General features: G+C 71.0%; 49 protein-coding genes (1 of these 49 only partly in view). 13 read left to right on the top strand and 36 right to left on the bottom strand.

What is annotated here, in order from left to right; translation table 11 throughout:
- Positions 1–150: 150 nt before the first annotated feature.
- The gene (locus ACIQAC_RS20750; RefSeq protein WP_402193111.1) at positions 151–1,086 is read right to left on the bottom strand and encodes a LysR family transcriptional regulator; all 936 of its coding nucleotides are present in this window, start codon (positions 1,084–1,086) and stop codon (positions 151–153) included.
- Positions 1,087–1,156: 70 nt separating this feature from the next.
- Between ACIQAC_RS20750 and ACIQAC_RS20755 the strand changes: the two genes are divergently transcribed.
- On the top strand, positions 1,157–2,296 hold the full coding sequence (locus tag ACIQAC_RS20755) for a TDT family transporter (protein ID WP_402193112.1): 1,140 nt from the start codon (positions 1,157–1,159) through the stop codon (positions 2,294–2,296).
- Here the strand turns inward: ACIQAC_RS20755 and ACIQAC_RS20760 are convergent.
- The 4 genes from ACIQAC_RS20760 to ACIQAC_RS20775 form a co-directional block, all read right to left on the bottom strand.
- The gene (locus ACIQAC_RS20760; protein WP_402193113.1) at positions 2,244–2,963 is read right to left on the bottom strand and encodes a helical backbone metal receptor; all 720 of its coding nucleotides are present in this window, start codon (positions 2,961–2,963) and stop codon (positions 2,244–2,246) included. The genes ACIQAC_RS20755 and ACIQAC_RS20760 overlap by 53 nt on opposite strands.
- Position 2,964: 1 nt before the next feature.
- Complete coding sequence (locus tag ACIQAC_RS20765) at positions 2,965–3,531, bottom strand: helix-turn-helix domain-containing protein (RefSeq protein ID WP_402193115.1); 567 nt, start codon at positions 3,529–3,531, stop codon at positions 2,965–2,967.
- Positions 3,532–3,997: 466 nt separating this feature from the next.
- Positions 3,998–6,604, bottom strand: coding sequence for an ABC transporter permease/substrate binding protein (locus ACIQAC_RS20770; protein ID WP_402193116.1), 2,607 nt, complete (start codon positions 6,602–6,604; stop codon positions 3,998–4,000).
- On the bottom strand, positions 6,597–7,688 hold the full coding sequence (locus tag ACIQAC_RS20775) for a glycine betaine/L-proline ABC transporter ATP-binding protein (RefSeq protein ID WP_402193118.1): 1,092 nt from the start codon (positions 7,686–7,688) through the stop codon (positions 6,597–6,599). The genes ACIQAC_RS20770 and ACIQAC_RS20775 overlap by 8 nt, the downstream gene beginning before the upstream one ends.
- Before the next feature lie 262 nt (positions 7,689–7,950).
- On the opposite strand from ACIQAC_RS20775, the gene ACIQAC_RS20780 reads away from it, so the two are divergent.
- The 3 genes from ACIQAC_RS20780 to ACIQAC_RS20790 all read left to right on the top strand — a co-directional run bounded on the left by ACIQAC_RS20780 (position 7,951) and on the right by ACIQAC_RS20790 (position 11,609).
- On the top strand, positions 7,951–8,877 hold the full coding sequence (locus ACIQAC_RS20780) for a 5'-3' exonuclease H3TH domain-containing protein (protein ID WP_402193120.1): 927 nt from the start codon (positions 7,951–7,953) through the stop codon (positions 8,875–8,877).
- A gap of 142 nt (positions 8,878–9,019) precedes the next feature.
- Positions 9,020–9,871, top strand: a complete 852-nt coding sequence (locus ACIQAC_RS20785) for a siderophore-interacting protein (RefSeq protein WP_402193122.1) — start codon at positions 9,020–9,022, stop codon at positions 9,869–9,871.
- Positions 9,872–10,082: 211 nt separating this feature from the next.
- The gene (locus ACIQAC_RS20790) at positions 10,083–11,609 is read left to right on the top strand and encodes an amino acid permease (RefSeq protein ID WP_402193123.1); all 1,527 of its coding nucleotides are present in this window, start codon (positions 10,083–10,085) and stop codon (positions 11,607–11,609) included.
- A gap of 7 nt (positions 11,610–11,616) precedes the next feature.
- Here ACIQAC_RS20790 and ACIQAC_RS20795 read toward each other — a convergent pair whose 3' ends face one another.
- Positions 11,617–12,198, bottom strand: coding sequence for a GNAT family N-acetyltransferase (locus ACIQAC_RS20795; protein WP_402193125.1), 582 nt, complete (start codon positions 12,196–12,198; stop codon positions 11,617–11,619).
- A gap of 76 nt (positions 12,199–12,274) precedes the next feature.
- Between ACIQAC_RS20795 and ACIQAC_RS20800 the strand changes: the two genes are divergently transcribed.
- A complete protein-coding gene (locus ACIQAC_RS20800) occupies positions 12,275–13,228 on the top strand; it encodes an RluA family pseudouridine synthase (RefSeq protein WP_402193127.1) in 954 nt (317 codons plus the stop codon).
- A gap of 71 nt (positions 13,229–13,299) precedes the next feature.
- On the opposite strand, the gene ACIQAC_RS20805 is transcribed toward ACIQAC_RS20800, so the two are convergent.
- The 6 genes from ACIQAC_RS20805 to ACIQAC_RS20830 all read right to left on the bottom strand — a co-directional run bounded on the left by ACIQAC_RS20805 (position 13,300) and on the right by ACIQAC_RS20830 (position 19,004).
- Positions 13,300–14,862: a cytochrome P450 gene (locus ACIQAC_RS20805; protein ID WP_402193128.1), complete on the bottom strand. Its 1,563-nt coding sequence runs from the start codon at positions 14,860–14,862 to the stop codon at positions 13,300–13,302.
- 67 nt (positions 14,863–14,929) lie between these two features.
- Positions 14,930–15,547, bottom strand: a complete 618-nt coding sequence (locus tag ACIQAC_RS20810; protein ID WP_402193129.1) for a GTP-binding protein — start codon at positions 15,545–15,547, stop codon at positions 14,930–14,932.
- On the bottom strand, positions 15,528–15,962 hold the full coding sequence (locus ACIQAC_RS20815; protein ID WP_402193130.1) for a DUF742 domain-containing protein: 435 nt from the start codon (positions 15,960–15,962) through the stop codon (positions 15,528–15,530). Before ACIQAC_RS20815 ends, ACIQAC_RS20810 begins: the two co-directional genes overlap by 20 nt.
- Positions 15,959–16,363, bottom strand: coding sequence for a roadblock/LC7 domain-containing protein (locus tag ACIQAC_RS20820; protein WP_402193131.1), 405 nt, complete (start codon positions 16,361–16,363; stop codon positions 15,959–15,961). Before ACIQAC_RS20820 ends, ACIQAC_RS20815 begins: the two co-directional genes overlap by 4 nt.
- On the bottom strand, positions 16,360–18,009 hold the full coding sequence (locus ACIQAC_RS20825; RefSeq protein WP_402193132.1) for an ATP-binding protein: 1,650 nt from the start codon (positions 18,007–18,009) through the stop codon (positions 16,360–16,362). The genes ACIQAC_RS20820 and ACIQAC_RS20825 overlap by 4 nt, the downstream gene beginning before the upstream one ends.
- A gap of 365 nt (positions 18,010–18,374) precedes the next feature.
- On the bottom strand, positions 18,375–19,004 hold the full coding sequence (locus ACIQAC_RS20830; RefSeq protein ID WP_402193133.1) for a TetR/AcrR family transcriptional regulator: 630 nt from the start codon (positions 19,002–19,004) through the stop codon (positions 18,375–18,377).
- Positions 19,005–19,264: 260 nt separating this feature from the next.
- Here ACIQAC_RS20830 and ACIQAC_RS20835 point away from each other — a divergent pair, with 260 nt between their 5' ends.
- Genes ACIQAC_RS20835 through atzF form a run of 4 tightly spaced genes read left to right on the top strand, consistent with a single transcriptional unit; the run spans position 19,265 to position 25,995 of the window.
- Positions 19,265–20,089 carry an urea amidolyase associated protein UAAP1 gene (locus tag ACIQAC_RS20835; protein WP_402193134.1) on the top strand — a complete coding sequence of 275 codons (825 nt, stop codon included), beginning with the start codon at positions 19,265–19,267 and terminating at the stop codon, positions 20,087–20,089.
- On the top strand, positions 20,086–20,820 hold the full coding sequence (locus ACIQAC_RS20840; protein ID WP_402193135.1) for an urea amidolyase associated protein UAAP2: 735 nt from the start codon (positions 20,086–20,088) through the stop codon (positions 20,818–20,820). The genes ACIQAC_RS20835 and ACIQAC_RS20840 overlap by 4 nt, the downstream gene beginning before the upstream one ends.
- Positions 20,817–24,323 carry a 5-oxoprolinase/urea amidolyase family protein gene (locus ACIQAC_RS20845; RefSeq protein WP_402193136.1) on the top strand — a complete coding sequence of 1,169 codons (3,507 nt, stop codon included), beginning with the start codon at positions 20,817–20,819 and terminating at the stop codon, positions 24,321–24,323. The genes ACIQAC_RS20840 and ACIQAC_RS20845 overlap by 4 nt, the downstream gene beginning before the upstream one ends.
- Before the next feature lie 16 nt (positions 24,324–24,339).
- Entirely contained in the window at positions 24,340–25,995 is a 1,656-nt protein-coding gene (gene atzF / locus ACIQAC_RS20850; protein WP_402193137.1) for an allophanate hydrolase, read from the top strand.
- Positions 25,996–26,104: 109 nt separating this feature from the next.
- On the opposite strand, the gene ACIQAC_RS20855 is transcribed toward atzF, so the two are convergent.
- The 12 genes from ACIQAC_RS20855 to ACIQAC_RS20910 all read right to left on the bottom strand — a co-directional run bounded on the left by ACIQAC_RS20855 (position 26,105) and on the right by ACIQAC_RS20910 (position 38,558).
- On the bottom strand, positions 26,105–28,954 hold the full coding sequence (locus ACIQAC_RS20855) for a DEAD/DEAH box helicase (RefSeq protein WP_402193138.1): 2,850 nt from the start codon (positions 28,952–28,954) through the stop codon (positions 26,105–26,107).
- A 39-nt stretch (positions 28,955–28,993) separates the two neighbouring features.
- Positions 28,994–29,884 carry a diacylglycerol kinase gene (locus tag ACIQAC_RS20860; protein ID WP_402193139.1) on the bottom strand — a complete coding sequence of 297 codons (891 nt, stop codon included), beginning with the start codon at positions 29,882–29,884 and terminating at the stop codon, positions 28,994–28,996.
- Positions 29,885–29,915: 31 nt separating this feature from the next.
- Complete coding sequence (tatC, locus tag ACIQAC_RS20865) at positions 29,916–30,863, bottom strand: twin-arginine translocase subunit TatC (protein ID WP_402193140.1); 948 nt, start codon at positions 30,861–30,863, stop codon at positions 29,916–29,918.
- Positions 30,864–30,910: 47 nt separating this feature from the next.
- Entirely contained in the window at positions 30,911–31,201 is a 291-nt protein-coding gene (gene tatA, locus ACIQAC_RS20870; RefSeq protein WP_402193141.1) for a Sec-independent protein translocase subunit TatA, read from the bottom strand.
- A gap of 247 nt (positions 31,202–31,448) precedes the next feature.
- Positions 31,449–31,643, bottom strand: coding sequence for a hypothetical protein (locus tag ACIQAC_RS20875; protein ID WP_402193142.1), 195 nt, complete (start codon positions 31,641–31,643; stop codon positions 31,449–31,451).
- Positions 31,644–31,709: 66 nt separating this feature from the next.
- On the bottom strand, positions 31,710–31,991 hold the full coding sequence (locus tag ACIQAC_RS20880) for a hypothetical protein (RefSeq protein ID WP_402193411.1): 282 nt from the start codon (positions 31,989–31,991) through the stop codon (positions 31,710–31,712).
- 143 nt (positions 31,992–32,134) lie between these two features.
- On the bottom strand, positions 32,135–33,160 hold the full coding sequence (locus ACIQAC_RS20885; RefSeq protein WP_402193143.1) for a helix-turn-helix transcriptional regulator: 1,026 nt from the start codon (positions 33,158–33,160) through the stop codon (positions 32,135–32,137).
- Positions 33,161–33,179: 19 nt separating this feature from the next.
- Positions 33,180–34,133 carry a helix-turn-helix transcriptional regulator gene (locus ACIQAC_RS20890; protein WP_402193144.1) on the bottom strand — a complete coding sequence of 318 codons (954 nt, stop codon included), beginning with the start codon at positions 34,131–34,133 and terminating at the stop codon, positions 33,180–33,182.
- Between the two features lie 189 nt (positions 34,134–34,322).
- Positions 34,323–34,694 carry an FKBP-type peptidyl-prolyl cis-trans isomerase gene (locus tag ACIQAC_RS20895; protein WP_402193145.1) on the bottom strand — a complete coding sequence of 124 codons (372 nt, stop codon included), beginning with the start codon at positions 34,692–34,694 and terminating at the stop codon, positions 34,323–34,325.
- Positions 34,695–34,796: 102 nt separating this feature from the next.
- Positions 34,797–35,798: an FKBP-type peptidyl-prolyl cis-trans isomerase gene (locus ACIQAC_RS20900; protein WP_402193146.1), complete on the bottom strand. Its 1,002-nt coding sequence runs from the start codon at positions 35,796–35,798 to the stop codon at positions 34,797–34,799.
- A 129-nt stretch (positions 35,799–35,927) separates the two neighbouring features.
- Positions 35,928–37,289, bottom strand: a complete 1,362-nt coding sequence (pafA, locus tag ACIQAC_RS20905) for a Pup--protein ligase (protein WP_402193147.1) — start codon at positions 37,287–37,289, stop codon at positions 35,928–35,930.
- Positions 37,290–37,298: 9 nt separating this feature from the next.
- The gene (locus ACIQAC_RS20910) at positions 37,299–38,558 is read right to left on the bottom strand and encodes an MFS transporter (RefSeq protein ID WP_402193148.1); all 1,260 of its coding nucleotides are present in this window, start codon (positions 38,556–38,558) and stop codon (positions 37,299–37,301) included.
- 95 nt (positions 38,559–38,653) lie between these two features.
- Here ACIQAC_RS20910 and ACIQAC_RS20915 point away from each other — a divergent pair, with 95 nt between their 5' ends.
- Entirely contained in the window at positions 38,654–39,670 is a 1,017-nt protein-coding gene (locus tag ACIQAC_RS20915; RefSeq protein WP_402193149.1) for a LacI family DNA-binding transcriptional regulator, read from the top strand.
- A gap of 85 nt (positions 39,671–39,755) precedes the next feature.
- Here ACIQAC_RS20915 and prcA read toward each other — a convergent pair whose 3' ends face one another.
- The 5 genes from prcA to arc all read right to left on the bottom strand — a co-directional run bounded on the left by prcA (position 39,756) and on the right by arc (position 45,642).
- Entirely contained in the window at positions 39,756–40,535 is a 780-nt protein-coding gene (prcA, locus tag ACIQAC_RS20920; RefSeq protein WP_402193150.1) for a proteasome subunit alpha, read from the bottom strand.
- 61 nt (positions 40,536–40,596) lie between these two features.
- Positions 40,597–41,442, bottom strand: a complete 846-nt coding sequence (gene prcB, locus ACIQAC_RS20925) for a proteasome subunit beta (protein WP_402193151.1) — start codon at positions 41,440–41,442, stop codon at positions 40,597–40,599.
- A 291-nt stretch (positions 41,443–41,733) separates the two neighbouring features.
- Positions 41,734–41,952, bottom strand: a complete 219-nt coding sequence (locus tag ACIQAC_RS20930; RefSeq protein WP_402193152.1) for a ubiquitin-like protein Pup — start codon at positions 41,950–41,952, stop codon at positions 41,734–41,736.
- A gap of 180 nt (positions 41,953–42,132) precedes the next feature.
- Complete coding sequence (gene dop, locus ACIQAC_RS20935) at positions 42,133–43,644, bottom strand: depupylase/deamidase Dop (protein ID WP_402193153.1); 1,512 nt, start codon at positions 43,642–43,644, stop codon at positions 42,133–42,135.
- Between the two features lie 231 nt (positions 43,645–43,875).
- Positions 43,876–45,642: a proteasome ATPase gene (gene arc, locus ACIQAC_RS20940; protein WP_402193154.1), complete on the bottom strand. Its 1,767-nt coding sequence runs from the start codon at positions 45,640–45,642 to the stop codon at positions 43,876–43,878.
- Positions 45,643–46,141: 499 nt separating this feature from the next.
- On the opposite strand from arc, the gene ACIQAC_RS20945 reads away from it, so the two are divergent.
- Positions 46,142–46,447, top strand: a complete 306-nt coding sequence (locus ACIQAC_RS20945) for a ferredoxin (protein WP_402193155.1) — start codon at positions 46,142–46,144, stop codon at positions 46,445–46,447.
- Positions 46,448–46,500: 53 nt separating this feature from the next.
- On the opposite strand, the gene ACIQAC_RS20950 is transcribed toward ACIQAC_RS20945, so the two are convergent.
- The 3 genes from ACIQAC_RS20950 to ACIQAC_RS20960 all read right to left on the bottom strand — a co-directional run bounded on the left by ACIQAC_RS20950 (position 46,501) and on the right by ACIQAC_RS20960 (position 49,936).
- Complete coding sequence (locus ACIQAC_RS20950; protein WP_402193156.1) at positions 46,501–47,082, bottom strand: hypothetical protein; 582 nt, start codon at positions 47,080–47,082, stop codon at positions 46,501–46,503.
- A gap of 306 nt (positions 47,083–47,388) precedes the next feature.
- Positions 47,389–48,291 carry a tRNA (adenine-N1)-methyltransferase gene (locus tag ACIQAC_RS20955; RefSeq protein ID WP_402193157.1) on the bottom strand — a complete coding sequence of 301 codons (903 nt, stop codon included), beginning with the start codon at positions 48,289–48,291 and terminating at the stop codon, positions 47,389–47,391.
- A gap of 88 nt (positions 48,292–48,379) precedes the next feature.
- Positions 48,380–49,936, bottom strand: a complete 1,557-nt coding sequence (locus tag ACIQAC_RS20960; protein WP_402193158.1) for a site-2 protease family protein — start codon at positions 49,934–49,936, stop codon at positions 48,380–48,382.
- A 228-nt stretch (positions 49,937–50,164) separates the two neighbouring features.
- Between ACIQAC_RS20960 and ACIQAC_RS20965 the strand changes: the two genes are divergently transcribed.
- Together ACIQAC_RS20965 and ACIQAC_RS20970 are read left to right on the top strand one after the other, a co-directional pair.
- Positions 50,165–51,322, top strand: a complete 1,158-nt coding sequence (locus tag ACIQAC_RS20965) for a PD-(D/E)XK nuclease family protein (RefSeq protein ID WP_402193160.1) — start codon at positions 50,165–50,167, stop codon at positions 51,320–51,322.
- Between the two features lie 524 nt (positions 51,323–51,846).
- A complete protein-coding gene (locus tag ACIQAC_RS20970) occupies positions 51,847–52,518 on the top strand; it encodes a response regulator transcription factor (RefSeq protein ID WP_030946450.1) in 672 nt (223 codons plus the stop codon).
- A gap of 219 nt (positions 52,519–52,737) precedes the next feature.
- Here the strand turns inward: ACIQAC_RS20970 and ACIQAC_RS20975 are convergent, their stop codons facing one another.
- The 4 genes from ACIQAC_RS20975 to metH form a co-directional block, all read right to left on the bottom strand.
- A complete protein-coding gene (locus ACIQAC_RS20975; RefSeq protein ID WP_402193412.1) occupies positions 52,738–54,318 on the bottom strand; it encodes an ABC transporter substrate-binding protein in 1,581 nt (526 codons plus the stop codon).
- An 86-nt stretch (positions 54,319–54,404) separates the two neighbouring features.
- Positions 54,405–56,009, bottom strand: coding sequence for an ABC transporter substrate-binding protein (locus ACIQAC_RS20980; RefSeq protein ID WP_402193162.1), 1,605 nt, complete (start codon positions 56,007–56,009; stop codon positions 54,405–54,407).
- A 447-nt stretch (positions 56,010–56,456) separates the two neighbouring features.
- Complete coding sequence (locus ACIQAC_RS20985) at positions 56,457–57,152, bottom strand: HAD family hydrolase (protein ID WP_402193163.1); 696 nt, start codon at positions 57,150–57,152, stop codon at positions 56,457–56,459.
- Between the two features lie 161 nt (positions 57,153–57,313).
- Positions 57,314–57,671, bottom strand: the end of a protein-coding gene (metH, locus tag ACIQAC_RS20990) for a methionine synthase (protein ID WP_402193165.1). The gene runs 3,158 nt beyond the window's last position; only the last 358 of its 3,516 coding nucleotides appear in the window; the start codon falls outside the window, past its right edge — the gene reads right to left on this strand; its stop codon occupies positions 57,314–57,316.

Genomic DNA, 57,671 nt, shown 5'->3' on the forward strand with positions numbered 1-57,671 from the left:
TGCACCCGAAAACCCGGTCACAGCCCCGTCCCGACCCCCGTCAACGCCGCCAAAGGGGCGCGGGGAACTGCGCGACCAGCCCCCACCGACCCGCACTCACCCCCGTACCCGCACCACCCCTTCCCCCTCCCCCCTGGCCCCCGGCCCCCGCTACCCCCGTGTCAGAGCCAACAGCTCCCGGGCCGGGCCGGCAGGGCGATGCCCCGTGCGCCACACGGCGCGCAGGTCGCGGGCCAGCGCGGCCCCCTCGACCGGCACACTCACCAACCGCCGCATAGCGAGCTCCTCCCGCACGGCAAGTTCACTCAGCACCGCGGGCCCGGCATTGCTGACGGCCGCCGCCTTCACGGCCGTGGTGGAGGAGAGCTCGATAAGAGGCCGCGCAAGCCCCCCGAGCGCGGTCTCGAGAACCTGCCGCGTACCGGACCCCTCCTCCCGCAGGATCAGCGGCGTCGCGGCAAGCTCCGCGGCCGCCAGCGGCTTCCGGCGCCGCGCCCAGGGATGGGCGGGGGCGGTGACGACGATGAGCTGGTCGTGCGCGATGACCACGGAGTCCAGTCCGGACGGCACGGTCAGCCCCTCCACAAACCCCAGGTCCGCCTCGTCGGCGAGCAGCCGCTCCGCCACCGACGTGGAGTTGCCGGCGAGAAGCGACACGGCCGTGTCGGGGCGCTCCGCACGCAGGGCCAGCAGCCAGCCCGGCAACAGGTACTCGGCGATCGTCATACTCGCCGCGACCCGCAGCCGCGAGTCCCGCCGGTCCCGCAGCGCCTGCGCCCCCGCGTCGAACGCCTCCGCCGCCTCCACGACCCGCCGCGCCCAGTCGGTGACGAGCGCGCCCGCGTCCGTGAGCCGGGAGCCGCGCGGTGAGCGGTCGACGAGCGCGACCCCCAACTGCCGTTCCATCGAGCGGATCCGGCTGCTGGCGGCGGGCTGGCTGACGCCCACCTCGCGGGCGGCCGCGCCGAGACTGCCCAGCCGGGCCACCGCGAGGAGCAGTTCCAGCGCCCCGAGATCCGGCACCCGGTGGGCCAGTGAACCCGGGGCCGGCCGATGGTCCGAGCCGTGTTCCTCCATGCTGCTCATAACCCCACCTTATGTCCCCATAGAAGGGAACTCCCTGGTGGCGGGCCCCGGGCGGCGGGACCGTACGGACATGGTCACCGCCGCCCATCCCCTGCCACTGCCCACCACCCCGGGCCGGCCGCGCACACCCTCCGTCCGTCACCTCGGGCCGAACTGGTACTCGTCCGTCATGGGCACCGCCGTCGTCGCCACCGCGGGCGCCACGCTCCCGGTGCACGTCCCGGGCCTGCGCGCCGCCTGCGCGGCCGTATGGGCCCTGTCCCTCGTGCTCCTCACCACCCTGCTCGCCGCCCGCGCCCTGCACTGGCGCCACCACCGCGACCGGGCCCGCGCGCATCTCCTCGACCCGGCCGTGGCCCCGTTCTACGGCTGTCTGGCGATGGCCCTGCTCGCGGTGGGCGGCGGTGCCGTGACCGTCGGCGCCGACTGGATCGGCACCAGGGCGGCGGTCGCGCTCGACGCCGTGCTCTTCACCGCCGGTACGGCCGTCGGGCTGGCGGCGGCGGTCGCGGTGCCGTACCTGATGGCCGTACGCCACCGGGTCGAGCCCGGTCAGGCCAGTCCGGTGTGGCTGCTGCCGGTCGTCGCGCCCATGGTGTCGGCCGCGCTGGGACCGCTGCTCGTGCCGCATCTGCCGGCCGGGCAGCCCCGGGAGACGCTGCTGCTGGCCTGTGTCGCGATGTTCGGGCTGAGCCTGTGCGCCACGATGCTGATGCTGCCGCTGGTCTTCGCCCGGCTGCTCACGGGCGGTCCGCTGCCGCTCGCGCAGGCGCCGACGCTGTTCCTGGTGCTCGGCCCGCTGGGGCAGTCGACCACGGCCACCGGGAAGTTCGCGGACGTGGCGCCGGGGGTGGTGCCGGCGCCGTACGGCGAGGGGTTCGGCGTCTTCGCGGTGCTGTACGGCGTACCGGTCATGGGATTCGCGCTGCTGTGGGCCGTGCTGGCCACCGCGTACGTGGTGCGCGCCCGGCGGGACGGCATGGGCTTCTCGATGACGTGGTGGGCGTTCACCTTCCCGGTGGGCACCTGTGTCACCGGCGCCGAGTCGCTGGCCCGGCACACCGGCCTCGCCGCCTTCGACGGCCTCGCGGTCCTGCTGTACGTCGTCCTGGTCGCGGCCTGGGTCACCGCCGCCGGGCACACCGTGCACGGGCTGGTCAGCGGGACGCTGCTCGCAGGGCCGCGCCCAGCACCCGCGGCGCCTCGGTGAGCGACGGCCCGTACCAGGTCAGGGACCGGCCGTCGACGAGGGCGCAGGGCAGTCCCGGGAAGGCCTCGGGACCGTCGTCGGCGGTGAAGCGGTACGGCTCGTCGGGCAGGACAACGAGGTCCGGCTTGGCGTCGAGGAGTTCCGGCAGCCCGATCTTCGGATAGCGCTCGTCGTGGGTCTTGTACAGGTGGTCGACACCGAGGCGGGCGAGGACGTCGCCGGCGAAGGTGTCGCGGCCCAGCACCATCCAGGGCCGCCGCCAGATCGGCACCACGGCGGTAGTACGGCCCTCTGGCGCGGGCGGCGACGACCAGGCGGCCTCGGCCTCGTCCAGCCACCTCGGGCGTGTCCGGGCGCCGCACGCGTCGAGGACCCGGGCGAGTTCCCGCAGGGCGCCCGGCACGTCCCGCACCTCGGTGACGAGCACCCCGGTCCCAGTGGCGCGCAGGGCGTCCAGGTCGGGCGCGCGGTTCTCCTCCTCGTTGGCGATCACGAGGTCGGGGCGCAGGGCGGCGATCCGCGCCACGTCCGGGTTCTTGGTCCCGCCGATCCGGGTGACGTCGAGACCGGCCGGGTGGGTGCACCAGTCGGTGGCGCCGACGAGGACGCCGGGCAGGGACTCGGCGACCGCCTCGGTGAGCGAGGGCACCAGGGAGACGACCCGCACGCTAGGGTCGCCGGTCCTGCACGGCCTCGATGTGTTCGGCGACGGCGACGACCAGGACGCGGGTCTCGGGCACGGTGGCCCGCCACCGGTGCCGCACCCCGCCGGTGAGGTACAGCGAGTCGCCGCGGCCGAGCCGGTACGCGCGGCCCTCCGCCTCGATCTCGACGGCGCCGTCGACGACGTACATCAACTGGTCGTTGCGGTGCTGGAATTCACGGCCCGCCTCGTGGTCGCCGGTGAACTCCGTGGCCTGCATCTGGTGGTGACCCCGCACCAGGGAACGCGCCTGCGGCTGCGGGGTCAGTTCGGCGGACTCCGCGCGCATCACGTCGACGCTGCACGCCGGGTCGGCCGCGGCGAGGAGTTCGACGGCGGTGGTGCGCAGCGCGTCGGCGACCTTCTCCAGGGAGCTGCGGCTCGGGCGTGCCCTGTCGTTCTCGACCTGGCTGAGGAAGGGCACCGAGAGGCCGCTGCGCTCGGCCACGACGGCGAGCGTGAGGTCCAGGGCCCGGCGGCGGCGCCGCACGGCCGCGCCCACGCGCGGTGGCTGTTCTTTGTGGTCGCCCATCGCTCCGGCTCCCTCCTTCGCTCGTCGGCCCGGGTGTTCCGATTCGCCTTCTGATGACTTCTCTGCACCCTACGCATGTTCGGCAAACCGTTTCCCGCGCCCGTCATATCGGCGACACATTGTCTGAGGTCCTACGTCACAGTTCACGCCAGTACTGACGGTCACACGAAGTGCGCGGACGCCGGTCCGGCGCCCGGGAGGGGCCCGCACGCCGGGTTCCCGGCGATTCGAGCCGTACTTGAACGGCCCTGGCCACTCTCTGTGGTTGTCCGGATTCTTGCTGTCACGCGGGGGGCACGCCGAGTGTGACGCGGGCGGCATGCCAAGTGTGCCGCGGGTGGCACGCCAAGAGGGGTGGCTCCCGCCGTCGCGTTCGCACGCGCGGCGGGAGCCACCCCTCGGGAGAGGGCTCCGGGGCCGTCAGGTCACCCGGGCCCCGTCGTGGGCCGGACCGTGGGGCCGGCGGTCACGGGGGCGTCATGCGGCCCACCATGTCCGGGTGGTCCTCCAGCCAGGCGGCGACGGCCTCCTCCTCGTGGCCCTGGCCGCGGTCCTTGATCTCCGCCTCCAGGGTGCCGAGCTCGTCCTCGCTCATCCGGAAGCTCTTGATCCACTTCGTGAGCTGCGGGTACTGCTCGGGGAACTTCTCGCTGGAGATGGTGCGGATGGTGTTGCCCTCGCCGAAGGCCTTCTGCGGGTCCTTCAGCTTGGTCAGCTCGTACTCGCTGTAGGCCCAGTGCGGCGACCACAGGGCGACGGCGACCGGCTCCTTCTTGGCGTAGGCGCGCTTGAGTTCGGCGAGCATCGCCGGGGTGGAGCCGTCGACGACCTTGTACTCCTCCAGGCCGTAGCCGGGCACGACCTTGTTCTTGAGCAGGTCCATCTCGCCGGTGCCGGGCTCGATGCCGACGATCCTGCCGTCGAACAGGTCGGACTTGCCCTTGAGGTCGGCCAGTGACTTCACGTCCTTGACGTAGGACGGCACGGCGATCTCCAGGGAGGTCGGTTCGTACCAGGTGCCCAGGTCGTTGAGTCTGTCCTTGTGCTTGTCCCAGTAGTTCTTCTGGGCGTACGGCAGCCAGGCGTCGAAGTTGAGGTCCAGGTCGCCGGCGGCGAGGCCGGTGTAGACCGGGCCGACGTCCATCTGCTTGAGGTTCAGCTTGTAGCCGCGCCGCTCCAGGACGTTCTTCCAGAGGTAGGTCACGGCGATGTCCTCGTCCCAGGGGAACCAGGCCACGTCGATGGCGCGCTTGGCCTCGGCGGGGGTGCCGCCGCCCTGCTGCACCGGCGCCCACTCGTCGACCACACCGGGGTTCTGCTTCAGCCAGGCGCGGACGGCCTCCTGCTGCTTGCCCTTGCCGGTCTTGTTGATCTCGGCTTCCAGGCTGGTGAGTTGCTTCTCCGTCATGGAGAAGTCCTTCAGCCACTGGGCGACGACGGGGTTGTCGTCGCCGAAGCCCTTGCGGGACAGGGTGTGCACACCGTCGCTCGCGCCCCAGGCGCCCTTCGGGTCCTTGAGCTTCTTCAGGTCGTAGTCGTTGTACGCCCAGTGCGGCGACCAGAGCGTGACGACGATCGGCTCCTTCTTGGCGTAGGCCCGCTTGAGCTGCGCGAGCATCGCCGGGGTGGAGCTGTCGACGACCTGGTACTCCTTGTCGAGGCCGTACTCCTTGAGGACCTTGCTCTTGAGCAGGGACATCTCGCCGGCGCTGGCCTCGATGCCGGTGATCTTCCCGCCGAACTCGCCCGCCTTGCCCTTGAGGTCCTCCATGGAGTTGATGTCCTCCATGTAGCTGGGCACCGACAGTTCCAGGGACGTCTTGTCGTACCAGGAGCCGAGGTCGTCGAGCTGCTTGCCGTACTTCTTCCAGTACTCGGCGTGGGTCGTCGGCAGCCACGAGTCGGTCTCGAAGTCGATGTCGCCGGCGGCCAGCGAGGTGTACATCGGTCCGGCGTCGAGCTGCTTGGCCTCGACCTCGAAGCCGCGCTGCTCCAGCATCTCCTTCCAGAGGAAGGTGGAGGCGACGCCCTCGTCCCAGGGGATGTAGCCGATGGTGAGCTTCTTGCCCTGGCCGACGTTGTCGCTGCCGGCGGTCTCCTCGGTGGAGCTGCCGCCGAAGATGCCGAGGCCGCCCGCCACGAGGGCGAGGACGAGGACACCGGCCATGGCGACGGCCGGACGCGGCCGGTACGACCAGACCTTCATGGCGTGTGCGGCGCGCAGCCGGGCGGCGGCGCGGCGGGCCATCGGCGACACCTGGGTGCCGAGGGCGCTCGTCATGCGGTCGAGGTAGATCGCGAGGATCACGATGGCGACGCCGGCCTCGGAGCCGAGGCCCACGTTGAGCTGGCCGAGCGCCTCGTTGACGTCGGCGCCGAGGCCGTCGGCGCCGACCATGCCGGCGATGGCCGCCATGGACAGGCCGAGCATGATGACCTGGTTGACGCCGGCCATGACGGTCGGCAGGGCGAGCGGCAGCTGGACGCGGAGCAGGATGTCGCGGCGGCTGGTGCCGAACGCCTCGGCGGCCTCGACGAGGTCCTTGTCGACCTGCCGGATGCCCAGTTCGGTCATCCGGACGCCGGGGGCCAGCGCGAAGATCAGGGTGGCGACGATGCCGGCGGGGGCGCCACTGCCGAAGAACAGGATCGCCGGGATGAGGTAGATCATCGCGGGCAGCGTCTGCATGAAGTCCAGTACGGGCCGGACCAGGCCGCTGACCCGTTCGGAGCGGGCCGCCCAGATGCCGAGCGGGACCGCGATCACCAGGGCGATGATCGTGGCGACGAGGACCAGGGAGAGGGTCATCATCGCGTTCTCCCACAGTTCCAGGGAGTCGATGAACGCGAAGCCCAGGAAGGAGAGCACTCCGGCGACCGTGCCGCGCAGCCAGAACGCGATCACCGCGAAGATGCCGGCGAGGAGCAGCGGTTCGGGCGCCTGGAGTACGGCGTCGATGCCGTCGTAGAGGCCGAGGAAGACGGTCTTGAGGAACTCGAACAGCCAGGAGACGTTGTCGAGCAGCCAGTCGACGGCGCTGTTGACCCAGTCGCCGAAGGGGATCCTAGGCACGGGCGACCACCTTGTCGCCGCCCTTGTCCCGCGGGGAGTCGCAGGCCTCGGGCGCGGTGCCCTCCTGGTCGCCCATGAAGGCGACGAGGCGCTGCCGCTGGACGACACCGACGACCTGGTGCCGCTTGTCGAGCACGGCGACGGGGTGCGTCAGCCGGGCGCTGATCGCGCACAGTTCGTTGAACGGCGTGTCGAGGGTGGCGGTCGCGCAGCCGCAGTCGGCCTCGTCGCCGTGGACGTCGGTGTCCATGACGGCGTCGGCGGTGAGCACGCGGGAGCGGTCGACGTCCTGGATGAAGGAGGCGACGTAGTCGTTGGCGGGGCGCAGCAGGATGTCCTCGGCGCTGCCGTTCTGCACGATCTCGCCGTCGCGCATGACGGCGATGCGATCGCCCAGGCGCATGGCCTCGTTGAGGTCGTGGGTGATGAAGACGATGGTCTTCTTCAGGGTCCGCTGGAGCGTCAGCAGCTGGTCCTGCATGTCACGGCGGATCAGCGGGTCGAGCGCACTGAAGGACTCGTCCATGAGCAGCAGGTCGGCGTTGGTGGCGAGCGCGCGGGCGAGGCCCACGCGCTGCTGCATGCCGCCGGAGAGCTCGTCGGGCCAGGACTTCTCCCAGCCTTCGAGGCCGGTGAGGGCGAGGGCCTCGGCGGCGCGCCGCTCCCGCTCCTTGCGGGGCACGCCCTGCACGGCGAGGCCGTAGGCGGCGTTCTCCAGCACGCTGCGGTGCGGGAAGAGCGCGAAGTGCTGGAAGACCATGCTGATCTTGTGGGCCCGGACCGCGCGCAGATCGCGGTCGCTGAGCGCGGTGAGGTCCTGGCCGTCGAAGCGGACGGTGCCCTCGGTCGGTTCCAGCAGTCCGTTGAGCATGCGCAGCAACGTGGACTTGCCGGACCCGGACAGGCCCATGACGACGAAGATCTGGCCAGGTTCCACGGTGAAGGAGGCGTCGATCACGGCGGCGGTGGTGCCGTCGGCGCGCAGCTCCTCCCGGTCAACTCCGTCGTGGAGCCTTCGGACTGCCTCGTCCGGTCGTCTGCCGAACACCTTGTACAGGTGTTCGGCCTCAAGCCTGGATGACACGCGAACCTCTTGGATAGGGGGCAGGGAACGGAGTGACGCCGGGCCGTGGAGCGGTTGAAAGTGCAACCGGCATCAGTCCGAGGCGGCGCCTGCCCCGGCGCCTCCAGGTCAAACGCATGCGTGTTCCAGTTCACATGCCATTCACTTGCGGAGTGACGGCATCCGCGACTCGCGTCGAGATGCGATGTCCGCGACCCGCCCCCTCGGAGCGCGCGGCCGGTGACTCCGGGCGGCTGTCAGTGCCGTACGGCATGATGCGAACGTGACCGGACAGCTGATGCTCCTCGACACCGCCTCGCTCTACTTCCGCGCCTACTTCGGCGTCCCGGAGTCCGTGAAAGCCGCGGACGGCACGCCGGTGAACGCCGTGCGCGGACTGCTGGAGTTCATCGAACGCCTGGTCCGGGACCACCGTCCCGGGCACCTGGTGGCATGCATGGACGCCGACTGGCGCCCGCAGTGGCGGGTCGACCTGATCCCGTCGTACAAGGCGCACCGCGTCGCCGAGGAGCGCGCCGCCGGTCCGGACGAGGAGCAGGTGCCGGACACGCTGTCGCCGCAGGTGCCGGTCATCGAGGCGGTCCTGGACGCGCTCGGCATCGCACGCGTGGGCGTCGCGGGGTACGAGGCGGACGACGTGATCGGCACGTTCACCGCGCGGGCGAGCGGCCCGGTCGACATCGTCACCGGCGACCGCGACCTCTACCAGCTGGTGGACGACGCGCGCGGGGTGCGGGTGCTGTATCCCCTCAAGGGCGTCGGCATGCTCCAGCTCACCGACGAGACGGTGCTGCGCGAGAAGTACGGCGTGGACGGCCCGGGGTACGCGGAGATGGCACTGCTGCGCGGCGACCCCAGCGACGGACTGCCGGGAGTGCCCGGCATCGGCGAGAAGACGGCGGTGAAGCTGCTCGACGAGTTCGGTGACGTGGCCGGCGTCATGGCCGCGCTCGACGACCCGAAGGCGAAGCTGACGCCGTCGCAGCGCAAGCGGCTGGCCGAGGCGCGGCCCTATGTCGAGGTCGCCCCGAAGGTGATCCGGGTCGCGGACGACGTCCCGCTGCCGTCCGTCGACACGGTGCTGCCGCGCGAGCCCCGCGACAAGGTGGCGTTGGACGAACTCGCGGCCCGGTGGAACCTCGGCGGATCCCTGAACCGCCTGCTGTTGACGCTGAACGCCGTGGCCTGAGCGCGTCCGCCCTGCTCCAAAGGTGTGGTGCGACCGCTCTCCCGGATGAGAAACGTGGTCATTCACGCCTCAACGAGAGGTGTCCACCGGAACGGAGTGCTAACTTAGGTAAACCTAAGCATGGAACAGCAGGGAGGCTGTCATGGCAGCACGTCCGGCCCGTAGGCCGCCGAAGCCGCACACCGCGCAGGTCGTTCGCACCGAGCGGCTTACTCCCCACATGCAGCGTGTGGTGCTGGGCGGCGACGGCCTCGCCGACTTCGAGGCGGGCACCTGCACCGATCACTATGTGAAGCTGCTGTTCCCCGCCGAGGGTGTCACCTATCCCGAGCCCTTCGACATCCAGCGCATCCGGGACGAGTTCCCGCGCGAGCAGTGGCCGGTGACGCGGACCTACACCGTGCGCGCCTGGGACCCCGGGCTGCGCCGGCTCACCCTTGACTTCGTGATCCACGGCGACGAGGGTCTGGCCGGCCCGTGGGCGCTGCGCGTCCAGCCCGGCGAGACCGTGCGTTTCCTCGGCCCCGGCGGCGCCTACGCGCCCGACCCCAAGGCCGACTGGCATCTGCTGGTGGGCGACGAGAGTGCGCTGCCGGCCATCGCCGCCGCCCTTGAGGCGCTGCCGGACGGTGCCGAGGTGCGGGCGCTGGTGGAGATCGCCGGTCCGGAGGAGGAGCAGAAGATCGACTCCGACGCGGAGGTCGTCTGGCTGCACCGCGGGGACCGGCCGGTCGGCCAGGCGCTGCTGGAGGCCGTACGGGAGCTGCGCTTCCCGGAGGGCCGGATGCACGCCTTTGTGCACGGCGAGGCGGCCTGGGTGAAGGAGCTTCGCCGGATGCTGCGCGTCGAGCACGAGGTGCCGCGCGAGGACCTGTCCGTCTCCGGCTACTGGCGGCTCGGCCACGACGAGGACGGCTGGCAGGCGGCGAAGCGGGACTGGAACGCCAGGATCGAGGCCGAGCAGGAGACCGGCGGGGCGCAGTCGGCGGCCTGACCCTGAGCGGCCCACGGATGTGAGGCGGCGGCACCCCGAGGGTGCCGCCGCCTCGTCGTGTCCGGGTGCGCGGGGCGGCGGTTCCGTATCTCTTCGGCGGGCGTGAGGAGTTGGGCCCGGCCCGGACACGCCGGCGTGACACCACCGAAACAGCGCGTCCCTAATTTCTGTCGCCCGACAGGAATTACTCGCGCCCGAGGCAGGTGCCACCGTGACCACCACCGCTGACTCCGACGTCCGCCCCGATCCGCCGGGCTCCCCCGGGGACGGCTCCCTCGCCGAGTTCGGCTACCGCCAGGAACTGCACCGCAGCCTGGGCCGGTACGCCTCGTTCGCGGCCGGGTTCTCCTTCATCTCCGTCCTGACGACCGTCTTCCAGTTCTTCGCCATCGGGTACTTCTTCGGCGGGCCGGTCTTCTTCTGGGCCTGGCCCGTAGTGCTCGTCGGGCAGCTGCTGGTGGCCGCGTGCTTCGCGGAGCTGGCGGCGCGCTATCCGATCTCGGGCGCGATCTACCAGTGGTCGACGCGGCTGTCGAACGCCACGTTCGGCTGGTTCGCCGGCTGGATCATGGTGATCGGGCAGATCGTGGTGGTCGCGGCGGCGGCGCTCGCGCTCCAGATGGTGCTGCCCGCGATCTGGTCGGGCTTCCAGCTGATCGGCGACGACCCGGCCCCGACCTCGCCCGACGGCGCGGCCAACGCGGCCCTCCTCGGCGTCTGCCTGCTGGCGCTCACCACACTGGTGAACGTCCTCGACAACCGCGTCCTCTCCCTCGTCAACCGCGTCGGCGTCACCGCCGAGATCATCGGCGCCGTACTGATCGTCGTCCTCCTGCTCACCCACTCCGAGCGCACCCCCGGCATCACCTTCCACACCACCGGCGCGGCGCAGTCGGGCCTGCTGGGCGCGCTGTTGGTGGGCTCGTTCACGGCGGCGTACGTGATGATCGGGTTCGACAGCGCGGGCGAGATGAGCGAGGAGACCCACCAGCCACGCCGTACGGCCCCGCGCACCATCCTCGTCGCGCTCGGCGCGGCCGGACTGCTCGGCGGGCTGATCGTGCTGGGCGGGCTGCTGGCCGCGCCGAGCCTCACCGACGGACGGCTCGCCGTCGACGGCCTGAGCTACGTCCTCACCAGCAGCCTCGGTGACGGCGTCGGGCGGCTGCTGCTGGCCGACGTGGTCGTGGCGATCGCCGTGGCCACGCTCGCGATCCAGACGTCGGCGTGCCGGATGCTGTTCTCCATGGCCCGCGACGGCCGGCTGCCCTTCTCCGGCCGGCTCGCCCGCGTCAACCCGCGCACCGGCATGCCGCACGCCCCCGCCCTGGTCGTCGGCCTCCTCGCGGCGGCCCTGCTGCTCCTCAACTTCGCCTCGCCGGAGGCGTTCCTGGCCATCGGCACCACCTGCATCGCCATGCTCTACCTGGCCTACGCCATGGTCACCGGCCCCCTCCTGCTCGCCCGCCTGCGCGGCCGCTTCGCCACCACGACCGACACCGACGAGACCGGCGCCCCCCTCTTCTCCCTCGGCCGCTGGGGCACCCCGGTCAACACCCTCGCCCTCCTCTACGGCCTCCTGATGACCATCAACCTGGCCTGGCCCCGCGCCGCGGTGTACGACCCGGCGGGCGGCCACTGGTACTTCCAGTGGTTCACCGTGCTGTTCCTGACGGCGACGGTCGCCACCGGGGCCGGGTACCGGCTGTGGAAGGGGCGGTCGGAACAGGCACTGTGACGCCGGGTCAGTCGCCGCGTACGCGGGCGTGGAGGTGCATGTCGTGCCAGCCGTCCGCGTGGAGGCCCGCGGCGCGCTTGGTGCCCTCCAGGGTGAAGCGGGTGCGGGTGGCGACGCGGCAGGACGCCTCGTTGGCGACGGAGTGGGTGAGTTCGATGCGCTGGAAGCCGATCTCGTCGAGGGCCCAGTGGGCGAGCGCGTCGGCGGCACGGGCGGCGACACCCCGGCCGCGCGCGGCGGCGACCGTCCAGTACGCGATCTCCGCCGTGCCGTCGGCCGGCACGATGTCCCGCAGCGCGACCCGCCCGAGCAGGGCGTCGGAGGCCTCGTCGACCACGGCGAACTGCGCGCCGCGCTCGGCACGCCAGTCCCGGTGCCAGTCGTCGATCCAGCCCCGGACCTCCTCCTCGGAGTCGGCGGCCCGCAGATGCCAGCGATGCATCACCGGGTCCTGGAAGGCCTGGTGCACGGCCCGCGCGTCACCGCTCCGCCAGGGGCGCAGCCGCACGCCGTCACCGGCGGGTATCTCGGGCTGGGCGGTCCGGGAGAGGTCTCCCGCGGTCAGCACGTCACGCGTCAGGAAGGGCATACACCGCATCCTGCCGGGCCGCGCGGGGATGATCACAGTGCTTTTCCGCACGCCCACCTCGTACCCTGATCCCGAGATGAGACGCCGTACCCCTCCCCCGCCCGCCCCGCTTCCGCAGCGCGACGGGATCGACCCCGTGCGGGTGCGGCTGCCCGCCGAGGGCGGCTGGACGACCGTACGGGAGCATCTGATCGAGCGGCTGTCGGGGGCCGGGGCCGGTGTTGTCGACGGGATGTTCGAGGCCGGGCTCGTCGTGGATGCCGACGGGCGGCCCGTGGCTCCGGACGCCGGATTCGTGCCGGGGATGTACGTGTGGTTCCACCGCGAGCTGCCGTACGAGGTCCCGGTGCCGTTCCCGCTGGAGATCGTGTACCGCGACGAGCACATCGTCGTCGCCGACAAACCGCACTTCCTGGCGACGACACCGCGCGGCAGCCATGTCACCCAGACAGCACTCGCCCGGCTCCGCCGCGAGCTCGGTCTGCCGACGCTGGGCGCCGCGCACCGCCTCGACCGGCTCACCGCGGGCCTGGTCCTGTTCACCGTACGGCCCGCCGAACGCGGCGCCTACCAGGGGCTGTTCCGGGAGCGCCGGATGCGCAAGGAGTACGAGGCCGTGGCCCCGTACGATCCCGGGCTCGCCCTGCCCCGCACGGTCCGCAGCCGGATCCTCAAGGAGCGCGGGGTGCTCGCCGCCCAGGAGATCGACGGCGAGCCCAACGCGGTCAGCCACATCGAACTCGTCGAGCGCCGGGCCGACGGTCTCGGCCGGTACCGGCTGGTGCCGCACACCGGCCAGACCCATCAGCTGCGGGTGCACATGAGCGCGCTGGGCGTGCCGATCCTCGGCGATCCGCTCTATCCGGCGGTGGCCGCCCCCGTACCGCCCGGCGACTTCCGTCACCCGCTCCAACTGCTCGCGCGGGGACTGGAGTTCACCGACCCGGTGACGGGGGCGGAACACCGGCTGCGCAGCACCCGGGTGCTCGGGGCGTGGGCGTGGCCGGAGGAGTGGGCGGCCGGGCGCTAGGCCGTGTCCGCGAAGTCCGCCCGCGGACAGGATCTGGCCCGCGGACACGACCTGGCCCCGGAACCCGGCGCTCAGTAGCCCCGCCACCACCGGACCAGCCGCTGCCAGGCGCCCGGCCTGCGCTCCGGCTCCGGCTCGGGCGCCGCCACCCGCGCGGGCGGCGGCGCGGGGACCGGACGGGTCGTGGGCCGGAGTGTGGCGTTGGGCCGGAGTGCGGCGTTGGGCCGGAGTGCGGCGTTGGGCCGGAGTGTGGGGGTGGGCGCCGGCTCGGCGTCGCCGGAGACCTCCCAGTGGGAGCGGGCCGTGGGGACCTGCCGTACCACCGGCGGGGCCTGGATGTCCTGCGGGGACTTGGTGGCGAACTCGACCGGCATGGCCACCAGATGCCGGGACGCGATCGACTCGGTCCAGCGCAGGTCCTCCTCGGCGCACTCCAGCTCCACGTCGGGCAGCCGCATCAGCAGCGCGTCGACGCCGACGTCGGCGATGGCACGGCCGATGTCCTGCCCGGGGCACTCGTGCGGTCCGCCGCCGAAGGCGAGATGGGAACGGTTGCCCTGCATGTGCGCGGCCAGGTCGGGACGGACCCGCGGGTCGATGTTGCCGGGCGCCGGCGCGAACAGCAGTCCGTCGCCGCGCCGGATGCGCTTCCCGCCCAGCTCGGTGTCCTGCTTGGCGAAGTACGCGAACACCGTGCTGAACGGCGGCTCGTCCCACAGTGACTGCTCGACCGCCTCGGGTACGGTCATCTGCCCGCCGTTGAGCTGGGCGCGGAAGCGCGGGTCGGTGAGGACCATCCGCAGCACGCTGGAGAGCAGGTTGACGGTCGCCTCGTAGGAGGCGAGCAGCACCAGGCGCAAGTGCTCACGCACCTCGTCGTCGCTGAGTCCGGCGGGGTGGGTGATGAGGTAACTGGTGAAGTCCTCCTCCGGCTTCGCGCGGCGGCGCACGGTGAGCCGGCTCAGCGCGTCCATCACGAAGGCGTGGCTGGCGATCGCGGTCTCGGTGCCCTTGAGGGTGTCGCGGGCGGCCTGCACGAGCCGGTCGCTGTACTCGTCGGGCATGCCGAGGATCTCGCACATCACGGCCATCGGCAGGTGCTCGGTGAAGTCGCTGACCAGGTCGGCCCGGCCGACCTCGCAGAACCCGTTGACGAGCCGCTGGGTGTGCCGGTTGATGTGCCGGCGCAGGGACCTGTGGTCGATGGTCGACATGGCGCCGGTGACCGCGCCGCGCAGCCGCAGGTGTTCGTCGCCCTCGGCGTGCGAGGCGATGGGCTGCCAGGCGATGTGCGGCATCAGCGGGTGGTCGGGCTTGACCATGCCCTCCTGGAGCGGGGTCCAGATCCGGCTGTCGCGGGTGTACGTCGAGGGGCTGCGCACGATGTGCAGGTTCTCGGCGTGTCCGAGGACCACCCACATGGGGACGTCGTCGTGCAGCAGCACCGGCGCCACCGACCCGTGCTCGCTGCGGAGTTTCTCGTACAGGCCGCTCAGGTCCGCCGCGTCGACGCCGTACAGCCGGTGCAGTCCACCGGGGCCGAGGCCGGGTCCCGCACTGTGGGCGGGACAGCCCGGGGGCGGCGAGAGGGTGAGGTCGTCCGTATCGGTCGAGGAGTGGGGTTCAGGCGTCACGGTCGATGCTCCGAAGCTGATGGATCCGGTGTCCGGGGGGAGGTGGGGGTCGTTGTGCTGGGGCAGGTCAGAGGACGCCTGCCATGGCGAGCTTGTGCAGGAAGCGCATGAGGGTCATCAGGGTGTCCCGGCTGGAGGCCCGGCGGCGTGCGTCGCACTCCACGATGGGGACCTCCGGGGCGAGGTCGAGGGCGGTACGCAGCTGCTCGACGGGGTAGTGGGGCGCGTCCGGGAAGGTGTTGACGGCGACCACGAAGGGCACCCCGCGCTCTTCCAGGCGCCCCATGACGTCGTAGCTGACCTCCAGGCGGCGGGTGTCGATCAGGACCACCGCGCCGAGCGCGCCCTCGAACAGGCCGTTCCACAGGAACCAGAAGCGTTCCTGGCCGGGGGTGCCGAAGAGGTACAGCACCAGTTGCTCGGTGACGCTGATCCGGCCGAAGTCCATGGCGACGGTCGTGGCCGTCTTGGTGTCGGAGCCGAAGTTGTCGTCGACGCCGATACCGGCCTGGGTCATGGTCTCCTCGGTCGTCAGCGGCTTGATCTCGCTGACCGACCCGACCATGGTCGTCTTTCCGACGCCGAACCCGCCCACGATCACGATCTTCACCGCGGCCTGTGCCGTGTGCGGCAGATGGTCCTCGCTGCGTGGACCGGGGAGGGTGTCAGAGCTTTTGAAGTCCATGCATCACCGCTTCGAGGAGGGAACGGTCGGGGAGCGCCTGCCGGGTGATCGGGGCGCGCGCCTGCACCAGTTCGGCCGTCAGCATGTCGGTGAGCAGAACCGTCACCGCGCTGTACGGAAGACTGAGATAGGCCGACAGTTCGGCCACGGACAGAGGGGCGGCGCACAACCGCAGTACCGCCGCCTGCTCGGGGCCGGTGGAAGGCGGCGGATCGTCGGCGCGCGCCACGACCAACGTGACGAGATCGAGCCCCGCGCGGTCGCCGTCGGCGCCCCCGATGACGTAGAACCGCTCGGGGTTGCGGCGTTTGCCCTCCGGGGCGTTCTCCTCCTCGGCCGGTGGGGGCGGCGGCGGTGGCGGGGGTGGTGCGGGGGGGTTCTGGGGGTGGCGCCGCCGGCGTTTCGGAGGCGTCATACGGTCTGCCCGTTGCGCCTGGCCGGACTGGTCAGGTGGGCGCCGATCCGCACGACCAGGTCGCGCATACGGTTGCTCATCATGCCGGGCTCGCAGGTGATGTCGGAGAGCACCGCGAGATAGGCGTTGGCGCCGGCCGCCATCAGATAGAAGTAGCCGCGGTCGATCTCGATGACGATCAGGTTCATCTCGCCGTCGCTGCCCGGCAGTTCCTGCGCGACGGCGTTGGCGAGGCTCTGCATTCCGGCGCAGGCCGCGGCGACCCGGTCGGCGGCGTCGGGGTCGCCGGAGTAGCGGGCGAGCCGCAGCCCGTCGGCGGAGAGCACCACGATCATCTCGATGCCCGGCACACCGTCGTAGAGGTCCTTGAGCAGCCAGTCGAAGTTGGCGCGGTACGTCACTTGACGTCCCCTTCGTCATCGGCCTCTTTGCGGGCCGTGTCGTCGATCAGGTGGAGGTACTTGGTCGGGTTCCGCGTGAAGTCGGTCGGGTGCGTGCCGGGCGGCATGTCCTTCTTCAGCCCCTCCCAGAACGACTCGACCCAGGCGCCGGGCGCGACGAACGGCTCGGGCTCCGGCTCGGGTTCGGGCTCCGGTTCGATACCCGCCGCGATCCGGGCCTCGCGGGCCTCGCGCTCGGCCTTCTCCGCGGCCTCGGCGGCGTACTGGGCGCGGTACTGGGCCGTGATGCGCTCGGTGATCGGGATGGTGGAGCGGCTGCGGCGCTGCGGCAGTCCGTTGGCCGTCCACTCGGTGATCACGGGGACGTCGTCCTCCATGGAGACACCCGCCGGGATCTTCGGGCTTGTCGGACGCCGCTTCTTGGGCGGCCGGTTGGGGCCGGCGAGGGCCTCCGTGGTCACGGGGATGCCGGTGGCCCCGATGCCGTGCGCGAGGCCGACACCGCGCTCGTGGGTGAGCATGGCCATCGGCACGACGAGTACGGCGCGGACTCCGCCGTAGGCCGAGCTGCGCAGCGAGAGCTGCATGTCGTACTGCTTGCAGAGGCGGCCGACGACGGCGAGGCCGAGCCGCGGGCTGTCGCCGAGTTCCTGGAAGTCGACGCCCATCATGGCGGCCTCCAGCATGCCCTCGGCGCTGGCGCGGCTCTCCTCGCTGAGGCTTACGCCGCCGTCCTCGATCTCGATGGCCAGGCCGGTCTGCACCTCGGTGGCCGTGACGTGCACCTTGGTGTGCGGCGGCGAGTAGCGGGTGGCGTTGTCGAAGAGTTCGGCGCAGGCGTGGATGATCGGCTCGACGTAGATGCCCTGGGCGCTGATCCGGGCGATGCTGTTCAGCTGGATCCGGCGGTACTCCAGGATCCGGGACATGGCGCCGCGCAGGGTGCTGTACATCGAGACGGCCTCGGGCCACTGGCGGCTGGGGCGGCCGCCGCCGAGGACGGAGATGGAGTCGGCGAGCCGGCCGATGAGCGCGTTGCCGTGGTCCAGGCGCAGCAGGTCGTCGAAGACCTCGGGGTTGGTGCCGTGGTCCTCCTCCATCTCGCGGAGTTCGTTGGCCTGCTGGTGGGCGATGGCCTGGACGCGGCGCGCGACGTTGACGAAGGAGCGCTGCCCCGAGTCGCGGAGGTTCTCCTCCAGTTCGACGATCTTCAGCATGAGCCGGATCAGGTCGCGCTGGGACTCGGGGAGATACGCCCACTCGGGCTCGACGTCGCCCAGGTTGTTCATCACCTCAAGGATGGAATTGCCCTTGCGCATGAAGTCGATGGCGCCGGGGACGATGTCGTTGGCGAGTTCGAACATCTGCCGGTCGTTCTCGGCGAGCAGGGCTTCCAGATATGCGGTGTCGTGTTCGTAGTCGAGCCGCAGGTCGCGAATTGTGCGGCCGCGGCGGACCACCTCGGCGGCGGTGAGGATCACCAGCAGTGTGGCCAGGGCTCCGCACCAGCCGACCGCGACCCGGGCCGGCTGCGCCACCAGGGCGACGGCGGCGCCGGACGCCGCGGCCATCACTATGGCGGGCAGCAACAGCACACGCGCGTAGGGAAGTTCACGGCGTTCGGGAGGGGTCTGAACACTCACCATGTGGGCCCTCTGAAGCAGATCGGCTGGGATTCACGGGAAATTGCAGCACTGTGCACGGGGGACAGTCCGGGTCTTCGGGATTTTTGGGAACAGGCGCACGAATACACCTCAACTCGGTGCGCTGCGGGCGAGCTTAGTCCGACCGGATCATCGCCGTGTCATATTCGGCAAGCACCGGAAATGGGGCTCGCGACAGGAGTACCCTCGGCCCATTTACACGCTGAGCTGCCATTCGCACACGATGCGTGACGCCGGAAGGGTGTACGAAAAGCACTCACCGTGACGGGTGACGGGGCCTTCTCCGGGCGGTCCGGACGGGTCCCGACGCCGGCCGTATCCCGCACGCGGCCCGGCCGTTGAGTCGCTCAGCCGCCCGTGATCCGCAGCGCGGCGTCCGCCGTGGCATCCGCGAACGCCCTTGCCGGGCGCTCGGGTTCGGAGCGGTGCACAAGAATGACACCCTCGATCAACCCGAACACCAGGTCCGTCCGCAGCTCCAGCTCACTCTTCGCGAGCAGCCCGCCCGCGGGGGTGGCGGCGATCAACTGCCGGTAGGCGTCCTTGAGTTCGGCGCGTACGGCGTGGAATCCGGCGAACCGCTCGGTGCGGACCTCGGGCAGCAGATACAGCGCGCCGAGGTTGTGCGGACCGGCGCACAGCAGCTCCACGTCCGTACGGCACAGGCGCCACAGCCGGACCTCGGCGGGCACGGTGTCGTCGGCGAGCAGCTCGCGGGCGTACGCGAGCGACGGTGTGACCGTCGACTCCAGCAGCTCGGCGAGCAGCTCCTCCTTGCCGGAGACGTAGTGGTACATCGACGCCTGCCGCATCCCCGCGCGCTCGGCGACGGCCCGGGTGGAGGTGGCCGCGTATCCGCGAGTGGTGAACAACTCGGCGGCGGCGAGGAGCAGTTCGGCGCGCGGCTCCAGACCGCTGTCCGGCCGCTGTGCGGCCCGCGGTCTGCCGACCCGTCGTCCACCACCCGTTGTACCCATGTGTTCGATCGTCGCACAGGACGGCTCGGGGTGATCTCCGTGAGCGATCGGTAACCGCGCGGGAACACCGGGGCAACGCCCAGGACCCACCCCGCTCCTAATTTCTGTCGGGCGACAGAAATTACCGCGACGCGGTCCGGTCCGTCGCTGTCGGCGCCCGAACCGACACGCCGCGCCCCACGCTCCGCACCACACGCTCCGCACCTCGCACCTCACACCTCACACCCCGCAGTCCCAGCCCGCCCCCGGAGGTTCCCGCGATGGCGACTTCGACCACAGACGGGGCCCGCGCCCACGCGCGCGCCCAGGAAGGCGAGCGGGCCGACGCGATGCCCGTCGTCCCGGCCGCCGACTGGCCCGACCCGCCCGACGGGGCCGGTCCCCTGGTGTGGGCCGAGACCGTCGCGGGCGGCAACTACACACACCGCGTGCTGGCCCGCGGCACCGAACTGCGGCTCACCGACCCGCACGGCGACGCCTGCGCCCACCTGCTGCTGTATGTCGCCGACCGGCCCTGGGAGCGGCTCAACGTCGCCGACACGGTCAAGGTGCAGTGGAACGCGTACCTCGGCACGGGCGTGCTGCTCCTGTCCGACCAGGGCCGGGTCCTGGCGTCGCTCGTCGCCGACACCTCCGGCCGGCACGACGCCCTGTGCGGCACCTCCACCCTGGCCCGCAACACCGCCCGCTACGGCGACGGCACCCCGCAGTCCCCCTCCCCCGCCGGCCGCGAACTGTTCAAGCTGGCGGCGGCCAAGAACGGCCTCGGACCCCGCGACCTGCCGCCCTCGCTGTCGTTCTTCCAGGGCGTGGAGGTCGGGGCGGACGGCGCCCTGGACTTCACCGGCTCGGCGGGACCCGGCGCCAGTGTGACCCTGCGCGCCGAGCAGGACGTCACCGTACTGATCGCGAACGTGCCGCACCCGGCCGACCCGCGCCCCGAGTACGTCAGCACCCCGCTGGAGGTGCTGGCCTGGCGCGCCACCCCGACCGGCCCCGACGACCCGCTCCGGGACGCCACTCCCGAGGGCCGCCGCGCCTTCCTCAACACCACCGAGTTCCTCGCCGCGAGGGGGCTCGTATGACACACCAGGAGTCCGCCACGACCGCCACCGCCGGCCCGACCGCCACCGCCACCGCCGGGGTGACCGCCGCCGCCGCCACGCCCCCTGCCCCCGTCACCACCGTCGTCCCGCCCCGTGCCGCCTGGTCAGCGACCGTCCGCGCCGGCGAGACACTCACCATCACCGACCTGCACGGCAACCAGGCCGTCGACTTCCTCGTCTACGACGCCCGGGACACGTCCGTCCGCTACAGCGCGCCCGACACGATCCACGCGCAGGGCGGCATCTTCCTCACCACCGGCAGTGTGCTCCTCTCCAACGAGCACACCCCCCTGATGACGGTCCTCGCGGACGAGGTGGGCCGGCACGACACGGTCGGCGGCGCCTGCTCCAAGGAGTCCAACTCCCTGCGTTACGGCCACCACACCTGGTCCCAGCACGCCTGCGTCGACAACTTCCTCGCCGAGGGCGCCCGTTACGGGCTGGGCAAGCGCGACCTGGTCTCCAACATCAACTGGTACATGAACGTGCCCGTCGAGAAGGACGGCACCCTCGGCATCGTCGACGGCCTCTCGGCCCCCGGCCGCTCCCTCGTCCTGCGCGCCGAACGGGACGTCCTCGTCCTGGTCTCCAACTGCCCCCAGATCAACAACCCCTGCAACGGCTTCGAGCCCACGGCGGTGGAGATGACCGTCGGCGCCCCGGAGACCGGTGAAGCCATCACGGACCCCGCACCGGGAGCCGCGGCATGACCTACGACACCCTCCTCGTCGCCAACCGCGGAGAGATAGCCGTACGCGTCATCCGCACCGCCCGCGAACTCGGCCTGCGTACGGTCGCCGTGTACTCCGACCCCGACCGCTCGGCCCCGCACGTGCGGCTCGCCGACGAGGCGGTGCGGCTCGGTCCGGCGCCCGCGCGGGAGTCGTACCTCGACGCGGAACTGGTGCTGAAGGCCGCCGAGGACACCGGCGCGGGCGCGATCCACCCCGGCTACGGCTTCCTTTCCGAGGACGCGGCCTTCGCGCGCCGCTGCGAGGACGCCGGACTGGTGTTCGTCGGTCCGACGCCGGCGCAGCTGGAGCTGTTCGGCGCGAAGCACACCGCTCGGGCGGCGGCACGGGCGGCCGGCGTGCCACTTGCGCCGGGGACGGACCTGCTCGCCTCGCTCGACGAGGCACTCGCCGCGGCCACGGACATCGGCTATCCCGTGATGCTCAAGGCGACCGGCGGAGGCGGCGGCATCGGTATGTCGGCATGCCGCGACGCCGGTGAACTGACCCTGGCCTGGGAGCGTGTGCAGCGCGTCGCCGCCGCGTCCTTCTCCTCCGCCGGCGTCTTCCTGGAACGGCTCGTCGAGCGCGCCCGCCATGTCGAGGTGCAGGTCTTCGGCGACGGCGAGGGCCGGGTCGTCACCTTCGGCGACCGGGACTGCTCACTCCAGCGCCGCCACCAGAAGGTCGTCGAGGAGGCACCGGCCCCCGGCCTCCCGGATCACATCCGCACCCGGCTGACCAGCGCGGCCCGCGACCTGTGCGCGTCGGTCGGCTACCGCTCCGCCGGAACCGTCGAGTTCGTCTACGACGCCGTCCGCGAGGAGGCCTACTTCCTGGAGGTCAACACCCGCCTCCAGGTGGAACATCCGGTCACGGAGGAGACGTACGGCGTCGACCTCGTCGCCTGGATGCTGCGCCTCGCCCGCGGCGAACGTGACGTTGTCCGCGATCCCGGTCGGCCGCGCGGCCACGCCGTCGAGGCCCGCGTCTACGCCGAGGACCCGTCCCGCGACCACCGGCCCGGCGCGGGACTGCTGACCCGGGTGGAGTTCCCGCCGGGCGTACGCGTCGACGGCTGGGTGGAGACGGGCACCGAGGTGACCACGTCGTACGACCCGCTGCTCGCCAAGGTGATCGCGTACGGCCCCGACCGGGAGCGGGCGCTGGAGCGGCTGGACGCGGCGCTGGCCCGCACCCGTGTGGACGGCATCGAGACCAACCTCGGTCTGGTCCGCGCGGCCCTCGCCGACCCGGACTTCCGGCGCGCCGGCCACTCCACGGCCACCCTCGCCGGCGTCTGCGACCCGACGCCGCGCATCGAGGTCGTCTCGGCCGGCACCCTGACCACCGTCCAGGACTGGCCGGGCCGTACCGGCCACTGGCAGGTCGGTGTCCCGCCGAGCGGCCCGATGGACGACCGCTCCTTCCGGCTCGGCAACCGTGCCCTCGGCAACCAGGAGGGCGCCCCCGGACTGGAATGCACCCTGCGCGGCCCGGCCCTGCGCTTCACCCACGCCACGACCGTGTGCGTGACCGGCGCCCCGGCCCCGGTCACCGTCGACGGCACACGCGTGCCGCAGTGGGAGCCGGTGACGGTACCCGCCGGGTCCGTCCTGGAGACCGGTGCTCCGACCGGTCCCGGGCTGCGGACGTACGTCCTCGTCGCCGGCGGCCTCGACATCCCGCCGTTCCTCGGCAGCGCGAGCACCTTCACGCTGGGCCGGTTCGGCGGACACGGCGGACGGGCGCTGCGCACCGGTGACGTCCTGCACGGTGGCACGGTCACCGAGGGCACCGGGGTCACGGACCCGCCCGAGTTCAGCTCCGTCTGGCACATCGGTGCCGTCGAAGGGCCGCACGCGGCACCGGAGTTCTTCACCGAGGACGACATCCGCGACTTCTACGCCGCCGACTGGAAGGTGCACTTCAACTCGGCGCGGACCGGCGTACGGCTCGTCGGCCCCAAACCCCGCTGGGCGCGCGCCGACGGCGGCGAGGCCGGTCTGCATCCCTCCAACATCCACGACACCCCGTACTCCGTCGGTGCCGTCGACTACACCGGCGACATGCCCGTCCTGCTCGGCCCGGACGGCCCGTCCCTCGGCGGCTTCGTCTGCCCGGCGACCGTACTGAGCGGGGAACGCTGGAAACTCGGCCAGCTCCGGCCGGGCGACACGGTCCGCTTTGACCCCGTCCGCGAGGACGGCTCGCCCCGCCCGGAGATCGTCGACGGCGGTGTGCTGGCCCGCGACGGCGATGTCACCTTCCGCCGCAGCGGCGACGACAACCTGCTCGTCGAGTTCGGCCCCATGCAACTCGACCTCGCCCTGCGGATGCGCGTCCACGCACTGATGGAGGCGGTCGAGCGGGCGGACCTCGACGGCGTCACCGAACTCACCCCGGGCATCCGCTCACTCCAGATCCGCACGGACCCGGCCCGCGGTTCACAGCACGAACTCCTGCCCCTGATACGCCACTTGGCGGGCACCCTCCCACCCACCGACCAGTTGACCGTCCCCTCCCGCACGGTACGGCTGCCACTGTCCTGGGACGACCCGGCGACCCGTGAGGCCATCGCCCGCTACATGGCGGGCGTCCGCGACGACGCGCCCTGGTGCCCGTGGAACATCGAGTTCATCCGCCGCGTCAACGGCCTCGACTCGGTGGACGACGTGTACCGCACGGTCTTCGACGCCGAGTACCTGGTCCTGGGTCTCGGCGACGTCTACCTCGGCGCCCCGGTCGCCACCCCCCTGGACCCCCGCCATCGCCTGGTGACCACGAAGTACAACCCGGCCCGCACCTGGACCGCCGAGAACTCCGTCGGCATCGGCGGCGCCTATCTCTGCGTCTACGGCATGGAGGGTCCGGGCGGCTACCAGTTCGTGGGGCGTACGACCCAGGTGTGGTCGGGCTGGCAGCAGCGCGGCGCGTTCGAGCCGGGCTCCCCGTGGCTGCTGCGCTTCTTCGACCGCGTCCGCTGGTATCCGGTGGAGGCCGACGAACTCCTCGAACTCCGGGCCGACATCGTCTCCGGCCGCTTTGTGCCACAGATCGAGGAGGGCACGTTCTCGCTGGCGGAGTACGAGGATTTCCTCGCCGAACACGCCGAGTCCATCGGGGAGTTCAGGCTCCGGCAACGGGCGGCGTTCGCGACGGAGCGGGACGCGTGGGAGGCGGCCGGCGAGTTCGCGCGAGCGGAGTCGGAGGCGGCGCCGCCCACGCCGGCCGGCGAGGTGACCGTGCCGGAGGGCGGGCGGCTGGTCGAGGCCGAGTTCGCCGCCTCCGTCTGGCAGGTGAACATCGCGCCGGGCGACACGGTCGCGGCGGGACAGCCGCTGCTCGCCCTGGAGGCGATGAAGATGGAGTCACGGGTGCCCGCGCCGATGGCCGGCGTGGTGGCCGAGGTACTGGCCCGCCCCGGCGACCAGGTCGAGGCGGGAACGCCCCTGGTCGTCCTGGCCCCGGCCACGAGCTGAGCGCGAAGGAGCGAACATGTCCACCACCCTCGACCGGGTCCGTGCCGCGTACGACCGGATCACCGCCGTCGACCGCCCGGAGATCTGGATCGACCTGCGCCCCCGCACGGACGTCGAGACGGAGGCGGCGGCACTGGACGCCCGCGTGGCCGCCGGTGAACGCCTGCCCCTGGCCGGACGCCTGCTGGCCGTCAAGGGCAACATCGACGTGGCGGGACTGCCCACGACCGCGGGCTGTCCGTCGTACGCCTACCGGCCGGAGTCGGACGCCCCGGTGGTCGCCCGGCTGCGCGCGGCCGGTGCGCTGGTCCTGGGCACGACCAATCTGGACCAGTTCGCGACCGGCCTGGTGGGCACCCGCTCCCCGTACGGCGCGGTGCGCAATGCCCATGATCCGGCGCGGGTGAGCGGCGGTTCGAGCTCCGGCTCGGCCGTGGCCGTCGCGCTCGGCATCGCCGACCTCGCCCTCGGCACGGACACCGCGGGCTCGGGCCGGGTCCCGGCCGCCTTCAACGGCATCGTCGGCCTCAAGCCGACCCGCGGCCTGGTCCCGACCACGGGCGTGGTCCCGGCCTGCGCCTCGATCGACTGCGTGACGGTCTTCGCCCGCACCCTCGGAGAGGCGGAGACCGCCCTGTCCCACATGGCGGCCCCACCCGCCCGGGACCTCCCACCGACCCGGCCGCGCACCCCGGGCCCGTGGCGCATCGCCGTCCCTCCCCGCGAGCAGCTGGGCGAACTGGACGAGGGCTGGGCGGAGGCGTACGAGAGCGCGGTGGCCCGTCTGGAGTCGGCCGGCGCGGAGATCCGCACCCTCGACCTCTCCCCCTTCACCGAGGCCGCGTCCATGCTCTACGGCGGCGCGCTGGTCGCCGAACGCTACACGGCCGTAGGTGAGTTCATCGACAAGTCGCTCGCGGCAGACAGCGGGGACCTGGACCCGACCGTCGCCGGCATCATCACCCGGGCCCGCGACCTCCCGGCCCACCGTCTCTTCGCCGACCAGGCCCGGCTGGCCACCCTCCGCGCCGAGGCGCTCGCGGAACTCGCCGACGCGGACGCCCTGTTCCTCCCCACGGCCCCCGGCCACCCCACCCTCGCCCAGGTGGCGGCCGACCCACTGGGCAGCAACGCCCGCCTGGGCCGCTTCACCAACTCCACCAACCTGTTCGACCTGGCGGCTGCGGCGGTCCCCGCGGGAGAGGTACGGGGCCTCCCCTTCGGCGCGATGCTGATCGGCCGAGCCTTCACGGACAGCCGGCTGACCCAGATCGCCCACCTACTGGAACCCGAGGCAACCCTGGCGGTAGTAGGCGCCCACCTGACAGGCCAACCCCTGAACCCCCAACTCCTCGCATTGGGCGCCCGACTGACCCGCACAACAACAACGGCCCCGAAGTACCGCATGTACGCCCTGCAAACGAACCCCCGGAAGCCGGGCTTGGTACGGGTCCCAGAGGGCGGCGCACCCATCGAAACAGAGATCTGGCGTCTGCCCCAGGAGTCCCTGGGCCGCCTACTGACAGCCCTCCCCCACCCCATGACCCTGGGCAGAGTGGAACTTGCGGACGGCACAACACTGCCAGGCTTCCTCTGCGAACCAACAGCACTGAAGAACGCAGAGGACATCACGGCACATGGAGGCTGGCGCTCATATCTGAACAGGGGCTAGCGCAGCCCCCTAGGGGCGCGGGGAACTGCGCGACAAGCCACAACGCACCCGCACCCGCACTGGCACTGGCACTGGCACCCATCAACGCACCGCCGGCGCGAGCGCCCCGTCACCCGACCGACGAGTACGCCACAACCCCCCGCAACAACCCCTCCACCGCCTTACGCGCAGCCTTCCCCACGGTGGACCCGGCCGGCGCCGCCGCCTGGATCTGCCCCAGCACGTCAATCACCTGCTTGCACCACCGCACAAAGTCCCCGGCCGGCATCTCCGCCTCCCGAAGCACCTCGTCGAGCCCGGTCCCGGAGGCCCACATGTACGCGGCCCAGGCGAACCCGAGATCCGGCTCACGCTGCCCCACACCTTCGGTCTGGGTGATCCGGAAGTCCTCTTCCAGGGCGTCGAGACGCCCCCAGATCCGCACCATCTCCCCCAGCGCGGCCTTGGCCTTGCCGGACGGCACCTTGGGCGCCATCGCGTCGTCGCTGACCCGCGCCTCATACACCAGCGCGGAGACACACGCGGCGAGTTCGGCGGGGGCCAGGCCCTCCCAGACACCGGCGCGCAGGCACTCGCTGGCCAGCAGGTCGAGTTCGCCGTAGAGCCGGGCGAGTCGCTTGCCGTGCTCGGTGACCTCGTCGTCGCGCAGATAGTCCAGGTCGGTGAGGAGCGCGACGATCCGGTCGAAGGTGCGGGCGATCGTGTTGGTGCGCCCCTCGATCCGCCGCTCCAGCTGCGAGGTGTCCCGCAGCAGCCGGTAGTACCGCTCGGCCCAGCGGGCGTGGTCCTCACGGTCCTGGCAGCCGTGGCACGGGTGCGCGCGCAGCGCGCTGCGCAGGCGGGCGATCTCGCGGTCGTCGGCGGCCTGCGACCGCTGCTTGCGGTGCCGTTCGGCCGGGATGTGCCCGGCCTTGGTGCGCAGCGCGGACGCCAGATCGCGGCGGGACTGCGGTGAGCGGGGGTTGAACGACTTCGGGATCCGCATCCGCTCCAGGGCCTCGACGGGCACCGGGAAGTCGATCGAGGCGAGCCGCTTGACCTGCCGCTCGACGGTCAGCACCAGGGGCCGTGGCCCGTCGTGCGCCTCGAATCCACGGTGGCCGTTGGACCGGCCGGCGGGCAGACCGGGGTCGAGCACCAGGGCGAGCCCGGCGTACTTCCCGGTGGGGACGTGGATGACGTCGCCGGGCTTGAGCCGCTCCAGCGCGACGGCGGCGTCGGCGCGCCGCTGGGCCACGCCCTGGCGGGCCAACTCGGTCTCGCGGTCCTTGAGTTCGCGGCGCAGCCGCGCATACTCCTCGAAGTCGCCGAGGTGGCAGGTCATGGACTCCTTGTAGCCCTCGAGCCCTTCCTCGTTGCGCTGCACCTGTCGCGAGATCCCGACGACCGAGCGGTCGGCCTGGAACTGTGCGAAGGAGGTCTCCAGAAGTTCGCGCGAGCGGTGCCGGCCGAACTGCTCGACCAGGTTGACCGCCATGTTGTACGACGGCTTGAAGCTGGAGCGCAGCGGATAGGTCCGGGTGCCGGCGAGTCCGGCGAGGTGCTCGGGGCTCATCGCGCGCTGCCAGAGCACCACGGCGTGGCCCTCGACGTCGATGCCGCGCCGGCCGGCCCGGCCGGTGAGCTGGGTGTACTCGCCGGGGGTGATGTCGGCGTGCTGTTCGCCGTTCCACTTGACGAGCTTCTCCAGGACCACGGACCGCGCGGGCATGTTGATGCCGAGGGCGAGGGTCTCGGTGGCGAACACGGCCTTCACGAGGCCGCGCACGAACAGTTCCTCGACGACCTCCTTGAAGGTCGGGAGCATGCCGGCGTGGTGGGCGGCGATACCGCGCTCCAGGCCTTCCAGCCACTCGTAGTACCCCAGGACGTGCAGGTCCTCGTTGGGGATGGAGGCGGTGCGCTCCTCGACGAGTGCGCGGACCTTCGCGCGGGACTCGTCGTCGTTGAGTCTGAGTCCGGCGTGCAGGCACTGCTGGACGGCGGCCTCGCAGGCGGCGCGGCTGAAGATGAAGGTGATGGCGGGCAGCAGGCCCTCGTTGTCGAGGCGCTCGATGACCTCGGGGCGGCTGGGGATCCACACGCGCGAGCGCTGTCTGCGCTCCCGCTCGCGGTCGGCCTCGCGCATGGCGCGCCCGCGCTTGCGGTCCTGGTACGACGGCCGGCTCGCCTCCATGCGGGCCATTCGCGTCAGATCGGGGTTGACGGCCTTCTTCTGGCCCTCGCCCTCCTCGAACAGGTCGTACATCCGGCGTCCGGCGAGCACGTGCTGGAACAGCGGCACGGGCCGGTGCTCGGAGACGATCACCTCGGTGTCGCCGCGGACCGTGTCGAGCCAGTCGCCGAACTCCTCGGCGTTGGACACGGTCGCCGAGAGCGAGACCAGGGTCACCGACTCGGGCAGGTGGATGATCACTTCCTCCCACACGGCGCCGCGGAAGCGGTCGGAGAGGTAGTGCACCTCGTCCATGACCACATAGCCGAGGCCGAGGAGGGTCTGCGAGCCCGCGTACAGCATGTTCCGCAGCACCTCGGTGGTCATCACGACCACCGGGGCGTCGGCGTTGACGCTGTTGTCGCCGGTGAGCAGGCCTACCTTGTCCGCGCCGTAACGGCGGCACAGGTCGGCGTACTTCTGGTTCGACAGCGCCTTGATGGGTGTCGTGTAGAAGCACTTTCTGCCCTGGGTGAGGGCGAGGTGGACGGCGAACTCGCCGACGATCGTCTTGCCGGATCCGGTGGGGGCCGCGACCAGCACGCCCTTGCCGGACTCCAGTGCCTCGCAGGCCTCGATCTGGAAGGGGTCGAGGCCGAAGTCGTACATCTCGCGGAAGGGTGCGAGCGCGGTGGCCTGCTCGGCGTTGCGCCTGCGGGCTGCCGCATACCGCTCGGCAGGTGAGAGGTCCTCTGTCATCGTGCTTTCGAGCGTACCGGGCCGCACTGACAACAGGACGATCATTATCCGGATCGCCGCCGTGAATCCGGTGATCCGCGCAGCTCAGGGGGACAGGACCCGGAGCGCGCCGGGCACACAGCGCGCGGTCAGCGGCAGCGGTCCGAGCGGCTCCCCGTCGGCGTACCCGGTGAGCCCCTCGGCCACGACCTCGATCTTCGCGGCGCGGTGCACGGTGACCTTGGGGTGGTCGACGTGGGTGCCCCGGTACACGCGCGGGAACACCCGGACGAGCGTCGCGCGGCCGCAGTCCCCGACCACGGTGATGTCGAACAGTCCGTCGGCGGGGTCGGCGCCGGGACAGATCCGCATACCGCCGCCGTACGAGGATCCGTTGCCGACCGCGACGAGGGTCGCCTCGATCTCGCGGACGGCCCCGTCGTCCAGGGTGATCCGGTACGGGTAGGGCCGGAACGCGGCCAGTTCGGCGACCATCGCGAGGTCGTACTTGAGGCGGCCGGCGGGCCATCTCATGCGGTTGCCGCGGTCGTTGACACGGGAGTCGAAGCCGGTGGCGAGCACGGTGGCGAACCAGCGGTCGCCGACCCGGCCGAGGTCGATCGCGCGCAGCCGCTCCTCCTTGAGCGACTCTGCGATCAGGCGGCCCGCGGCGGCCGGGTCCCGTACGGGCAGGCCAAGGGTGCGGGCGAAGTCGTTGCCGGTGCCGACGGCGACGAGGCCGAGCGGGGTGCGGGTGCCGGCGACGGCCTGGAGGGCGAGGTTCGCCATGCCGTCGCCGCCGACGGCGACCAGGGCGCGGGTGCCGTCCGCGACGGCCGCGCGGGCGCGGGCCAGGGCGTCGGCGGCGTTCTCCCCGAGGACCGTACGGACCGGGAAGCCGGCGGCCCGCAACGCGGAAGCGGCCGGTTGCGCCGCGTGGGCGCCCCGGCCGCGACCCGCGGTGGGGTTGACGAAGAGGGTGATCTCGCCGGTCATTCCACAGACCCTACGAGGACCCCGGCGATCTTCAGGTCACGTCGTCATAACCGTTGACCCGCTCCGTGCCCGACTGCTCGGGCAGGGCCCGGCTGGCCGAGACGGGCTCGATCTCACCGATTCCGTCGGGGGTGAGGTCGAGGTCGGAGGCCTCGTCGTCGTCCGGTCCCTCGGCCTCGCGGCGGCGCCTGCGGCGGTCGTTGACCATCGAGATGGCCACGGCGGCGAAGTACAGGATCCAGATCGGCCCAGCGAGCATGATCATCGTCAGCGGGTCGGTGCTGGGGGTGGCGACGGCGGCGAAGACCGTGATGCCCATGATCATGGCGCGCCACCAGCCGAGCATGCGCCGGCCGGTGATGGCGCCGCTGAAGTTCAGCAGGACCAGCAGCAGGGGCAGTTCGAAGGAGAGGCCGAAGACGATGACCATGCGGGTGACGAGGTCGAGCAGATCGTCCAGCGGCAGCAGGTTGTCGACCTGGTACGGCGTGAACTCGATCAGGACCTTCGCCGTGGTGGGCAGCACCTTGTAGGCGAAGAAGGCGCCGACGAGGAAGAGCGGGAAGCCGGTGGCGACGAAGCCGTAGGCGTACTTCTTCTCGTGCCGGTGGAGTCCGGGCGCGACGAACGCCCACAGCTGGTAGAGCCAGACCGGCGAGGCCAGGACGACACCCGCCATGAGGGAGACCTTCAGGGCGAGCGTGAAGGGCGTCAGCAGACCGTTGATGGTGATCTGCGCGCAGGGCTGGGTCGAGTCCGAGTTCGCCAGGTCCTCGAACGACTGTGAGCAGCCGACCGATTCGAGGATCGGCTTGGTGAAGAAGTTGATGATGTCGTTGTAGAAGAAGGCGGCCACGACCGTGACGAGCACGATGGCCAGCAAGGCCTTCGCGAGCCGGTTGCGGAGCTCACGAAGATGTTCCGCGAGGGGCATCCGCCCCTCGGGATCCTTCTCCTGCTTGCGGGCAGACTTCAGCAACCCACGTTCCCATCTCGTGCAGCGGGCCGGAGGTCACCGGCCCTGCGTCAGCGCTTGGTGGAGTCCGTCGGCTCGGTGACCGGGCGCGAGCTGGTCACGTCGCCGGGCGAGGCCTGGATGATGCGCTGAGCCGGGGCGGCCTGCTCGTCCGTCTGCGGCGGGTCGGCGGGAGCGGTGCTCTTGCTGCCGTCGTCCTTCATGGCCTTGGCCTCGCTCTTGAGGATCCGCGCGGACTTGCCGAGCGAGCGCGCCATGTCCGGAAGCTTCTTCGCGCCGAACAGCAGGATGATGACGACGAGGATGAGAATGATCTCGGGGGCGCCGAGCCTTCCGAACATAAGTCTTTACCTTCTCACCGAGGCGGCTGGGTGGGGTGCTGGCCGGCCGGTCGGACACCAGTCCGACTGCCGTGTGCAGCGATCGTAACGCGCAGGGGTAAACGCCAAGCAATCCCCGTGCGTACTCCCGGTCCACGGTCCGCGCCTCGTCTGCGGGCCGCGATCAGCAGCGTACCTGCCGGATGTGGCCGGGTGACAGGGCGAAGCCGCCCAAATCGCGTGCGACGCGGGACTCAGGGAGCCGGGATCACAGGGATTCCGCGGAACGGGCGGTGTTCACGGACGCCCGCTCCAGTTCCTCGGCGGCACGGCCGATGCGCTGCGCGGAGTCCGAGACCTGCCGACCGAGGCGCTCCGCCTCGACGAACACGCGGACGGCGAGCACGCCGAGCACCACGATCCCCAGGAATCCCACCGCTACCGCGAACATCGCCCAGAACATGGGTCGAGCCTAGACGGTCCGGACTCCGGGGCCGGACGCGCGGGGCGTCGGAGGGCTGCCGGTGGCTCAGAGGGTCGAGTGGAGTCTGAGGGTGCTGACGCCGCCTCCGGTGAGCAGCTCCACGATCCGTTCGCCGGCCGGCTTGCGGACGGCGGTCCCGCAGTCGGGGCAGGTGAAGGAGTAGAACGTGGTGCGGCTGCTGCCGCCGATGGCCAGCCGCAGGGCGCTCGCGGCGAGCTCGAAGCGGCCCCGGCAGTCCGGGCAGCCCGCCCGGAACACCACAGGAGCCACATTCCTCATCCCGGCGAACGCGGAGGCCACCGTCATGCCCCGTGTCCCGGTCGACATCAACTCGCTCAAAGCCCCAGCTCCCCTTCGTGTCCTGCGCCCGCCGGCCCGGCCGCCCGGTGTCGCGGAGGCGAGCGGCACCCCGCCCCTGGGGGTCACGCCCGCCCACGGTCCCGCGGCCCGGCATCGGCGTGCCCCGCGGCTCACTCCTGCCCGTTGCCCACCGCACCCGCCGTCCGGCGCGCCTCGATGCCGTCGTACGCCGCCAGCGCCTCGCGCGCGGCCTGCCGGGCGCTGTCGGCCAGCTCCGGGGGCGCGACGATCCGGCCGTCGGCCCCGAGCCGCAGCGCCAGGCGTCTGAGCGACGCCGGGTCGGGGGTGCGCAGAGTGATACGCAGCCCGCCGTCGGGGAGTTCATCCGCACTGTCGTGCGGGTAGTACTCGGCGACCCAGCGCCCGCCGGGACCGACCTCGACCACGACCTCCGGGTCCTCGGCGGCGGGCTGGACGAGCCCCTCCGACAGATCGCGCAGCTCGACCTCGGGCGGCGCGGACGGCTCGTCGAGGACCTTGATCTCCGCGACCCGGTCGAGCCGGAAGGTGCGGCGCGCCTCGGAGCGGCGGCACCACGCCTCCACGTAGGTGTGACCGACGCTGACCAGCCGGATCGGGTCGATCTCGCGCTCGGTGAGCTCGTCGCGAGCGGGTGAGTAGTAGCGGATCCACAGCCGGCGCCGCTCGGAGATCGCGCGGTCGACGTCCGCGAAGACGCCGCCCTCGGACTCGAAGGTCACGGACAGCCGGGAGCTGGCGCCGGCCGCCTCACCGGCCGCGGTCTCCACCTTGGCGGTGGCCCGCAGCAGCGCCTGCCGGTCGCTCTCGCGCAGGCCGGGGAGGGTGGAGACGGCACGCGCGGCGACGAGCAGCGCGGTCGCCTCGTCGGCGGCCAGGCGCAGCGGTTCGGCCGCCTCCGCGCCGAGGGCGGCGGGGTTGTGCCACCAGATGCGCTCGCCGTCGGTGTCGATGTCGAGCAGATCGCCGCCGCGGAAGCTGGTGCCGCACATGGGCAGTACGTCGAGGTCGGAGACGAGCTCGTCCTCGGTGATGCCGAAGGCGCGGGCGACGTCCTCGATCCGGGCGCCCGGCCGCTCCTTGAGGTAGGTCACCAGCGAGAGCATCCGCCGGGTCTGGTCGATGGCGTTCACGGGTCTGATCGGTTTGCCGGCCACTGTTCTTCTCCGCTCCCCCTCAGCCCTTGGCCACGGCACGCAGCCGGTCCATCACATCGGCGCGCAGCTCGGCCGGCTCCAGGACCACCACGTCGGGCCCGAACTCCACCAGCCAGGCGTCCAGGCCATGACCGTACGGAATCTCCAACTCGTCCCAGCCGTCGCCGAGTTCCCGTACGGACGCGGCCTTCGCCCGCAGGGGGTAGCCGGCGCCCGAGCGCAGCCGGATGCGCGCGCTGCGGTCGGCGGTCTCACCGGCCCAGCCGGCCACGGTCTCGCGGACGGTGACGACATCGGGGACGGTCGCGGTGAACCGGCCGTTGCGGGCGCGCACCTTGCCGGTGATCCGCGACAGCCGGAAGACCCGCTCGGCGCTGCGGTCGCGGTCCCAGCCGGCCAGGTACCAGTGGCCGCGCCAGCACTCCAGCGCCCACGGTTCGACCTGCCGGGTCTCGGGGTGGGCGGCGGTGGCCTTGCGGTACTCGAAGGAGACGGGGCGCCGGTCGCGGCAGGCGAGCATCAGGGGCTCGAACGCGGCCTCGTGCACGGGGATCCGCGGTTCGAGGGCGCCGTGGGCCTCGTACGGGTCGACGTCCTCGGGCAGTCCCGCGGCGCGCAGTTTCTGGAGTGCGCCGCTGGCCGCGCCGGCCAGTCTGACCTGCTGCCACACCTTGGCGGCGAGTCCGAGGGCGGCGGCCTCCTCGGCGTCCAGCGTGATGGGCGGCAGCCGGTTGCTGTCACGGCGGGCGAGATAGCCGACGTCTCCGTCGAGGTTCTCCACGGTCTCGATGACCAGGCCCAGCTCGCGCAGATCGTCCTTGTCGCGCTCGAACATGCGGTTGAAGGAGTCGTCGCTGCCCGCTTCGAGATAGGCCTCGATGGACTCCCGAAGCTCCCGCTTGCTGAGCGGGCGCCGGGTCCCGAGCAGACACAACGCCAGGTTCATCAACCGCTCGGCCTTGGCAATGGCCATCGACGCCCTTCGCCTTCCCCTCTGGTGCTTCCGACCGATGAACCTACCGCTCCACAGTACGGCGGCAAAAGCCGAGGGCCCATGCCCGGACAGGCATGGACCCCAACCGATCAGGTCCGGTCGGACCGCGTACGACACCCGCACGACGATCAGACCACAACCGGATCCTTGATGATCGCGGTACGGCGATCAGACCCCGATCAGGTCGCAGACGAAGATCAGCGTCTCGCCCGGCTTGATCCGGCCACCGGCACCGCGGTCGCCGTAGGCCAGGTGCGGCGGGATGGTCAGCTGGCGGCGGCCGCCGACCTTCATGCCCTGCACACCCTGGTCCCAGCCGGCGATGACCTGACCGACACCGAGCTGGAACTGAAGCGGCGTGCCCCGGTTCCAGGACGCGTCGAACTCCTCGCCGGACGAGAAGGCCACGCCCACGTAGTGCACGGAGACGGTGTCGCCCGCCTTCGCCACCGGGCCGTCGCCCTCCCAGACGTCCTTGATCTCCAGGTCCTTGGGGGGCTCGCCGCCCGGGAAGTCGATCTCGGGCTTGTCGATGCTCACGTCTCGCTCCTGCGTGTTCTACGGAAACTCCAACGCGCCCAGTCTTTCATCCCGGCCGTGCCGGGGCGCGGGGACGGGTCGCGCACGGCGATCCGCGGCCGGCTACATCTTGGAGAGGATGTCCACCGAGAAGACCAGCACGGAGTCCTTCTCGATGCCGCTGCCGGCCGGCGGGCTGTCGCCGTAGCCCAGCGCCGGGGGGACCACGATGAGGACGCGGCTGCCGACCTTCTTGCCGGTCAGGCCCTCGGCCCAGCCCTTGACGACCTGCTGGAGGGAGAAGGACGTCAGCTGGCTGCGGCTGTAGGAGGAGTCGAACTCCTTGCCCGTGGCCCAGAGCACACCCTTGTACTGCACCAGCACGGAGTCCTCGGCGGCGACCACCTCGCCGTCGCCCTCGATGACGTAGTCCGCCACGAGCTTGGTCGGCGGGTCGGCCTTGGGGACCTCGATCGAGGGGGCCTTGCCGTCGGTGTTGGTGCCGACCTTGGGCAGGTCCGTGTTGTCCTGCGCGACGTTCTTCCCCTTGGCGGAGCTCTTGGCGTTGAACGCGGCCTGGATGTCGACGACGAAGACCAGGGTGTCCGTGCCCTTGATGCCCGCCTGCTCGTTGCCCTGCGAGCCGTAGCCCCAGGTGGGCGGGACGGCCATCTCCACCCGGCTGCCGACCTTCTTGCCCGCCAGGCCGTACCGCCAGCCGTCGATGATGGCGCCCGCGGCGAGCTGGATGACCAGCGGTGTCTTGCGGTCGTAGGAGTTGTCGAAGACCTTCGCCGTGTCCCAGACCTGGCCGAGGTAGTTCGCCTGGACGTAGTCGTTCTCCGCGACGGTGGTGCCGCCGCCGGCGATCACCGTCTTCACCGCGAGCTGCTCCGAGGGGTCGCCGCTGCCCTTCGCGATCGTCGGCTTCTCGTCGAACTTCGTGCCCGCCGTGATGGCCGGCAGCGGTCCGTCGACGATCTTCGGCGGCGGCGCCGCGGACGTCCCCGACGCCGAGGGCGACGCGCTGTCACTGGCCTTGCTCGAATCGGAGCCGTCGTCACCGCAGGCGGCGAGTGTGACCAGTCCAGCGGGAACGGCGATGAGAACGGAGCGTCGGCGCACGGTGAGGGCCTCGTAATCGGTCGATCTTGTGGGTTGCGTGCGCGCAACTCTACGACGTGAGAAGGGCGCCGTACGTGAAACGTACGGCGCCCCGCGTTGCGTTCCGGTGATAGGTCCGAAACTCGTCGCTCACATTCCGGCGATCAGCTTCTCCACCCGGTCGTCAACGGACCGGAACGGGTCCTTGCACAACACCGTGCGCTGTGCCTGGTCATTGAGCTTCAGGTGGACCCAGTCGACGGTGAAGTCCCGGCGCTGTTCCTGGGCCCGACGGATGAAGTCGCCGCGCAGCCGGGCCCGAGTGGTCTGCGGCGGAACGGACTTGCCCTCGAAGATCTTCAAGTCGTTGCAGATCCGGGCCGCTTGTCCCTTGCGCTCCAGCAGGTAGTACAGACCCCTGCGGCGGTGGATGTCGTGGTAGGCGAGGTCTATCTGGGCGACGCGCGGGTGCGACATCGTCATGTTGTTCTTGGCCCGGTACCGCTCGATGAGCTTGTACTTCATCACCCAGTCGATCTCGGTGCCGATCCGGTCGAGGTCCTCGGCCTCGATCGAGTCCAGCGTGCGGCCCCACAGTTCCAGGACCTGGTCCACGACGCCGGTGCGGATGCCACGCCGCTCGACGAAGTCCACGGCCTTCTCGTAGTACTCGCGCTGCACCTCAAGGGCGGAGGCCTCGCGGCCGCTGGCCAGACGCACCTTGCGCCGGCCCGTGATGTCGTGGCTGACCTCGCGGATCGCCCGGATCGGGTTCTCCAGGGTCAGGTCACGCATCACCGTGCCCGCCTCGATCATGCGCAGCACCAGGTCGGTCGCTCCGACCTTGAGCAGCATGGTGGTCTCGGACATGTTGGAGTCGCCGACGATGACATGCAGCCGGCGGTAGCGCTCGGCGTCCGCGTGCGGTTCGTCGCGCGTGTTGATGATGGGCCGGGAGCGGGTGGTCGCCGAGGAGACGCCCTCCCAGATGTGCTCGGCCCGCTGGCTGACGCAGTACACCGCACCGCGCGGCGTCTGCAACACCTTGCCGGCGCCGCACAGCAGCTGCCGGGTGACGAGGAACGGAATGAGGATGTCCGCGAGCCGGGAGAACTCCCCGTGCCGGGCCACCAGATAGTTCTCGTGGCAACCGTAGGAGTTGCCCGCCGAGTCCGTGTTGTTCTTGAAGAGGTAGACGTCGCCCGCGATTCCTTCCTCGTGCAGGCGTCGTTCGGCGTCGACCAGGAGTCCTTCGAGAATGCGCTCGCCGGCCTTGTCGTGAGTGACCAGTTCGGTCACGTTGTCACATTCGGGTGTCGCGTATTCCGGATGTGACCCGACATCGAGATAGAGCCGGGCGCCGTTTCGCAGAAAGACATTGCTGCTGCGGCCCCATGACACGACACGGCGGAAGAGGTACCGCGCCACCTCGTCGGGAGACAGGCGGCGCTGTCCCCTGAACGTACATGTGACGCCGTACTCGTTCTCCAGCCCGAAAATGCGGCGGTCCATGACTGAACATTACGCCCGATCCCCTGAACTGAAACGGGGTTCGGCAGCACGATTTGGATCAGTTTCCGATGAAGCCGCAACGACCGCTCCCCGCGCGGGAGCTGCGAGGACCCGTCCGGTGGCCGACAGGACCAGCAGCGACACCGCCCCCGCGGCGGCCGGCACCGCGAAGCCCCACAGCGCGCCGCCGGACTCGACGACCGGTCCCGCGAGGCCCGTTCCGACCGACGCGCCCACCGTGAACGTCGTCACGAGCCAGGAGAACGCCTCGGTGACGGTCCCCGCCGGAGCGTGCCGGTCCACGATGACGAACGCGCACGCGATGGCCGGTGCCAGGAACACCCCTGCGACCGCCGTCAGGGCCGTCATCCCCACCGGACCGGGCATCAGCATGAGCGGCAGGTAACACACCGCCAGAAGCGCGACCAGCACCCGCAGTCGCCGCTCCGGCACACCGGTCCACACCCGCGCCCCGTACAGCGTGCCGCCGACGAGCGCGCCGAGGCCGAGGCCCGCCATCAGCCAGCCGTACACCGCGTCACCGCCGCGGTCGTCCGCGTACGACACCGCCGCGACCGTGATGGAGCCGAGCGCCACGCCGACGAACAGGAACGCGCCGAGCAGCGCCAGCAGGCCCGGCGAGCGCAGGGCGCCCAGCCAGTGCGCCTCGCGGGGCGCCGAACGCCACGCGCGCGAGGGCGCCGACACGACCACCGACAGCGCGCCGAGCACGCCGAGCGCGTTGATGACGAGCAGGGCGGCCCCGGCCGACCAGAGCGACGCGCACAGGGTCACCAGCAACGGGCCGACGGTGAACATCACTTCCTGCGCCACGGCGTCCATCGCGTACGCCGTGTGCACCTGCCCCTCCTTGTGCAGCACGGAGGACCACAGCGCGCGCAGACCGCCCTCCAGGGGCGGTGTGAACAGCCCGGAGGCGCCGACCGCCACGTAGGCGAGGGGCAGCGGGCCGATGCCCGCGACGGCGAAGACGGCCATGGCGGCTGCCGAGAGGAGGGCTGCGGGCAGCTGCACGCGCGGCTGGCCGTACAGGTCCACCAGGCGGCCGAGCAGCGGCTGGCCCACGGCGTTCGACACGCCGTACACCGCCGCGAGCGCGCCGGCGAGGCTGTAGGAACCGCCCTCCGCGCGGACGAACAGCACGATGGCGATGGCCGCCGTGGCGTTCGGCAGCCGGCCCACCAGCGTGCCCGCGAGCAGCCGGGCCGCGTGCCTCGCCCTGAGTATCTCCAGGTAACCCGTGGCCATCTCCGCCCTTCCGGCTCAAGTGTTACGTATAACGTCGTGTGTCATACGTACCATGTGCGCTGTTCGGCCGTCCACACGGAAGGAGCAGGCGCGCGGTGGCACACGGCAGCACACGCCCCACGAGCCGGGACGTCGCCCAGGCCGCGGGCGTCTCCCAGGCCGCCGTCTCGCTGGTGCTCGGCGACAAGTGGCGCGGCCGGGTCTCCGAGGCCACCGCCCAGCGGGTCCGCGAGGCCGCCCAGGAGCTCGGCTACCGGCCCAACCTCGCCGCCCGCAACCTCCGCCTCGGCCGCACCCGTACGGTCCTGCTGGTCGTCCCCGCACTGACCACCGAGTTCTTCGCCGGCGTCTACACCGGCGCCACACGCGTCGCCGCCCGCCACGGGTTCGGCGTGGTGCTCTACCCCTCCCCCGAGGGCATCGGCCCCGCCCGCAACCCCTTCGCGTCCGCCCAGGCCGCGCTCGACGGCGTCCTCGCCTCCTCCATGGCCGCCGACGCCCTCACCGCCATCCGCGGCGACCAGCTGCCCCTGGTCATGCTCGACAGCGACCCCGAGGGCAGCCTCGGCGCGGCGACGGTCAACCTGGACATCGCCGACGGCGTCCACCAGGCGGTCGACCATCTGCTCGCCCTCGGCCACCGCAACTTCCTGCACCTCGCGGCCGGCATCGCCTCCTGGACCTTCGAGGTACGCGCCCGGGCGCTCACCGAGCGCCTCGCCGCCGTCCCCGGCGCGACCGTCCGCACCGCCCACGCGCCGATCTCCATCGACGGCGCCCGCGCCGCGGCCGAGGCCGCCCTCGCCCCGACCGACGGCCGCCCCACGGCGGTCGTCTGCGACGACGACCAACTCGCCGCCGGTGCCTACAAGGCGGCCCGCAGGCTCGGTCTGCGCGTCCCCGACGACCTGTCCGTCACCGGACTCGACGACTTGGCCCTCGCCACCGCCATCGACCCGGAACTGACCACGGTCCGCCTCGACGCCGAACTCTTCGGCGAACGCGGTATGCAGGCCCTCCTGGACGTCCTGGAGGGCCGGACACCCGACGGGGGCGACATCCCCGTCCAGCTCGTCCTGCGGGGCTCCACTGCGCCACCACGGGGCGCCTGAGACACCTGTGCCCCGGCCGGAAGCGGCCGGGGCACAGGAACAGGGTGTGGTCGCGCCCGGCGGTCACCCGCCGGGCGCCGCGCACCTACTCGTCGTCGGACTCGGTGGCCTCCGCCGAACCGGCGGACTCGGAGTCGGCGTCCTCACTGGCCGCCTCCGCACCGGCGCCGACCTCCAGCAGACGCGCCAGCGCGCCGCCGGTGATCCGCCGGAACTTGCGCTTCTGCGGCCGCGTACGGTCCAGCACCGCGACCTCGAGACGCTCCGCCGGGATCTCCCGCTGCGAACCGTTGGACTCCCGCGACAGCGCCTGCACCGCCAGCTTCAGCGCCTCGGCCAGCGTCATGCCGTCCTGGTGGCGCTGGTCCAGATAGGTGCTGATCAGCTCCGCGTTGCCGCCGACCGCGACCGAGCCGTGCTCGTCCACGATCGAACCGTCGTGCGGCAGCCGGTAGATCTGGTCGCCCTCGGGGGTCTCCCCGACCTCGGCGACGACCAGCTCCACCTCGTAGGGCTTCTCCGCGGCGGACGAGAAGATCGTGCCCAGCGTCTGCGCGTACACGTTGGCCAGGCCGCGGGCCGTGACGTCGTCGCGGTCGTAGGTGTAGCCGCGCAGGTCGGCGTAGCGGACACCGCCGATGCGCAGGTTCTCGTACTCGTTGTACTTGCCGGCCGCGGCGAAGCCGATCCGGTCGTAGATCTCGCTGAACTTGTGCAGCGCGCGGGACGGGTTCTCGCCGACGAACACGATGCCGTCGGCGAACTGAAGCACGACGAGGCTGCGGCCCCGGGCGATGCCCTTGCGGGCGTACTCCGCCCGGTCGGCCATGGCCTGCTGAGGTGAGACATAGAACGGCGTCGACACCGGTTATCCGTCCCTTTCTGTGGAAGTCACTGGGATCACCTGGACAGGAAGCGCGGCCCGGCTACAGCAGGGCGGCCCGCGGGCCGTCGGGCTGCTCCAGGCGCCGCTCCAGCACCGACCGGGCGATCCCCGAGGCCTCGTCCTCGGTCAGCCGGCGGAAGCCGTCGTCGGTGATCACGGTGATGATCGGGTAGATCCGGCGGGCGACATCGGGACCACCGGTCGCCGAGTCGTCGTCTGCCGCGTCATAGAGGGCCTGCACCACGAGGGTCGTGGCCTGCTCCTCGGTCAGGTCGTCGCGGTAGAGCTTCTTCATGGCACCGCGCGCGAAGACCGAGCCCGAGCCCGTGGAGGCGTAGCCGTGCTCCTGGGAGCGGCCGCCGGTGACGTCGTAGGAGAAGATGCGGCCCTTGCCGCGGTCCACGTCGTACCCCGCGAAGAGCGGCACCACGGCCAGGCCCTGCATGGCCATGCCGAGGTTGGACCGGATCATCGTGGACAGCCGGTTCGCCTTGCCCTCCAGCGACAGCTGGGCGCCCTCGACCTTCTCGAAGTGCTCCAGCTCCAGCTGGAAGAGCTTGACCATCTCGACCGCGAGACCGGCCGTGCCGGCGATGCCGACCGCCGAGTACTCGTCGGCGGGGAACACCTTCTCGATGTCCCGCTGCGCGATGACGTTGCCCATGGTCGCCCTGCGGTCGCCCGCGAGCACCACACCACCGGGGAACGTCACGGCCACGATCGTCGTGCCGTGCGGCGCCTCGATGACGCCCTGGGTGGGCGGGAGTTGCCGGTTGCCCGGCAGGATGTCCGGCTGGTGCTCGGACAGGAAGTCCATGAAGGACGACGACCCGGGTGTCAGGAAGGCAGCTGGTAGACGCCCGGTGCTACGAGTGTTGGCTTCCACGAGGATCCTTCCAAGTAAGCGACAGCCCGACGAACAGCGTCGGGATCGTCTCCCAACTTGCCGATGGCCGAATTGCAGTTGAAGCGCGTACGCCTCGGACCCTACCCGTCTTGCGACGGTGATCCACATGTCCGGCGGGAGACTTCCGGCAGATCACGGAAGCCGTCCCGGTGCGGCCGACGAAGTGCTGCCCGCGGCCTGCTGTGCGCACACCACGGGCAGCACTTTGCACTGGGCTCACCGAACCCCGATACATGCCGCGAAAACCTTCGATCCGAAGGGGAGAGCGGCCTACTGGCCGCCCTTCTGAACGAAGGACCTCACGAAGTCCTCGGCGTTCTCCTCGAGCACATCGTCGATTTCGTCCAGGACCGAGTCGACGTCGTCGCTCAGCTTCTCCTGGCGCTCCTTGAGGTCTTCGGAAGCCTGCGTCTCTGCCGCCTGCTCCTCGACCTCCTCGTTGGAGCGTGTCGCCTTCTGCTGTCCGCCGCCGGTGTCCTTGGTCGCCATCACCCTCACCCCGCTCGGTTCGCCCGACTAACTCGGCATCACTGCCGATCGGTCATGATCAGACCCTACAAGCCGGGTCTGACAATGGCCCCGTGGTTCTTCCAACGTACGGGGACCACCTCGATGATTCCCGGGCACCGGGATTTCCACCCTGTGCACCCGGCCCCCCAGGGGCTCGGGTCAGCCGCCTGAGAGCACCCTGACCAGGTCTTCCGCGGTGCGGCAGCGGTCCAGGAGCTCCTTGACGTGATTACGCGTTCCGCGAAGCGGTTCCAGGGTTGGAACCCGCTGAAGGGAGTCCCGCCCGGGCAGATCGAAGATCACCGAGTCCCAGGAGGCGGCCGCCACGTCGTCCGCGTACTGCTCCAGACAGCGCCCGCGGAAGTACGCGCGGGTGTCCTCCGGGGGCTTGCTGATGGCCCGCTCGACCTCGGACTCGTCCAGGAGGCGCTTCATCCGCCCGCGAGCCGCCAGACGGTTGTACAGGCCCTTCTCGGGGCGCACGTCCGCGTACTGGAGGTCGACCAGATGGAGGCGGGCGGCGTCCCAGTCGAGGCTGTCGCGGCGCCGGTAGCCCTCCATGACCTCGCGCTTCGCGACCCAGTCGAGTTCGCCGGACAGACTCATGTGGTCGCTCTCCAGACGGGTGAGCGTGTCCTCCCAGCGGGCCAGGACGTCCTTCGTCTGGTCGTCGACGTCGGCGCCGTACCGCTCCTCGACGTACTTGCGGGAGAGCTCGTAGTACTCCATCTGGAGCTGCACCGCGGTGAGTGTGCGGCCGCTGCGGAGCGTGACCAGTCGCTTGAGTGTGGGGTCGTGGGAGACCTGGTGCAGGGTGCGGACCGGCTGGTCGACGGCGAGGTCCACGGCGATGAAGCCGTCCTCGATCATCGACAGGACCAGCGCGGTCGTGCCCAGCTTGAGGTACGTCGAGATCTCCGACAGGTTCGCGTCGCCGATGATCACGTGCAGCCGGCGGTACTTCTCGGCGTCGGCGTGCGGCTCGTCGCGGGTGTTGATGATGGGGCGCTTGAGGGTGGTCTCCAGCCCGACCTCGACCTCGAAGTAGTCCGCGCGCTGGCTGAGCTGGAAGCCGTGCTCGTGGCCGTCCTGGCCGATACCGACGCGCCCTGCGCCGGTGAAGACCTGGCGGGAGACGAAGAAGGGCGTCAGGTGGCGCACGATGTCCGAGAACGGGGTTTCCCGCTTCATCAGGTAGTTCTCGTGCGTGCCGTAGGACGCGCCCTTGTTGTCGGTGTTGTTCTTGTACAGGTGGATGGGCTGGGCGCCGGGGAGCTGGGCGGCGCGCTCGGCGGCCTCGGCCATGATCCGCTCGCCCGCCTTGTCCCACAGGACGGCGTCGCGGGGGTTGGTGACCTCGGGGGAGCTGTATTCGGGGTGGGCGTGGTCCACGTAGAGCCGGGCACCGTTGGTGAGGATGACGTTGGCCAGGCCGATGTCCTCGTCGGTGAGCTGGCTGGAGTCGGCGGCCTCACGGGCGAGGTCGAAGCCTCGCGCGTCCCGCAGCGGATTCTCCTCCTCGAAGTCCCAGCGGGCCCGGCGGGCCCGGTGCATCGCCGCCGCATAGGCGTTCACGATCTGGGACGAGGTGAGCATGGCATTGGCGTTGGGGTGGCCGGGGACGGAGATCCCGTACTCCGTCTCGATGCCCATTACTCGCCGTACGGTCATGCGGCCCTCCTTGCCCGGCGGCACCCTCGGTCGTGGGTTCCGCTCAAGTACCGCTGGTGCTCCGGTGCGTGTGCGGTGCCCGTCCCCGCAGTGCGCCCGGCGGTACGGAAGAGCCTAGAACGCCTCTGCGCCGGCGGGGAGATCATTTGCGTCATTGCCTTGCTCCAGCCGTGGCCCGGAAAACAGTCGGCTGCGGGTACCCGGTGAGGGCACCCGCAGCCGCCCTGTCTTTTACAGGTACTGTCCGGTGTTCGCCACCGTGTCGATGGAGCGTCCGGTGTCCGCGCCCTGCTTTCCGGTGATGAGTGTGCGGATGTAGACGATCCGCTCACCCTTCTTGCCGGAGATTCGGGCCCAGTCGTCGGGGTTGGTGGTGTTGGGCAGGTCCTCGTTCTCCTTGAACTCGTCCACGCAGGCCTGGAGGAGGTGGGAGACGCGAAGGCCCTTTGCGTTGTGGTCGAGGAAGTCCTTGATCGCCATTTTCTTGGCGCGGCCCACGATGTTCTCGATCATGGCGCCGGAATTGAAGTCCTTGAAGTACAGGACTTCCTTGTCGCCATTGGCGTAGGTGACTTCCAGGAACCGGTTTTCCTCGGATTCGGCGTACATGTGTTCCACGGCCGTCTGGATCATGCTCTGGACGGTGGTGGTCTTGCTGCCGCCGTGCTCGCCGACGTCGTCGGAGTGCAGCGGGAGGCGCTCGGTGAGGTACTTGCCGAAGATGTCCTTCGCGGCCTCGGCGTCCGGACGCTCGATCTTGATCTTCACGTCCAGGCGGCCGGGTCGCAGGATGGCCGGGTCGATCATGTCCTCACGGTTGGAGGCACCGATCACGACCACGTTCTGGAGGCCCTCCACGCCGTCGATCTCGGCGAGCAGCTGGGGGACGATGGTGTTCTCCACGTCCGAGCTGACACCGGAGCCACGGGTGCGGAAGAGGGACTCCATCTCGTCGAAGAAGACGATGACGGGTGTGCCCTCGCTGGCCTTCTCACGTGCGCGCTGGAAGACGAGACGGATCTGCCGCTCGGTCTCACCGACGTACTTGTTGAGAAGCTCGGGACCCTTGATGTTGAGGAAGAAGCTCTTGCCGGTGGCCTGACCGGTGACCTCGGCGACCTTCTTGGCCAGCGAGTTGGCGACGGCCTTGGCGATGAGCGTCTTGCCGCATCCGGGGGGCCCGTACAGCAGGACGCCCTTGGGCGGCCTGAGTTCGTGCTCCTTGAACAGGTCGGGGTAGAGGTACGGAAGCTCCACCGCGTCGCGGATGGCCTCGATCTGTCCGCCGAGGCCGCCGATCTGCTCGTAGCCGATGTCGGGGACCTCTTCGAGGACGAGTTCCTCGACCTCGCTCTTGGGGACGATCTCGTAGACGTAGCCGGAGCGCGGTTCCAGCAGCAGGGCGTCGCCGGGGCGGATGGTGATGTCCAGCAGCGGCTCGGCGAGCCGCACCACCCGTTCCTCGTCGGTGTGCCCGACCACCAGGGCTCGTTCGCCGTCCTCAAGGATCTCCTTGAGGGTGACGATGTCGCCGACGCTCTCGTACTCCATGGCCTCGACCACGTTGAGCGCCTCGTTGAGCATGACTTCCTGGCCGCGCCTCATGTCTTCGAGTTCGACGCTTGGGCTGACGTTCACGCGGAGTTTGCGTCCTCCGGTGAAGATGTCGGCGGTGCCGTCCTCGTTGGCTTGCAGGAAGACACCGAAGCCGGCCGGCGGCTGCGCGAGCCGGTCGACTTCCTCCTTGAGGGCCACGATCTGGTCGCGGGCCTCTCGGAGGGTGTTGGCGAGCCGCTCGTTCTGAGCGGACACGCCGGCCAGGTTGGTCTGGAGCTCGACGATCCGCTCTTCGAGAATCCTCGTGTGTCGCGGAGAGTCGGCGAGCTTACGTCGCAGGACGGCGATCTCCTGCTCAAGGTAGGCAATCTGCCCGGCCGGGTCGTCGGACCCGCGTCCCGGGCGGATGCCGCGGTTCATGTCGTCGTCGTGGGCTGCCACGGTCCTCACCTCCTCCAAGGGGAGCTGGACGCTTCCAGACCCTACCTGGGTGGGTGTCGATTGAAACCCCTAGATCACAAAGACTGTCAAGGTGTGTCGTCGGTCACCCTGCGCTCTCCCTCACGCCGTCTGGATACCCACTCAACGCTATTCAGAAGCGGGCTGTTCCAAGTCGGGAGGTGTCAAAATCCTTCACGGCTGACCGGAGTTGCCGACTCGGAGGGTGTGACTGCCTGCGCGGGCGCGGCTCGGAGCGGCGGCAAGAGGGCCCGCGCGGGCGGTGGATCGCGGTCCGCGCGGACGGTCGCGTACGCCGGAGCCCGCTCCCCGGCCGGTGACGGAGAGTGGCGGCGGTGGCGGCCGGGAACACTCCACCGTGGCGCTCGACGACCTTGGACCGTCCGGGGCCGGAGGTAGGGTCGAGGCCGTTGGGGACCCGCCGCGGCGGGCCGGGCCGCCCGGTCCGGCGGACCGCCCGGCACAGGAGACGGCAGGAGACATGACGGTGCAGCAGGACGCCGGAGCCGACGGTGAGGCCCTGGAGGTCTGGATCGACCAGGATCTGTGCACGGGCGACGGGATCTGTGCCCAGTACGCGCCGGAGGTGTTCGAGCTGGACATCGACGGCCTGGCGTACGTGAAGAGCGGCGAGGACGAGCTGCTCCAGGACAAGGGCGCCACCACGCGCGTGCCGCTGCCGCTGCTCACCGACGTCGTGGACTCGGCGAAGGAGTGTCCCGGCGAGTGCATCCATGTGCGCCGGGTGACCGACCGCGTCGAGGTGTACGGCCCCGACGCGGCGTGAGCGGGCCCGCGCGGCATGTCACCGCGGCGGGTGCCGTGGGCTGAGCCCGGGGTTCAGACGCTGCGGGCGGCGGCGGGTTCGGAGCGCACGAACGTGCCGTCCTTCCACTGCCACTTCGCGTGGTCGGTGACGTCCGGGCAGCAGGTCGGGACGTCGGAGGACGAGTAGCCGAGCAGGGTGGCGAGGACGGCGCCGTCGCGTATCGCGAACTCCTTGACGGTGTTGCGGTCCTTGGGTGCGACGAGGGTGGCCACCACGCGCGGCCGGACGTCACCCGCACCCTGCGTGAGGACGTAGACCCCGTCGGGGGGTGTGCTCATGGCGGCGTCGCAGTGCACCACGGCGACGGTCTCGGGCCGGCCGTCGCCGTCGAGGTCGCCGGCGGCCTTCTTCGCCACCAGCGCGGCCACGGGGCCGCAGTCGATCGGGAAGGCGACGCCCTCGGTGGACGGGGCCTCGACGGTCTGTGTGGTCTCGCTCGAGCGGCCTTCAGGCTGGGCGGCGGTCGCGGCGTCGGGCTGGACGACCGAGGAGAGGGCGACGACACCGGCGAGGGCCGTGGCGGTGGCGAGCCAGTGGATGGGACGGGTCTGGGCGTGGGACTGGGCCAGTTCCGGGACGGCGGGTTGCTGCACTAGGAGTGTCTCCTGTGAGGGCTGTGCCGGTGGGGGTGGCCAGCATGGTGCCACACGTCACAGTGCGGGGGAACGGCGGGGTGGACAGTTGTGCGGGGAGTGGTTCCGCGCGGAGGCCGCCCCACGCGCCGGGGAGGAGTCGGCGGCGCGCAACTGCGGGATGCCGGTGGTGACTTCACTGCCGGCCGCGACGGTCGCTCTTTGCCGCCGCGCGGGAGGCGGCCGGAAAGTGCCGCGCCCGGGCTCCCCGGTGGTGGCGGGAACTCGGGCGCGGTGGCACGGCGTTGGGTGTGGCACGGGGCCGGGTCAGCGGCCGAGGCCGCCGTCGGCGTTGGGGCCGGCGTAGTCCTCGCCGTAGGCGCCCTTGGCGGGGCGGCGGCGGCGCATGGGCGGCTCGACGCCGTCGGCGAGGCGGCGGGCGGTGAGGAGGAAGCCGGTGTGGCCGATCATCCGGTGGTCCGGGCGGACGGCGAGGCCTTCGATGTGCCAGTTGCGGATCATCGACTCCCAGGCGGTCGGCTCGTTGAAGCAGCCGATCTCGCGGATGGACTCCACGGTCCGTGCGAGCTGGGTGGTGGTCGCGACGTAGCAGCACAGGATGCCGCCGGGGACGAGCGCCTTGGAGACGGCGTCCAGGCACTCCCAGGGGGCGAGCATGTCCAGGATGACGCGGTCGACGTCGGTGTCGGAGAGGTTGTCCTGGAGGTCGCCGACGGTGAGCTGCCAGGCGGGGTGCGGGCCGCCGAAGTAGCGCTCCACGTTCTGCCGGGCGATGTCGGCGAAGTCCTCGCGGCGCTCGTAGGAGTGCAGCATGCCGTGGTCGCCGATGGCGCGCAGGAGGAAGCTGCTGAGGGAGCCGGAGCCGACGCCGGCCTCGACGACGCGCGCGCCGCTGAAGATGTCGGCGAAGGCGAGGATCTGCCCCGCGTCCTTCGGGTAGACGACGGCTGCCCCTCGGGGCATGGAAAGGACGTAGTCGGGGAGCAGGGGGCGCAGCGCGAGGTAGGCGACATTGCCGGTGGTGCGGACAACGCTGCCCTCGGGAGCACCGATCAGTTCGTCGTGCGGGAAGGAGCCCTTGTGGGTGTGGAAGTTCTTCCCGGCTTCGAGCGTGAACGTGTAGTGGCGGCCCTTGGGGTCGGTCAGCTGAACCTGGTCCCCGACCTTGAAGGGCCCGCGCCTGCGGGCGGCACCGGTCGGTTCGGACATGTGACCAGCCTACCGGCGTTTGGAACGCCGGCCGACCACAGGTATGGAGCACCGCAAGTACGGAGCACCGCTCTCCTGAAGCGGGTGTCTAAGTGGGGCGGGCCATCGCCTTCACGAAGGCGCGCTCGACGTCCGCCGCCGACAGGACGCCGTAGATCTCACCGGTCTCCTCGACCACCAGGTACTCGGTGGCGGGGGTGGCGCGCAGGACCTCCAGGAGGTCCTCGCCGGCCAGTTCGGCGGAGACGCGCATGCCGTCGGTGAGGTCCTGGGCGAGGCCGCTGACCGGGACCCAGGGGCGGCGGTGTTCGGGTACGCCGACGATGGCGGCCTCGCGGACGAGGGAGAGGGGGCTGCCCTCGCCGTCGACGACGACCAGCGCGCGGGCGCCGGCGGTGTTGGCGCGGCGCAGGGCCTCGGAGAGAGGGGTGTCGCTCTCCACGGGGACCGCGCGGCGGGTGAGCGTCCGGGCGCGCAGGTCGGGCAGGTGCTCGCGGAGCCGGGCGACGCGGAGGCTGTTGCCGGCGCCGGTCCAGATGATCGCGGCGAGGATCGCGGCGAGCAGCGCGTCCATGACGGTGTCCATGCCGACGTTGTCCTCGGCGTTGCTGCCGAGGACGCCGGACTGGGTGAGCAGCGGCAGCCCGATGAGGACGGAGACGGCGAGCGCGCGGCCGACCCAGGCGGCGGCGACCGTGCCGCTCATCGGGCGGCCGGTGATCTTCCAGACGACCGCGCGGAGCATCCGGCCGCCGTCGAGCGGAAGTCCCGGCAGCAGGTTGAAGCCGGCCACGATGAGGTTGGAGATCATCAGGCCGGCGAGCAGGACGCCGGGGACCGTGCCGGGCTCGACGGGCTGCATCGCGAGATAGAAGAGCCCGGACAGCACCAGGGACAGCAGCGGCCCGACGAAGGCGAGGACGAACTCCCGTCCGGGGGTCTCGGCCTCCTTCTCGATCTCGGAGACACCGCCGAAGAACTGGAGCTGGATGCGGCGCACGGGGAGCTTGAAGCGCAGGGCCGCGACGGTGTGGGCCAGTTCGTGGACCAGTACGGAGGCGTAGAAGGCGACCGCGAAGAAGAGGGAGACCAGGTAGCGGGCGGCGCCGAGCTCGGGCAGCACCCGGTCGAGCTGTCCGCCGAAGACCCAGGTGATCAGGGCGGCGACGAGGAACCAGCTGGGGGCCACGTAGACCGGAACGCCGAACGGCCGGCCCATGAGGAGGCCGCCGCCGGGTCCCGCCGGCCGCTGCGGGGGCTGTCCCTTGGTCATGCCGCCGTGCGCGAACACCCGGTCGGGGTGGGCGTCCCGGGGGTCGGTGACGGGGTGCTCGGGGCCCTTGGGGCCGGCCGGTGCGGGGTCGCCGGCGGGGTCCTGCGGCGACTCGGCGGCCGGTGTCCGCGGGCCGGGCTGGACCGGGGTGCCGGCGGGGGGTGTGGCGTCCTCGGCGGGGTCCGGTGCGGAGTCGGCGGACGGGGCGGACTCGGCCGGCGCGGCGGGCTGTTCGCCGTTCTGGCCGGACTCCTCGCGCGGGGCCGGGTCGGGGCGCGAAGGGTCTGCGGTCGGAGCCGTCGGCTTGGCGTGACGCTCGGCCGATTCGTCGTTCTCCGGCCGCGGCTGCCCGCTCCCGCCGCTCTCGTCCACGATGTCCCCTCGTTCGCCGCGTCTTCCGCTCCTGCCGGGCGGAAGGGTCTGGGGTCGATGGTATGCGGCCGTCACGGCCCGGCACGCCCCGGCACCCCTTCAGTTTCCCCGGCTGTCCCTCCCGTAACGGGCGAAAGGGCCACCGCGTGCCCTCGGTACACCGCTCCCCCGGCCGCGGGTACCGGTCGGCGTGGGTCACTGTCAGTGGCGGGCCGTATGGTCTGAGGCATGGAGAGCAGCAGCGAGGTCGGTGCCCCGGGCCCTGACGGTGGTACGGCGGAGGTGGCGCCCGTCGTCGACGAGGTGACGGACGGTGCGGCGAAGGAGACGGCGCTGCCCGCCGAGCCGGTGGCCATACCGCCTTCGTCGTTGTCGCCGTCGCGGGCGGGCGACTTCATGCAGTGCCCGTTGCTGTACCGGTTCCGGGTGATCGACCGGTTGCCGGAGAAGCCGAGCGAGGCGGCGACGCGCGGGACGCTGGTGCACGCGGTCCTGGAGCGGCTCTTCGACGCCCCGGCGGGCGAGCGTACGGCGCCGCGCGCGAAGTCGCTGATCCCGGGGCAGTGGGACCGGCTGCGGGAGAACCGGCCGGAGGTGGCCGAGCTGTTCGCGGACGACCCGGAGGGCGAGCGGCTCACGCGGTGGCTGGGCGAGGCGGAGCAGCTGGTGGAGCGCTGGTTCTCGCTGGAGGATCCGACCCGGCTCGAGCCGGCCGAGCGCGAGCTGTTCGTGGAGACCGAGCTGGAGTCGGGGCTGCGGCTGCGCGGGATCATCGACCGGGTGGACGTGGCGCCGACCGGTGAGGTGCGGATCGTCGACTACAAGACGGGCAAGGCGCCGCGTGCGGAGTACGCGGACGGCGCGCTGTTCCAGATGAAGTTCTACGCGCTGGTGGTGTGGCGGCTGAAGAACGTGGTGCCGCGGCGGCTCCAGTTGATCTACCTCGGCAGTGGTGACGTCCTCACCTACGATCCGGTCCTCGCCGACCTTGAGCGCGTGGAGCGGAAGCTGCTCGCGCTGTGGGAGGCGATCCGGCTCGCGACCGAGACGGGTGACTGGCGGCCGCGGCCGACGAAGCTGTGCGGCTGGTGCGACCACCAGGCGGTGTGCCCGGAGTTCGGCGGCACTCCCCCGCCGTATCCGCTGCCGGTGACCCGGCCGGCGGCGGGCAGCGGCCCGGCACGCATCCCGAGGGCCTCGGACCCGGTACCGGACGCGGCTCTGGCGGATGCCGGGGTGCCCACACCGGGGGCGGCGCCCGGCGCGACGCGGCTCGCCGAAGCAACGGCACCCGGCGCCACCGGGCCCGCCTCGGATTCGACACCTGGCGTCACCGGGCCAACCCCGGAATCGACATCCGGCGCCGCCCGGCCGGCCACGGAATAGACAGCCGGCGCCACTGGGCCCGCCCAAGACGCCGCACCCCGCGCCTCGGGCCCGCCCCGGACGCCTCGTCCCACCCCACCGAGCCCACCCAGGCACAGCGCCCGCGCCACCGAACGCACCCGGACGCCACAACCCTCCCCACCAAGCCCACACGGACACCGCACCCCACACCACCGAACCCACCGCGCCCACGCCACCGCACCCCTGCCACCGCACCCATCCCAGAAGCCGCGCCCCGCGCGTCCGGGCTGCCCCGGGCACCTCACCCCACCGAACCCACCCCGGACACCCCGTCCCACGTCACCGAGCCGACCCCAGCGGCCCCGTCCCGCGTCGGCGGCGGTGCCCCCCGGGGGCGGTGGTGTCGGTGGCACCGGTGTCGAGGCGGAGCGGGTGGTGTTCGGAGGCACCGGCGTCAGCGCGGAGCGGGTGGCTTCGGGCTGCTGGCGGGGCGCGGCGAGGGCGCCGGAGTCCGGGCGCCGTGCGCAGGGCAGAATGGGCCCGGACTAGCGAAGGAGACTTACGTGGCCATCCGCGTCCTACTGGTCGACGACCAGCCGCTGCTGCGCACCGGCTTCCGGATGATCCTGGAGGCCGAGCAGGACATCGCGGTCGTCGGCGAGGCCGGAGACGGCCTCCAAGCTCTCGACCAGGTACGGGCCCTACAGCCCGACGTGGTGCTCATGGACATCCGTATGCCCCGGATGGACGGGGTGGAGGCGACCCGCCAGATCACCGGCCCGGGGCGGGACGGACCGGCGAAGGTGCTGGTGCTGACCACCTTCGATCTCGACGAGTACGTGGTCGAGGCGCTCAAGGCGGGGGCCAGCGGCTTCCTGCTGAAGGACGCTCCGGCCAACGAGCTGGTGCAGGCGATCCGGGTGGTCGCCGCGGGCGAGGCGATGCTCGCGCCCAGCATCACGCGCCGGCTGCTCGACAAGTACGCCACCCACCTCCCGTCCGGCGACGAGCCCGTGCCGGACACCCTGCACACTCTCACCGAGCGTGAGGTGGAGGTGCTGAAGCTGGTGGCACGCGGGTTGTCGAACGCGGAGATCGCCGCGGACCTGTTCGTCAGCGAGACGACCGTCAAGACCCATGTGGGCCATGTGCTCACCAAGCTGGGGCTGCGCGACCGTGTGCAGGCCGCGGTGTACGCGTACGAGAGCGGACTGGTGCGGCCCGGCGCGCAGTGAGGCCCGCGCGCCGGGAAAGATCAAAGGGCGCCCCGTCCAGTGACGGGGCGCCCTTCGTGCCCTCGGGACCCCGGGCCGCCCTCGGCCGCACCAGGCTCCGAGCTCCGGGCTGCGGGCCTCCGGCCGCCGGCTCCAGGCTCCCGGCCTCCGGAGCCAGGCTCACGGCACCCGGCACCCGGCACCCGGCACCCGGCACCCGGCTCCCGGCTCCCGCCCGCGTCAGCTCTTGCTGAGTTCCCAGAAGCGGAACACCGTCGAGGCGTCCAGGCAGTACTCCAGGCCGTAGACCCCGTCGCGGACGACCGCGTACTGCTTGGCCTGCCAGATCGGGATCATGGGGACCTCCTCGGCGACGACGTCCTGGAGGCGGGCGTAGTCGTCGTCGGTGGCGGCCCGGTCGCTCTGGGCGGCGGTGTTCGGGATCAGGCTGTTGGTGATGGTGCTGTTGGTGTAGTTGTTGCCGAGCACATTGCCCTCGCCGAAGAACGGGGCGGTGAAGTTGTCGGGGTCGGGGTAGTCCGGCACCCAGCCCTTGACGTACACGCCGTACTTGCCGTCGGCGATGCCCTTCTCGTACCGGTCGAAGGGGACGGACTTCACGTCGGCGTCGAACAGGCCGCTCGCGTTGAGCTGTCCGGCGATCGCCTCGAACTCCTCGTCCGTGGACGGGCCGTAGCGGGCCGGTGTGGACCACAGGGTGAGCTTCACCTTGTCGGTGATGCCGTCGGCGGCGAGCGCGGCCGCCGCCTTCTCCTTGGATGGCCGGGCGCCGTAGGTGTCGAAGAAGGCCGTGTTGTGGCCGCTGATGCCCGCCGGGACGATCGAGTACAGCGGTGTGGCCGTGCCCTCGTAGACCTTGTCGACGAGGGCGTCGCGGTCCAGCAGGTGGGCGATGGCCTTGCGCACGCCGAGCTGTCCGGTGACCGGGTCGTCGGTGTTGAGGACCAGGTGCTGGACCTCGGCGCTGGTGCCCTCGACGACCTCGGTGCCGGTGCCGTCGGAGGTGCGCTCGATGTCGGCGATGTCGCCGGCGCTCAGACCGCGGTAGGCGATGTCGATCTCGCCGTCCTGGAGGGCCTTCTTGAGGGCGGTGCGGTCGCCGTGGAAGAACCTGAGGGTGACGCCCTCGTTCTGGGTCTCGGCGGTGCCCTTGTAGTGCTCGTTGACGGAGAAGACGGCCTCGTCGTCGGAGTACGACTCCAGCTTGTACGGGCCGGAGCCGGCGGCCTCGCCGTCCTCGCGCAGTCCGTCGGCGTCGTACTGCCGGTGGTCGACGATGGAACCGGCGCCGGACGCGATCTTGCTGGGGAAGGTGGCGTCCGCGGTCTTCAGATGGAACAGAACCGTTTCTGCATCGGGCGTCTCGACGCGGTCGAGCGTCGGGAACATCACCGCGGGACCGTCGGGGTCGTTGATCTTCAGCATGCGGTCGAAGGAGTACTTGACGTCCTTCGAGGTGAGCGCGTCACCGTTGCCGAACTTCAGTCCGTCCTTGAGCGTGCACCGGTAGAGCCGGGTGGAGTCGTCCGTGAAGTCGCAGCTCTTCGCGGCCTCCGGCCGCGGTTCCGTGCCGCCCTCGGGGAAGCTGAGCAGGGACTGGAACACGTTGTTGAACAACAGCCACGAGCCGGGGTCGTATCCGGAGGCCGGGTCGGTGGCGAGGACGTCGTCGGACATACCGAGCACGACGTTCTCGCTGTCGCCTCCCGCTCCCCCCGTCTGTGTGCCGCATCCGGTCAGCAGGCCGCCGGCCAGCCCCGCCACGAGGGGCAGGACCGGCCACTGGTTGCGCAGGTTCACTTCGAAGAGCCTTGTCGTTGTTTCGCGTCCGACCGAGCGGCCCGGGAGCTGCCCGGACCCGTCGGTCTCCTTGCCCGCGGCGGGCGTCAGCCGCTCACACCGCGCTTGAGCTCCCACAGCTGAAGGGTGGAGGAGGAGTTGACGACGTAGGCGGTGCCCGTGATGTCGTCGCGCGCGGCCACGTACTGCTTACCCTGCCACAGCGGGAGCACCGGGACGTCCTCGGCGACGATGTCCTGGATCTCGGTGAGCGCGTCGACCGCGGAGATCCGGTCGGCCTCGCGACGGGAGTCCGGGATCAGAGTGTTGATGATCCGGCTGTTCGCGTAGGGCGAGTTGAGGAAGTTGTCCTTGTCCAGGAACGGCGCCAGGAAGCTGTCGCTGTCCGGGAAGTCGGGGAACCAGCCCATGCCGTAGACGTCGTAGTCGCCGTTGCGCTCGGCCGGGACGAAGGTGTCCCAGGCCTCGCCCTTGATGGAGACGTCGAAGAGGCCGCTGTCGTTGAGCTGCTTGCGCAGCAGCTCGAACTCCTTCTTCGTGGCCGCGCCGTAGTGGTCGGTGGTGTAGTGCAGCGTGAGCTTCACCGGGGTGGTCACGTTGGCCTCGGTGAGCAGGTCCTTGGCCTTGGAGACGTCCGGGTCGCCGTACTTGTTGAAGAACGAGTTGGAGTGGCCCGTGATGGTCGCCGGCACCAGCGAGTAGAGCGGCTCGGCCTGCGTGCCGTAGACCCCCGCGACCAGCGAGGTGCGGTCGACGACCTGGGCCATCGCCTGCCGTACGGCCTTGTCGCTGACGGTCGCGGCGTCGGTGTTGAAGCCCAGGTAGCGGATCTCCAGGCCCTGCACCTCGACCAGGTCGATGTCGCCGTTGACGCTGCCGTCGAGGTCCTGGATCTGCTCCGGCGTCATGGTGCGGGTCATGACGTCGATGTCGCCCTTCTCCAGGGCGGAACCCATCGTGTCGGCGTCCTTGAAGGAGCGGACCTCGACCTTGTCGTTGTTCACCGTCAGGGAACCCTTGTAGTTGGGGTTCTTGGTGAACACGGCGGACACCATCTCGCCGTCCTTGACCTCGGGCTCCATCGTGTACGGGCCGGAGCCGTCGATGTCGAAGCCGTCACGCAGCGACTTGGTGGTGTAGTCGTCGGGGTTGACGATGCCGGCGACGGGCGTGGACAGCTTGTACGGGAACGTCGCGTCCGCGGTGTTGAGGTGGAAGATCACCTCACGGTCGCCGTTGGTCTCGACGGTGTCGACGGTCGAGAGCAGCGCGAAGACGCCACTGTCCGCCTTGAGCGCGAGGGCGCGGTCGATGGAGTACTTCACGTCCTCGGCGGTGATCGGGTCACCGTTGGAGAACTTGAGGTCCTTGCGCAGCTTGCAGCTGTAGCGCTCGTTGCCGGTGTCGGTGAAGCCGCAGCTCTCGGCGGCCTCGGGGACCGGCTCGCCCTCGCCGCGCGGCTGGATCATCAGGGTCTGCACGGTCTGGCGCAGGATGTTCCAGCTGCCGACGTCGTAGGAGTAGGCCGGGTCCACGGGCGCGGGCGCGTCCTTCGTGGCGATGAACCGGTCGGTGGTGCCCGTGACGATCGCGTCGCCCCCGTCGCCGCCACTGTCGGAGCCACCACAGGCGGCGAGCGCCGGGACGAGCAGACCGACCACGGCCGGTAGCACCAAAGTCTTACGGTTCATGCTCGGGTTTCTCCAGGGCTTCGAGTCCGTGTATCCCGCATGCAGGGGTGTCGCGGCGGATCACGGGGGTGGGAGCGATGGTCTCGCGACGAGATTAGTCCGCGCTCGCACCGGGGTTCACGGCCGCCGGAGCCGAGCCCCCATCACGCTGCGAAACCGGTCGTGGACACACCGAAAACCCGACAGCGGAAGGATTCGTGCAGCATTTCACCAATCGGGACACAAGGGCACGCCCGCGGCGCCGAAACCCGGGCGGAATACACAGCCCACCCACCCTGTCGACCCCCTGCGGGGTGGTGAACGTCACACCATCAACCAGGGGTGCGGGCGGCTGAATTCAGTCATCCGGGCGAGAAGAATTCGCCGTCGGCGGCGACTTGGAATTCCACTGCCGCCGCCGTCGCACACAGGGTGAACACCAGACGCATATGTGTCATCGGGCGGCGATCAGGCCGTGACGAGTCCCCGCAGAAATGCCAGGTCGACCTCTTCGAGGGAGTTCACCACCGTGCGCCTGGCGGCGGGCGGGATGGGCGCGACCGACGGCACCGCGACGACATGGCAGCCGGCCGCCTCGGCGGCCGCCACACCCGTCACCGTGTCCTCCACGACCGCGCATCTCGCCGGGTCCACGCCGAGCCCGGAGGCGGCCAGTAGATAGGGATCGGGATGCGGCTTGGTGCGCGGCACCTCGTCCCCGGCCACCGTCAGCGAGAAGTACTGCGGGCCCAGCGAGGCGAGCACACGGTCGATGACCCGCCGGTGCGAGGCGGAGACCAGCGCGGTCGGCACACGCTGCGCGGACAGCTCGGCGAGCAGCCGGGCGGCGCCGGGCATCAGCGGCAGGGACCGGCCGATACGGTCCTCGAAGCCCTGGTTGAGCAGCAGGGTGAGCTCACCCACGCCGATGTCGGCGCCGGTGGCCTCGATGAGGAACCCCGCGCTGCGGCTCATGGGCCCGCCGACCACCACATGGCGCCAGGAGTCGTCGAGCGTGTGACCGAGGCCGGCGAAGATCTCGACCTCGACGTCCCACCAGAAACCCTCGGTGTCCACCAGGGTCCCGTCCATGTCGAGGAGCACGGCCTGAAGGGCTGAGCCCTCGGCCGTACGAGTGCCGAGCGCGGGGACGGTAGTCGTCATCCGGCGTACCTCCTTGGGGGACGACCAGGCCGGCTCCCGCGAGGGGAACCGGCCATCGGTGGACCGACCAGTGTACGTCGTCCGGGATCAGCGCGCCGTATGAGTTTCCGGGACCGCCCCCGGAGTCACCTGGGCCCTGCGGGACCGCGCCCGGGCCACGGTCAGCGGGCGTTGAAGTACTTCGCCGCCGGGTGGTGGATCACGATCGCGTCCGTGGACTGCTCGGGGTGGAGCTGGAACTCCTCGGAGAGGTGCACACCGATGCGCTCCGGCTCCAGCATGTCGGCGATCTTGGCCCGGTCCTCCAGGTCGGGGCAGGCGCCGTAGCCGAGGGAGAAGCGGGCGCCGCGGTACTTCAGCGCGAACATGTCCTCGATGTCGGCCGGGTCCTCCCCGGAGAAGCCCAGCTCGGAGCGGACCCTGGCGTGCCAGTACTCGGCGAGGGCCTCGGCCAACTGCACGGAGAGGCCGTGCAGTTCGAGGTAGTCGCGGTAGGAGTTCGACTCGAAGAGCTTGGCC

Source organism: Streptomyces sp. NPDC088387, from assembly GCF_044753385.1.
GTDB lineage: Bacteria > Actinomycetota > Actinomycetes > Streptomycetales > Streptomycetaceae > Streptomyces.

Excerpts from the sequence above, each read along its gene's own strand:
- ACIQAC_RS20750 (WP_402193111.1), bottom strand. The coding sequence starts at position 1,086 with ATGAGCAGCATGGAGGAACACGGCTCGGACCATCGGCCGGCCCCGGGT.
- ACIQAC_RS20755 (WP_402193112.1), top strand. The coding sequence starts at position 1,157 with ATGGTCACCGCCGCCCATCCCCTGCCACTGCCCACCACCCCGGGCCGG.
- ACIQAC_RS20765 (WP_402193115.1), bottom strand. The coding sequence starts at position 3,531 with ATGGGCGACCACAAAGAACAGCCACCGCGCGTGGGCGCGGCCGTGCGG.
- ACIQAC_RS20785 (WP_402193122.1), top strand. The coding sequence starts at position 9,020 with ATGGCAGCACGTCCGGCCCGTAGGCCGCCGAAGCCGCACACCGCGCAG.
- ACIQAC_RS20795 (WP_402193125.1), bottom strand. The coding sequence starts at position 12,198 with ATGCCCTTCCTGACGCGTGACGTGCTGACCGCGGGAGACCTCTCCCGG.
- ACIQAC_RS20800 (WP_402193127.1), top strand. The coding sequence starts at position 12,275 with ATGAGACGCCGTACCCCTCCCCCGCCCGCCCCGCTTCCGCAGCGCGAC.
- ACIQAC_RS20810 (WP_402193129.1), bottom strand. The coding sequence starts at position 15,547 with ATGGACTTCAAAAGCTCTGACACCCTCCCCGGTCCACGCAGCGAGGAC.
- ACIQAC_RS20815 (WP_402193130.1), bottom strand. The coding sequence starts at position 15,962 with ATGACGCCTCCGAAACGCCGGCGGCGCCACCCCCAGAACCCCCCCGCA.
- ACIQAC_RS20825 (WP_402193132.1), bottom strand. The coding sequence starts at position 18,009 with ATGGTGAGTGTTCAGACCCCTCCCGAACGCCGTGAACTTCCCTACGCG.
- ACIQAC_RS20830 (WP_402193133.1), bottom strand. The coding sequence starts at position 19,004 with ATGGGTACAACGGGTGGTGGACGACGGGTCGGCAGACCGCGGGCCGCA.
- ACIQAC_RS20835 (WP_402193134.1), top strand. The coding sequence starts at position 19,265 with ATGGCGACTTCGACCACAGACGGGGCCCGCGCCCACGCGCGCGCCCAG.
- ACIQAC_RS20840 (WP_402193135.1), top strand. The coding sequence starts at position 20,086 with ATGACACACCAGGAGTCCGCCACGACCGCCACCGCCGGCCCGACCGCC.
- ACIQAC_RS20845 (WP_402193136.1), top strand. The coding sequence starts at position 20,817 with ATGACCTACGACACCCTCCTCGTCGCCAACCGCGGAGAGATAGCCGTA.
- atzF (WP_402193137.1), top strand. The coding sequence starts at position 24,340 with ATGTCCACCACCCTCGACCGGGTCCGTGCCGCGTACGACCGGATCACC.
- ACIQAC_RS20855 (WP_402193138.1), bottom strand. The coding sequence starts at position 28,954 with ATGATCGTCCTGTTGTCAGTGCGGCCCGGTACGCTCGAAAGCACGATG.
- ACIQAC_RS20860 (WP_402193139.1), bottom strand. The coding sequence starts at position 29,884 with ATGACCGGCGAGATCACCCTCTTCGTCAACCCCACCGCGGGTCGCGGC.
- tatA (WP_402193141.1), bottom strand. The coding sequence starts at position 31,201 with ATGTTCGGAAGGCTCGGCGCCCCCGAGATCATTCTCATCCTCGTCGTC.
- ACIQAC_RS20875 (WP_402193142.1), bottom strand. The coding sequence starts at position 31,643 with ATGTTCTGGGCGATGTTCGCGGTAGCGGTGGGATTCCTGGGGATCGTG.
- ACIQAC_RS20880 (WP_402193411.1), bottom strand. The coding sequence starts at position 31,991 with ATGTCGACCGGGACACGGGGCATGACGGTGGCCTCCGCGTTCGCCGGG.
- ACIQAC_RS20890 (WP_402193144.1), bottom strand. The coding sequence starts at position 34,133 with ATGGCCATTGCCAAGGCCGAGCGGTTGATGAACCTGGCGTTGTGTCTG.
- pafA (WP_402193147.1), bottom strand. The coding sequence starts at position 37,289 with ATGGACCGCCGCATTTTCGGGCTGGAGAACGAGTACGGCGTCACATGT.
- ACIQAC_RS20910 (WP_402193148.1), bottom strand. The coding sequence starts at position 38,558 with ATGGCCACGGGTTACCTGGAGATACTCAGGGCGAGGCACGCGGCCCGG.
- ACIQAC_RS20930 (WP_402193152.1), bottom strand. The coding sequence starts at position 41,952 with ATGGCGACCAAGGACACCGGCGGCGGACAGCAGAAGGCGACACGCTCC.
- dop (WP_402193153.1), bottom strand. The coding sequence starts at position 43,644 with ATGACCGTACGGCGAGTAATGGGCATCGAGACGGAGTACGGGATCTCC.
- ACIQAC_RS20945 (WP_402193155.1), top strand. The coding sequence starts at position 46,142 with ATGACGGTGCAGCAGGACGCCGGAGCCGACGGTGAGGCCCTGGAGGTC.
- ACIQAC_RS20955 (WP_402193157.1), bottom strand. The coding sequence starts at position 48,291 with ATGTCCGAACCGACCGGTGCCGCCCGCAGGCGCGGGCCCTTCAAGGTC.
- ACIQAC_RS20965 (WP_402193160.1), top strand. The coding sequence starts at position 50,165 with ATGGAGAGCAGCAGCGAGGTCGGTGCCCCGGGCCCTGACGGTGGTACG.
- ACIQAC_RS20980 (WP_402193162.1), bottom strand. The coding sequence starts at position 56,009 with ATGAACCGTAAGACTTTGGTGCTACCGGCCGTGGTCGGTCTGCTCGTC.
- ACIQAC_RS20985 (WP_402193163.1), bottom strand. The coding sequence starts at position 57,152 with ATGACGACTACCGTCCCCGCGCTCGGCACTCGTACGGCCGAGGGCTCA.